The sequence below is a fragment of the Streptomyces sp. ISL-36 genome, assembly GCF_018614205.1.
GTDB lineage: Bacteria > Actinomycetota > Actinomycetes > Streptomycetales > Streptomycetaceae > Streptomyces.
In genome coordinates this window covers 384-56,968 of the sequence record NZ_JAGGOS010000057.1, presented here as the reverse complement: position 1 = coordinate 56,968, position 56,585 = coordinate 384, and the positions used below count along the sequence as shown (strand labels likewise).

The 56,585-nt window shown below is 71.8% G+C and carries 54 protein-coding genes (1 of these 54 only partly in view); 34 read left to right on the top strand and 20 right to left on the bottom strand.

The window, feature by feature from the left end:
* Positions 1–329, bottom strand: the 5' portion of a protein-coding gene (locus J7E93_RS15755; RefSeq protein WP_215069791.1) for a hypothetical protein. It extends 583 nt beyond the left edge of the window; only the first 329 of its 912 coding nucleotides appear in the window; its start codon is at positions 327–329; the stop codon falls past the left edge of the window.
* Positions 330–385: 56 nt separating this feature from the next.
* Here J7E93_RS15755 and J7E93_RS15750 point away from each other — a divergent pair, with 56 nt between their 5' ends.
* The 4 genes from J7E93_RS15750 (at position 386) to glmM (ending at position 4,773) form a co-directional block, all read left to right on the top strand.
* Positions 386–2,008, top strand: a complete 1,623-nt coding sequence (locus tag J7E93_RS15750; RefSeq protein ID WP_215069789.1) for an ABC-F family ATP-binding cassette domain-containing protein — start codon at positions 386–388, stop codon at positions 2,006–2,008.
* Positions 2,009–2,234: 226 nt separating this feature from the next.
* Complete coding sequence (rplM, locus tag J7E93_RS15745; RefSeq protein ID WP_030209034.1) at positions 2,235–2,678, top strand: 50S ribosomal protein L13; 444 nt, start codon at positions 2,235–2,237, stop codon at positions 2,676–2,678.
* 44 nt (positions 2,679–2,722) lie between these two features.
* Complete coding sequence (gene rpsI / locus J7E93_RS15740; protein ID WP_215069788.1) at positions 2,723–3,250, top strand: 30S ribosomal protein S9; 528 nt, start codon at positions 2,723–2,725, stop codon at positions 3,248–3,250.
* 164 nt (positions 3,251–3,414) lie between these two features.
* Positions 3,415–4,773 carry a phosphoglucosamine mutase gene (glmM, locus tag J7E93_RS15735; RefSeq protein ID WP_215069786.1) on the top strand — a complete coding sequence of 453 codons (1,359 nt, stop codon included), beginning with the start codon at positions 3,415–3,417 and terminating at the stop codon, positions 4,771–4,773.
* Positions 4,774–4,833: 60 nt separating this feature from the next.
* Here glmM and J7E93_RS15730 read toward each other — a convergent pair whose 3' ends face one another.
* Together J7E93_RS15730 and coaA are read right to left on the bottom strand one after the other, a co-directional pair.
* The gene (locus J7E93_RS15730) at positions 4,834–5,781 is read right to left on the bottom strand and encodes a DUF389 domain-containing protein (protein WP_215069784.1); all 948 of its coding nucleotides are present in this window, start codon (positions 5,779–5,781) and stop codon (positions 4,834–4,836) included.
* Positions 5,782–5,783: 2 nt separating this feature from the next.
* Positions 5,784–6,797 (bottom strand): type I pantothenate kinase, encoded by a 1,014-nt coding sequence (gene coaA, locus J7E93_RS15725; protein WP_374105389.1) that lies wholly within the window; start codon positions 6,795–6,797, stop codon positions 5,784–5,786.
* 186 nt (positions 6,798–6,983) lie between these two features.
* Between coaA and J7E93_RS15720 the strand changes: the two genes are divergently transcribed.
* From J7E93_RS15720 to J7E93_RS15680, 9 genes are all read left to right on the top strand, one after another.
* Complete coding sequence (locus J7E93_RS15720) at positions 6,984–7,730, top strand: hypothetical protein (protein WP_251066598.1); 747 nt, start codon at positions 6,984–6,986, stop codon at positions 7,728–7,730.
* Between the two features lie 39 nt (positions 7,731–7,769).
* Positions 7,770–9,617, top strand: a complete 1,848-nt coding sequence (gene glmS / locus J7E93_RS15715) for a glutamine--fructose-6-phosphate transaminase (isomerizing) (protein WP_215069781.1) — start codon at positions 7,770–7,772, stop codon at positions 9,615–9,617.
* A gap of 4 nt (positions 9,618–9,621) precedes the next feature.
* A complete protein-coding gene (locus tag J7E93_RS15710) occupies positions 9,622–9,990 on the top strand; it encodes a holo-ACP synthase (protein WP_215069779.1) in 369 nt (122 codons plus the stop codon).
* A gap of 695 nt (positions 9,991–10,685) precedes the next feature.
* Positions 10,686–12,119 (top strand): NAD(P)H-hydrate dehydratase, encoded by a 1,434-nt coding sequence (locus J7E93_RS15705; RefSeq protein ID WP_215069778.1) that lies wholly within the window; start codon positions 10,686–10,688, stop codon positions 12,117–12,119.
* 521 nt (positions 12,120–12,640) lie between these two features.
* The gene (locus J7E93_RS15700; RefSeq protein WP_308368663.1) at positions 12,641–13,291 is read left to right on the top strand and encodes a L,D-transpeptidase family protein; all 651 of its coding nucleotides are present in this window, start codon (positions 12,641–12,643) and stop codon (positions 13,289–13,291) included.
* A 20-nt stretch (positions 13,292–13,311) separates the two neighbouring features.
* Positions 13,312–14,484 (top strand): alanine racemase, encoded by a 1,173-nt coding sequence (alr, locus tag J7E93_RS15695; RefSeq protein WP_215069776.1) that lies wholly within the window; start codon positions 13,312–13,314, stop codon positions 14,482–14,484.
* Between the two features lie 125 nt (positions 14,485–14,609).
* Entirely contained in the window at positions 14,610–15,782 is a 1,173-nt protein-coding gene (locus J7E93_RS15690; protein ID WP_215069774.1) for an alpha/beta fold hydrolase, read from the top strand.
* A gap of 10 nt (positions 15,783–15,792) precedes the next feature.
* Positions 15,793–16,284 (top strand): tRNA (adenosine(37)-N6)-threonylcarbamoyltransferase complex ATPase subunit type 1 TsaE, encoded by a 492-nt coding sequence (tsaE, locus tag J7E93_RS15685; RefSeq protein WP_215069772.1) that lies wholly within the window; start codon positions 15,793–15,795, stop codon positions 16,282–16,284.
* Positions 16,285–16,394: 110 nt separating this feature from the next.
* Positions 16,395–16,556, top strand: coding sequence for a hypothetical protein (locus tag J7E93_RS15680; RefSeq protein ID WP_215069765.1), 162 nt, complete (start codon positions 16,395–16,397; stop codon positions 16,554–16,556).
* A gap of 264 nt (positions 16,557–16,820) precedes the next feature.
* Here the strand turns inward: J7E93_RS15680 and J7E93_RS15675 are convergent, their stop codons facing one another.
* Positions 16,821–17,360, bottom strand: a complete 540-nt coding sequence (locus J7E93_RS15675; protein WP_215069853.1) for a hypothetical protein — start codon at positions 17,358–17,360, stop codon at positions 16,821–16,823.
* A gap of 157 nt (positions 17,361–17,517) precedes the next feature.
* Here J7E93_RS15675 and tsaB point away from each other — a divergent pair, with 157 nt between their 5' ends.
* The 7 genes from tsaB to J7E93_RS15640 all read left to right on the top strand — a co-directional run bounded on the left by tsaB (position 17,518) and on the right by J7E93_RS15640 (position 22,757).
* Positions 17,518–18,171: a tRNA (adenosine(37)-N6)-threonylcarbamoyltransferase complex dimerization subunit type 1 TsaB gene (gene tsaB / locus J7E93_RS15670; protein WP_215069763.1), complete on the top strand. Its 654-nt coding sequence runs from the start codon at positions 17,518–17,520 to the stop codon at positions 18,169–18,171.
* 50 nt (positions 18,172–18,221) lie between these two features.
* On the top strand, positions 18,222–18,695 hold the full coding sequence (rimI, locus tag J7E93_RS15665; protein ID WP_215069849.1) for a ribosomal protein S18-alanine N-acetyltransferase: 474 nt from the start codon (positions 18,222–18,224) through the stop codon (positions 18,693–18,695).
* Positions 18,685–19,788, top strand: a complete 1,104-nt coding sequence (gene tsaD, locus J7E93_RS15660; RefSeq protein ID WP_215069761.1) for a tRNA (adenosine(37)-N6)-threonylcarbamoyltransferase complex transferase subunit TsaD — start codon at positions 18,685–18,687, stop codon at positions 19,786–19,788. Before rimI ends, tsaD begins: the two co-directional genes overlap by 11 nt.
* Positions 19,785–20,048: a hypothetical protein gene (locus J7E93_RS15655; protein WP_308368659.1), complete on the top strand. Its 264-nt coding sequence runs from the start codon at positions 19,785–19,787 to the stop codon at positions 20,046–20,048. Before tsaD ends, J7E93_RS15655 begins: the two co-directional genes overlap by 4 nt.
* 50 nt (positions 20,049–20,098) lie before the next feature.
* On the top strand, positions 20,099–20,998 hold the full coding sequence (locus J7E93_RS15650; protein WP_215069848.1) for a polysaccharide deacetylase family protein: 900 nt from the start codon (positions 20,099–20,101) through the stop codon (positions 20,996–20,998).
* 110 nt (positions 20,999–21,108) lie between these two features.
* Positions 21,109–21,465 (top strand): YciI family protein, encoded by a 357-nt coding sequence (locus J7E93_RS15645; RefSeq protein ID WP_215069759.1) that lies wholly within the window; start codon positions 21,109–21,111, stop codon positions 21,463–21,465.
* Positions 21,466–21,497: 32 nt separating this feature from the next.
* The gene (locus J7E93_RS15640) at positions 21,498–22,757 is read left to right on the top strand and encodes an RNA polymerase sigma factor (protein ID WP_215069757.1); all 1,260 of its coding nucleotides are present in this window, start codon (positions 21,498–21,500) and stop codon (positions 22,755–22,757) included.
* On the opposite strand, the gene J7E93_RS15635 is transcribed toward J7E93_RS15640, so the two are convergent.
* The 3 genes from J7E93_RS15635 to J7E93_RS15625 are packed head-to-tail and all read right to left on the bottom strand — an operon-like array spanning position 22,751 to position 26,099.
* Entirely contained in the window at positions 22,751–24,226 is a 1,476-nt protein-coding gene (locus J7E93_RS15635) for a hypothetical protein (RefSeq protein ID WP_215069755.1), read from the bottom strand. The genes J7E93_RS15640 and J7E93_RS15635 overlap by 7 nt on opposite strands.
* Positions 24,219–24,869 carry a hypothetical protein gene (locus tag J7E93_RS15630; RefSeq protein WP_215069753.1) on the bottom strand — a complete coding sequence of 217 codons (651 nt, stop codon included), beginning with the start codon at positions 24,867–24,869 and terminating at the stop codon, positions 24,219–24,221. The genes J7E93_RS15635 and J7E93_RS15630 overlap by 8 nt, the downstream gene beginning before the upstream one ends.
* 48 nt (positions 24,870–24,917) lie before the next feature.
* Positions 24,918–26,099: a class I SAM-dependent methyltransferase gene (locus tag J7E93_RS15625; RefSeq protein WP_215069752.1), complete on the bottom strand. Its 1,182-nt coding sequence runs from the start codon at positions 26,097–26,099 to the stop codon at positions 24,918–24,920.
* A gap of 171 nt (positions 26,100–26,270) precedes the next feature.
* On the opposite strand from J7E93_RS15625, the gene J7E93_RS15620 reads away from it, so the two are divergent.
* Entirely contained in the window at positions 26,271–27,155 is an 885-nt protein-coding gene (locus J7E93_RS15620) for a polysaccharide deacetylase family protein (RefSeq protein WP_308368652.1), read from the top strand.
* Entirely contained in the window at positions 27,152–27,352 is a 201-nt protein-coding gene (locus tag J7E93_RS37080; RefSeq protein ID WP_251066597.1) for a hypothetical protein, read from the top strand. The genes J7E93_RS15620 and J7E93_RS37080 overlap by 4 nt, the downstream gene beginning before the upstream one ends.
* A gap of 40 nt (positions 27,353–27,392) precedes the next feature.
* Here J7E93_RS37080 and J7E93_RS15610 read toward each other — a convergent pair whose 3' ends face one another.
* The gene (locus J7E93_RS15610) at positions 27,393–27,923 is read right to left on the bottom strand and encodes a DUF6234 family protein (protein ID WP_215069748.1); all 531 of its coding nucleotides are present in this window, start codon (positions 27,921–27,923) and stop codon (positions 27,393–27,395) included.
* A 180-nt stretch (positions 27,924–28,103) separates the two neighbouring features.
* Here J7E93_RS15610 and groES point away from each other — a divergent pair, with 180 nt between their 5' ends.
* Positions 28,104–28,412, top strand: coding sequence for a co-chaperone GroES (groES, locus tag J7E93_RS15605; RefSeq protein ID WP_010471835.1), 309 nt, complete (start codon positions 28,104–28,106; stop codon positions 28,410–28,412).
* Positions 28,413–28,530: 118 nt separating this feature from the next.
* A complete protein-coding gene (groL, locus tag J7E93_RS15600; protein ID WP_215069739.1) occupies positions 28,531–30,159 on the top strand; it encodes a chaperonin GroEL in 1,629 nt (542 codons plus the stop codon).
* Between the two features lie 123 nt (positions 30,160–30,282).
* On the opposite strand, the gene J7E93_RS15595 is transcribed toward groL, so the two are convergent.
* The 7 genes from J7E93_RS15595 to J7E93_RS15565 all read right to left on the bottom strand — a co-directional run bounded on the left by J7E93_RS15595 (position 30,283) and on the right by J7E93_RS15565 (position 37,475).
* Entirely contained in the window at positions 30,283–30,981 is a 699-nt protein-coding gene (locus tag J7E93_RS15595) for an ester cyclase (RefSeq protein WP_215069737.1), read from the bottom strand.
* On the bottom strand, positions 30,978–31,694 hold the full coding sequence (locus J7E93_RS37075; protein ID WP_215069735.1) for an alpha/beta hydrolase domain-containing protein: 717 nt from the start codon (positions 31,692–31,694) through the stop codon (positions 30,978–30,980). Before J7E93_RS37075 ends, J7E93_RS15595 begins: the two co-directional genes overlap by 4 nt.
* 372 nt (positions 31,695–32,066) lie before the next feature.
* Positions 32,067–33,104: a hydroxyacid dehydrogenase gene (locus J7E93_RS15585; RefSeq protein ID WP_215069734.1), complete on the bottom strand. Its 1,038-nt coding sequence runs from the start codon at positions 33,102–33,104 to the stop codon at positions 32,067–32,069.
* A 28-nt stretch (positions 33,105–33,132) separates the two neighbouring features.
* Positions 33,133–33,987 (bottom strand): carbohydrate ABC transporter permease, encoded by an 855-nt coding sequence (locus tag J7E93_RS15580; RefSeq protein ID WP_215069731.1) that lies wholly within the window; start codon positions 33,985–33,987, stop codon positions 33,133–33,135.
* Positions 33,984–34,874, bottom strand: a complete 891-nt coding sequence (locus J7E93_RS15575; RefSeq protein WP_215069729.1) for a carbohydrate ABC transporter permease — start codon at positions 34,872–34,874, stop codon at positions 33,984–33,986. Before J7E93_RS15575 ends, J7E93_RS15580 begins: the two co-directional genes overlap by 4 nt.
* Before the next feature lie 4 nt (positions 34,875–34,878).
* Positions 34,879–36,210: an ABC transporter substrate-binding protein gene (locus J7E93_RS15570; RefSeq protein WP_215069727.1), complete on the bottom strand. Its 1,332-nt coding sequence runs from the start codon at positions 36,208–36,210 to the stop codon at positions 34,879–34,881.
* A 110-nt stretch (positions 36,211–36,320) separates the two neighbouring features.
* A complete protein-coding gene (locus J7E93_RS15565) occupies positions 36,321–37,475 on the bottom strand; it encodes a substrate-binding domain-containing protein (protein WP_215069721.1) in 1,155 nt (384 codons plus the stop codon).
* Positions 37,476–37,648: 173 nt separating this feature from the next.
* Between J7E93_RS15565 and J7E93_RS15560 the strand changes: the two genes are divergently transcribed.
* The gene (locus J7E93_RS15560) at positions 37,649–39,463 is read left to right on the top strand and encodes a DUF2264 domain-containing protein (protein WP_215069719.1); all 1,815 of its coding nucleotides are present in this window, start codon (positions 37,649–37,651) and stop codon (positions 39,461–39,463) included.
* Positions 39,460–40,992 (top strand): right-handed parallel beta-helix repeat-containing protein, encoded by a 1,533-nt coding sequence (locus J7E93_RS15555; protein WP_215069717.1) that lies wholly within the window; start codon positions 39,460–39,462, stop codon positions 40,990–40,992. The genes J7E93_RS15560 and J7E93_RS15555 overlap by 4 nt, the downstream gene beginning before the upstream one ends.
* 11 nt (positions 40,993–41,003) lie before the next feature.
* Here the strand turns inward: J7E93_RS15555 and J7E93_RS15550 are convergent, their stop codons facing one another.
* On the bottom strand, positions 41,004–41,777 hold the full coding sequence (locus J7E93_RS15550) for an SDR family oxidoreductase (RefSeq protein WP_215069715.1): 774 nt from the start codon (positions 41,775–41,777) through the stop codon (positions 41,004–41,006).
* 90 nt (positions 41,778–41,867) lie between these two features.
* Positions 41,868–42,545 carry an MOSC domain-containing protein gene (locus J7E93_RS15545; protein ID WP_215069713.1) on the bottom strand — a complete coding sequence of 226 codons (678 nt, stop codon included), beginning with the start codon at positions 42,543–42,545 and terminating at the stop codon, positions 41,868–41,870.
* A gap of 80 nt (positions 42,546–42,625) precedes the next feature.
* Here J7E93_RS15545 and J7E93_RS15540 point away from each other — a divergent pair, with 80 nt between their 5' ends.
* Positions 42,626–43,519: a LysR family transcriptional regulator gene (locus J7E93_RS15540; protein ID WP_215069712.1), complete on the top strand. Its 894-nt coding sequence runs from the start codon at positions 42,626–42,628 to the stop codon at positions 43,517–43,519.
* A gap of 92 nt (positions 43,520–43,611) precedes the next feature.
* Here J7E93_RS15540 and J7E93_RS15535 read toward each other — a convergent pair whose 3' ends face one another.
* Positions 43,612–43,959 (bottom strand): WhiB family transcriptional regulator, encoded by a 348-nt coding sequence (locus J7E93_RS15535; protein WP_215069710.1) that lies wholly within the window; start codon positions 43,957–43,959, stop codon positions 43,612–43,614.
* Between the two features lie 460 nt (positions 43,960–44,419).
* Between J7E93_RS15535 and J7E93_RS15530 the strand changes: the two genes are divergently transcribed.
* The 4 genes from J7E93_RS15530 (at position 44,420) to J7E93_RS15515 (ending at position 48,797) form a co-directional block, all read left to right on the top strand.
* Positions 44,420–45,031, top strand: a complete 612-nt coding sequence (locus J7E93_RS15530) for a response regulator transcription factor (RefSeq protein WP_003948568.1) — start codon at positions 44,420–44,422, stop codon at positions 45,029–45,031.
* 287 nt (positions 45,032–45,318) lie between these two features.
* Positions 45,319–45,921: a sigma-70 family RNA polymerase sigma factor gene (locus tag J7E93_RS15525; protein ID WP_251066595.1), complete on the top strand. Its 603-nt coding sequence runs from the start codon at positions 45,319–45,321 to the stop codon at positions 45,919–45,921.
* Between the two features lie 140 nt (positions 45,922–46,061).
* Positions 46,062–47,567: an IMP dehydrogenase gene (gene guaB / locus J7E93_RS15520; RefSeq protein WP_215069708.1), complete on the top strand. Its 1,506-nt coding sequence runs from the start codon at positions 46,062–46,064 to the stop codon at positions 47,565–47,567.
* 105 nt (positions 47,568–47,672) lie between these two features.
* Positions 47,673–48,797, top strand: a complete 1,125-nt coding sequence (locus tag J7E93_RS15515) for a GuaB3 family IMP dehydrogenase-related protein (RefSeq protein ID WP_215069706.1) — start codon at positions 47,673–47,675, stop codon at positions 48,795–48,797.
* A gap of 125 nt (positions 48,798–48,922) precedes the next feature.
* Here J7E93_RS15515 and J7E93_RS15510 read toward each other — a convergent pair whose 3' ends face one another.
* Together J7E93_RS15510 and J7E93_RS15505 are read right to left on the bottom strand one after the other, a co-directional pair.
* Positions 48,923–49,414 (bottom strand): hypothetical protein, encoded by a 492-nt coding sequence (locus J7E93_RS15510; RefSeq protein WP_215069704.1) that lies wholly within the window; start codon positions 49,412–49,414, stop codon positions 48,923–48,925.
* A gap of 92 nt (positions 49,415–49,506) precedes the next feature.
* On the bottom strand, positions 49,507–50,748 hold the full coding sequence (locus J7E93_RS15505) for a nucleotide sugar dehydrogenase (RefSeq protein WP_215069702.1): 1,242 nt from the start codon (positions 50,746–50,748) through the stop codon (positions 49,507–49,509).
* 239 nt (positions 50,749–50,987) lie between these two features.
* Here J7E93_RS15505 and J7E93_RS15500 point away from each other — a divergent pair, with 239 nt between their 5' ends.
* From J7E93_RS15500 to J7E93_RS15490, 3 genes are all read left to right on the top strand, one after another.
* Positions 50,988–52,694 carry a glycerol-3-phosphate dehydrogenase/oxidase gene (locus J7E93_RS15500; protein WP_215069700.1) on the top strand — a complete coding sequence of 569 codons (1,707 nt, stop codon included), beginning with the start codon at positions 50,988–50,990 and terminating at the stop codon, positions 52,692–52,694.
* Between the two features lie 304 nt (positions 52,695–52,998).
* Positions 52,999–55,452, top strand: coding sequence for a serine/threonine-protein kinase (locus J7E93_RS15495; RefSeq protein WP_215069698.1), 2,454 nt, complete (start codon positions 52,999–53,001; stop codon positions 55,450–55,452).
* Positions 55,453–55,600: 148 nt separating this feature from the next.
* A partial coding sequence (locus J7E93_RS15490) for a protein kinase (RefSeq protein WP_215069691.1) occupies positions 55,601–56,585 on the top strand: 985 nt, incomplete at its 3' end.

Below are 56,585 nucleotides of genomic sequence, written 5' to 3'. Positions count from 1 at the left end.
TCGGGCGTGGGGGAGTCACTGGGGGCCGTGGAGCCGGTGGGGGTGACCGAGCCGTTCTTGGCCGTGTCGTCGCCGTCGCCGCCGCTCACCACCGCGGTGGCGACGATCGCGCCGACCGCGAGCGTCGCGAGCGCGCCGCCGCCGACGATCAGCCAGCGCTTGCGCCGCCGGCCTGCCGCCGAGGCGTCGGCGAGGGCACCCCAGTCGGGTGTGTCCGGCGCCTGTGCCCCCGGAAACGGGTTCGGCTGCTGTCCGTACGGCTGCTGCTGTCCGTGCTGCTGTCCGTGCTGCTGCGGCTCCTGCGGCCACTGCGGTCCCCCAAAGCTCATGCCGCGCATCCTAATCCGGTTGGGAACAAGCGGTGCGGGCGGCGACAATGCGCAGCATGGGACATGTCGAGGCCGCGCATCTGGAGTACTACCTTCCCGACGGGAGGGTGCTTCTGGCTGATGCCTCCTTCCGGGTGGGAGAGGGCGCGGTGGTGGCCCTCGTCGGGGCCAACGGCGCCGGGAAGACCACGCTCCTGCGGATGATCGCCGGTGAGCTCCAGCCGCACGGCGGGACGGTCACCGTCAGCGGCGGTCTCGGCGTGATGCCGCAGTTCGTGGGCTCGGTGCGGGACGACCGTACGGTCCGTGACCTGCTCGTCTCGGCCGCGCAGCCGCGGATCCGCGAGGCCGCGAAGGCGGTCGACGAGGCCGAGCACCTGATCATGACGGTCGACGACGAGGCCGCGCAGATGAAGTACGCGCAGGCCCTCAGCGACTGGGCGGAGGTCCAGGGGTACGAGGCCGAGACCGTCTGGGACATGTGCACCACGGCCGCTCTCGGCGTCCCGTACGAGAAGGCGCAGTTCCGCGAGGTGCGCACGCTCAGCGGCGGTGAGCAGAAGCGGCTGGTCCTGGAGTCCCTGCTGCGGGGCACCGACGAGGTGCTGCTCCTGGACGAGCCGGACAACTACCTCGACGTCCCCGGCAAGCGGTGGCTGGAGGAGCGGCTGCGGGAGACCCGTAAGACCGTGCTCTTCATCTCCCACGACCGGGAGCTGCTGGCCCGGGCCGCCCAGAAGATCGTCGCGGTCGAGCCGGGTCCGGCCGGGTCCGACGTCTGGGTGCACGGCGGCGGCTTCGACACCTTCCACGAGGCGCGGCGGGAGCGGTTCGCCCGCTTCGAGGAGCTGAAGCGGCGCTGGGAGGAGAAGCACGCCCAGCTGAAGAAGCTGGTCCTCAACCTGCGGCAGGCGGCGTCGGTCAGCCACGACATGGCCTCCCGGTACGCGGCGGCGCAGACCCGGCTGAGGAAGTTCGAGGAGGCCGGTCCGCCGCCGGAGCCTCCGCGCGAGCAGGACATCCGGATGCGGCTGCGCGGCGGGCGGACCGGTGTACGGGCGGTGACCTGCGAGAACCTTGAGCTGACCGGGCTGATGAAGCCGTTCTCGCTGGAGATCTTCTACGGGGAGCGGATCGGCGTCCTCGGTTCGAACGGCTCGGGCAAGTCGCACTTCCTGCGGCTGCTCGCCGGGGATCCCTCGGTGGCGCACACGGGCACGTGGAAGCTGGGCGCCCGGGTCGTGCCGGGCCACTTCGCCCAGACCCACGCCCACCCGGAGCTGCAGGGGCGGACCCTCGTGGACATCCTGTGGACGGAGCACGCCAAGGACCGGGGCGGGGCGATGTCGGTGCTGCGCCGGTACGAGCTGGAGGGGCAGGGCGACCAGCCCTTCGAGAAGCTCTCCGGCGGCCAGCAGGCCCGTTTCCAGATCCTGCTCCTGGAGCTGTCCGGCACGACGGCGCTGCTGCTGGACGAGCCGACGGACAACCTGGACCTGGAGTCGGCCGAGGCCCTTCAGGACGGTCTGGAGTCGTACGAGGGGACCGTGCTGGCGGTCACGCACGACCGGTGGTTCGCCAAGACCTTCGACCGCTTCCTGGTCTTCGGCTCGGACGGGGTCGTACGGGAGACCAGCGAGCCGGTCTGGGACGAGCGGCGGGTCGAGCGGGTGCGGTGACCTGGGGCCTCGCGGCGTTTTGACCCGTCCGGGGTGGCGCGGGTACTGTTGCGGTTTGTTATGCGTATTGGCTTCGTCGTTCTCACGCGAAGGGCCCTTACGCTGGTTCCCTGGAGCAGTTACCAGTGGCTCGCATACGGGCAGTGTCCCGGCAGTGCAGGCCCCAGCTGCATGATCGCTTCAGGTGTGTCTGGACTCCATCCACTGAAGAAGCGAAGGCTACGAAGTGCGTACGTACAGCCCCAAGCCCGGCGATGTCACTCGCCAGTGGCACATCATCGACGCTCAGGACGTTGTCCTGGGACGTCTGGCGACTACGGCTGCGAACCTCCTGCGAGGCAAGCACAAGCCCGTCTACGCCCCCCACATGGACATGGGCGACTTCGTCATCATCATCAACGCTGACAAGGTCCACCTGTCCGGCAACAAGAAGACCCAGAAGCTGGCGTACCGCCACTCCGGCTTCCCGGGCGGTCTGCGCTCCGTCCGTTACGACGAGCTGCTGGACAAGAACCCCGAGAAGGCCGTCGAGAAGGCCATCAAGGGCATGATCCCCAAGAACTCCCTCGGCCGTCAGATGCTCTCGAAGCTGAAGGTCTACGCGGGCGAGAACCACCCGCACGCTGCCCAGCAGCCGGTCCCGTTCGAGATCACCCAGGTCGCGCAGTAGTTCCGGCCACACCCCCTAAGAACGAAAGAAATCTGAGGAGAATCGTGGCCGAGACCACTGTTGAGACCCCCGTCGAGGGCGTTGAGGGCGAGGAGACCTACGCGGAGGTCACCACCTTCGAGTCCGAGGTCCCCGTCGAGGGCGAGTACACCACCGAGTCCCTGGCTTCCCGCTTCGGCGACCCGCAGCCGGCTGCCGGCCTGGGCCGTCGCAAGAACGCCATTGCCCGCGTCCGGATCGTTCCGGGCACCGGCAAGTGGAAGATCAACGGTCGCACCCTCGAGGACTACTTCCCGAACAAGGTGCACCAGCAGGAAGTCAACGAGCCCTTCAAGGTGCTCGAGCTCGACAACCGCTACGACATCATCGCCCGCATCTCGGGTGGCGGCGTCTCCGGCCAGGCCGGCGCCCTGCGCCTCGGCGTGGCCCGTGCGCTGAACGAGGCGGACGTCGAGAACAACCGCCCGGCGCTGAAGAAGGCCGGCTTCCTCTCCCGCGACGACCGTGCGGTCGAGCGCAAGAAGGCCGGTCTCAAGAAGGCCCGTAAGGCCCCGCAGTACAGCAAGCGTTAATCGCCTGCTCGACCTGCTTTGCACGTACGCCCCGGCGGCACTGCCCGTGCTGCCGGGGCGTACGTCTTTTCCTCCCCCTGGGCCCTTTCTGGGCGGCTTGCGCGTAAAAACGGGCATCACGTGGTCAGGGGATCGCACTTTCGGAGCAGTTTCGGAGGACAGCTGTGGGACGACTCTTCGGCACAGACGGTGTGCGCGGTGTTGCCAACGCGGATCTGACGGCGGAGCTCGCGCTCGGCCTGTCGGTCGCGGCGGCGCACGTGCTCGCCGAGGCGGGTACCTTCGAGGGCCATCGGCCGACCGCGGTGGTCGGGCGCGACCCGCGTGCGTCGGGAGAGTTCCTGGAGGCCGCCGTCGTGGCGGGCCTCGCGAGCGCGGGGGTCGACGTCCTGCGCGTCGGCGTGCTGCCCACCCCGGCTGTGGCGTATCTCACCGGAGCGCTCGGCGCCGACCTCGGCGTGATGCTCTCCGCCAGCCACAACGCCATGCCCGACAACGGCATCAAGTTCTTCGCCCGCGGCGGCCACAAGCTCGCCGACGAGCTGGAGGGCCGGATCGAGTCCGTCTACGAGGAGCACCGCACCGGCGCCCCGTGGCAGCGGCCGACCGGCGCCGGTGTCGGCCGGGTCCGCGACTACGACGAGGGCTTCGACAAGTACGTCGCCCACCTCATCGCCGTCCTGCCGAACCGGCTCGACGGGCTCAAGGTCGTTCTCGACGAGGCACACGGCGCCGCCGCTCGCGTGTCGCCCGAGGCGTTCTCGCGGGCCGGCGCGGAAATCGTCACGATCGGCGCGGCCCCCGACGGCCTGAACATCAACGACGGCTGCGGCTCCACCCACCTGGACCTGCTCAAGGCCGCCGTCGTCGAGCACGGCGCGGACCTCGGCATCGCCCACGACGGCGACGCGGACCGCTGCCTCGCCGTCGACGCCGCCGGCAACGAGATCGACGGCGACCAGATCCTCGCCGTGCTCGCCCTCGCCATGCGTGAGGCCGGAACGCTGCGCGGCGACACCGTTGTCGCGACCGTGATGTCCAACCTCGGCTTCAAGCTCGCCATGGAGCGGGAGGGGCTGCGGCTGGTGCAGACGGCGGTCGGCGACCGCTACGTCCTGGAATCCATGAAGGAGCACGGGTACGCGCTGGGCGGCGAGCAGTCCGGGCACGTCATCGTGCTCGACCACGCCACCACCGGCGACGGCACCCTGACCGGCCTGATGCTGGCGGCGCGGCTCACCGCGACGGGCAAGTCCCTCGCCGAGCTGGCCGGTGTGATGGAGCGTCTGCCCCAGGTGCTCATCAACGTGCCGGACGTCGACAAGTCGCGCGTGACGACCTCGGGCGAGCTGGCCGCCGCGGTCACCGAGGCCGAGCGCGAGCTGGGCACCACCGGCCGCGTGCTGCTGCGCTCCTCCGGGACGGAGCCGCTGGTACGCGTGATGGTGGAGGCCGCCGACATCGAACAGGCGCGCTCGGTGGCGGGACGGCTCGCCGACGTGGTGAAGTCCGCGCTCGGCTAGCCGAACCGACCACACGTCGGCCCCGCCGCCCGGGACTCCGGACGGCGGGGCCGAGACATGTCAGCGTCTGCCGGGCCGGACCCACCGGCCGCGCTTGGTCCGCCACAGCAGCATCTGGCCGTACAGCGTCAGCACGCCCGCCAGCATGATGCCGAGCAGGTTCAGCAGCAGCTGTTCCGCCGAGCCCCACATCTGCGCGAACTCCCCGTAACTGAGGGCCACAGCGGCGTTCGCGGCCGCGGGGACCGTCGTCACCGAGATCGCGACGCCCACCAGCGCCCCGGACTTCGAAGACGTCAGGGAGAGAACGCCGGCCACCCCCGCGAGCACGGCCACGACGAACGAGAACGGGTCCGGCTGCCAGATGAAGCTGGTGTTGGGCCGGGGGTTGTCGAGCTGCTCCCTGCTGAACAGGTCCAGCGCGTCCATCCCCAGACTGAAGACGGTGGTGGCCGCCATCGCCGCCGCGAAACCGATCAGCAGGGCGAGCAGGCAGCGGACGGCGAGCTTCGGGGCCCGCCGCACCACACCCGTACAGACGCCGGCGAGCGGGCCGAACTCCGGGCCGACCGCCATCGCGCCCACGATCAGGATCGCGTTGTCCAGGACGACACCGCAGGCGGCGATCATCGTCGCGAGGATCATGAACGCGCAGTAGGTGATCGAGAGGGTGGACTCCTCGTGGGTCGCCTCGGCCAGCTGCTCCCAGAGCACCGCGTCCGCGGCCTCTCCCGGAGCCTCCTCCTCGGCCTCGTCCGCGCGCTTCGACAGGGAGAGGTCGATGTTCTCGACCGCGATCGAACCCTCCTGATCGATCTTCAACTCACAGAGCTCGTGGAGCAGTTCGTCAGCGGCCTCGCGCGCGACATCGCACAGCACGAGGTCGCCGACGGGGTCGCGGGCGGCCCCGGCCAGGACGACCACATGGGCGGTGCCGACCGTCTTCTCGATGAGCCGGACCGCTTCCTCCGTGCGTGGGGAAGGGACGATGATCCGCAGATGCAGCATCCTCAGAGCTTACGGAGGCTGAGGCGCTGGACCTTGTGATCGGGTCCCTTGCGGACGACGAGCGTCGCGCGGCCCCGCGTCGGAGCCACGTTCTCCAGCAGGTTCACCTTGTTGATGGTCCGCCACATCGTGCGCGCGTAGTCCAGCGCCTCCTCCTCGGAGACCTGGGTGTAGCGCTGGAAGTACGAGAAGGGGTTCTGGAACGCCGTCTCGCGCAGCTTGCGGAAACGGTTGAGGTACCACTGCTCGATGTCCTCGGGCCGGGCGTCCACGTACACCGAGAAGTCGAAGTAGTCGGCGAGACCGACCCGGGTGCGGCCGTCCTTGCCGGGCAGCGCCGGCTGGAGGACGTTGAGCCCCTCGACGATCAGGATGTCGGGGCGGCGGACGACGAGCCGTTCGCCCGGCACGATGTCGTAGATCAGGTGGGAGTAGACCGGGGCGGTGACCTCCTCCTTCCCGGCCTTGATGTCGGCGACGAACCGGGTCAGCGCCCGGCGGTCGTACGACTCCGGGAAGCCCTTGCGAGACAGCAGCCCGCGCGCCTTGAGCTCCTCCATGGGGTACAGGAACCCGTCGGTGGTGACCAGCTCCACGCGCGGGTGCTCGGGCCAGCGGGCGAGCAGCGCCTGCAGAAGGCGGGCGACGGTGGACTTCCCGACCGCGACCGAACCGGCGACCCCTATGACGAAGGGGGTGCCGCGCTGCTCGGCCCGCTCCCCGAGGAAGGTGTTCAGCGCGCCGCGCAGGCCGCTGGTCGCCTGGACGTACAGATTGAGCAGGCGGGACAGCGGCAGATAGATGTCCCGGACCTCGTCGAGGTCGATGACGTCGCCGAGACCGCGCAGCCGCTCGACCTCGTCGGCGGAGAGGGGCAGCGGCGTCTTGTCGCGCAGCGCACTCCACTCGGCCCGGGTGAGGTCGACGTACGGGGTGGCCTCGGGCCGGCGCGGGCCGTTGCCGTTCCCCTTGGCGTTGCCGTTGCCCGGGGCGCCTCGTGGTGGCGAAGTGATCACACCGCCATTGTCGGGGGTCGGGGAGGGTTGTGGGGGGTGGGGTCGGTCACGCGGGAAACCGGTTTGTCGGTCCCGGCTCCTGGGGCGATCATGCAGGTTGCCGCGTGGGCTCCGGATTTCACGCGGGGGGAGGCCGCCCCTGGGGCGGCAGGAGAGAACAGAGAGACCCGTCTGATGCGTACGTCCATGAGGACCACCGCGGCCGTTGCCACCGCCGCCTCCGTCGCGCTGCTGCTCACCGCCTGTGGCGGCGCAGAGAAGAGCGACGACACGGCGAAGGACAAGGGCAAGGCCTCCGCCTCCGCGTCCGCCGCGCCCGCCGCCGAGGCGCTGTCGGCCGCAGAGCTGGAGAAGCTGATCGTCGAGCAGGCCGACCTCAAGGGTTACCAGGTGCAGAAGGCCAAGGCCGCGGACGTCGTGCCGTCCAGCGCCGTCTCCACCGACAAGGCCGGCTGCAAGCCGCTCGCCGACGCCATGTCCTTCATCGCCACCGGCAGCCCCGCCGCGTCCGCACAGCGCAAGGCGATCGAGGTGCCGAAGACCGCGGGCGCGACGGCGTCTCCGGAGGAGGCGCTGGGGGCGCTGAGCGCACCGGTGACGAGCGTGACGCTCGGCTCGTACGACGGGACGGGGGCGCAGGACGCGTTCGGCTCGCTGAAGAAGGCGGGCTCGGAGTGCGCGGGCGGCTTCACTCTGCTCGGCGGCGGCGAGAAGACGAAGATCACCAAGGTGGCCCCGGAGACCGTCTCCGCGGGTGACGAGGCGCTCGCCTGGACCGTCACCACCGACATGGACGGGGAGCCGTTCGTCACCAAGGTCGTCGCCTTCCGCAAGGGCAACACGCTGGCGTCCTTCTCCACCCTCAGCCTCGGCGGCGAGGTCAAGGAGCTGCCGAAGGCCGTCGTCGACGCGCAGGCCGCCAAGCTCGGCTGAGTCCGGGCCGCCGGCCCCCTTCGGCCTTAGGCTGCCGCCATGTGCGGAATCGTGGGTTACGTCGGCGGGCAGTCGGCGCTTGATGTGGTGATCGCGGGTCTCAAGCGGCTCGAGTACCGGGGCTACGACTCGGCCGGTGTCGCGGTGCTCTCCGACGGAGGACTGGCCGCGGCGAAGAAGGCGGGCAAGCTCGTCAATCTGGAGAAGGAGCTGGTGGACCGGCCGCTGCCGAGCGGCGCCACCGGCATCGGACACACCCGCTGGGCCACCCACGGCGGGCCGACCGACGCCAACGCGCACCCGCATCTGGACAACGCGGGGCGCGTTGCCGTCGTCCACAACGGCATCATCGAGAACTTCGCCGCCCTGCGCGCCGAACTGGAGGAGCGGGGCCACGACCTGGCGTCCGAGACGGACACCGAGGTCGTCGCCCATCTGCTCGCCGAGGAGTTCTCCTCCTGCGGCGACCTGGCGGAGGCGATGCGGCTCGTGTGCCGGCGCCTCGACGGGGCGTTCACCCTGGTCGCGGTGCACGCCGACGAGCCCGACGTGGTCGTCGGCGCGCGCCGCAACTCACCGCTGGTGGTCGGCGTGGGGGAGGGGGAGTTCTTCCTCGCCTCGGACGTGGCCGCGTTCATCGCCCATACCCGAGCGGCGATCGAACTGGGCCAGGACCAGGTGGTGAAGCTGTCCCGCGAGGGCGTCGAGGTCACCGACTTCGGCGGCGCCCCCGCCGACGTACGGGCGTACCACGTGGACTGGGACGCCTCGGCCGCCGAGAAGGGCGGCTACGACTACTTCATGCTCAAGGAGATCGCCGAGCAGCCCAAGGCCGTCGCCGACACCCTCCTCGGGCGGATCGACGCCGAGGGCCGCCTCAAGCTCGACGAGGTGCGCATCCCCGACGCGGTGCTGCGGGAGGCCGACAAGGTCGTCATCATCGCCTGCGGCACCGCCTTCCACGCCGGTCTGATCGCGAAGTACGCCATCGAGCACTGGACCAGGATCCCCTGCGAGGTGGAGCTGGCCAGCGAGTTCCGCTACCGCGACCCGATCCTCGGCCAGCGCACCCTCGTCATCGCCATCTCCCAGTCCGGCGAGACGATGGACACCCTGATGGCGCTGCGGCACGCCCGGGAGCAGGGCGCGAAGGTGCTCGCCATCTGCAACACGAACGGCTCCACGATCCCGCGGGAATCGGATGCCGTCCTCTACACCCACGCCGGCCCCGAGGTCGCCGTCGCGTCGACCAAGGCCTTCCTGACCCAGCTCGTCGCCTGCTACCTCGTGGCGCTCTACCTCGGCCAGGTCCGCGGCACCAAGTGGGGCGACGAGATCCACGCCCTGATCCGTGAACTCGCCCGCAGCGCCGACGGGGTCGAGCGCGTCCTGGAGACCATGGAGCCGGTGCGCGCGCTGGCCCGCTCGCTCGCCCACAAGAACACCGTCCTCTTCCTCGGCCGGCACGTCGGCTATCCGGTGGCCCTGGAGGGTGCGCTGAAGCTGAAGGAACTGGCGTACATGCACGCCGAGGGCTTCGCCGCGGGGGAGCTCAAGCACGGGCCGATCGCGCTGATCGAGGAGGACCTGCCGGTCGTCGTGGTCGTGCCGTCTCCGCAGGGGCGGTCCGTCCTCCACGACAAGATCGTCTCCAACATCCAGGAGATCCGGGCGCGCGGGGCGCGGACCATCGTCATCGCGGAGGAGGGGGACGAGACCGTCGTCCCGTACGCCGACCATCTCATCCGTGTCCCGGCAACGCCTACGCTGCTCCAGCCGCTGGTCTCCACCGTGCCGCTGCAGGTCTTCGCCTGCGAGCTGGCGACGGCGCGCGGCAACGAGGTGGACCAGCCGCGGAACCTGGCGAAATCTGTGACCGTGGAGTGAACGCATGATCATCGGGGTGGGCATCGACGTGGCCGAGGTGGACCGCTTCGCGGCCTCGCTGGAGCGGACCCCCGGGCTGCTCCAGCGGCTCTTCGTCGAACGCGAGCTGCTGCTGCCGAGCGGCGAACGGCGCGGGCCCGCCTCGCTGGCCGTCCGTTTCGCCGCGAAGGAGGCGGTGGCCAAGGCGCTCGGGGCCCCGGCGGGGCTGCACTGGACGGACGCGGAGGTGTACGTCGAGGAGAGCGGGCAGCCCCGGCTGCGGGTGCGCGGGACGGTGGCGGCGCGGGCGGCGGAGCTGGGGGTGCGGCAGTGGCATGTGTCGCTGAGCCACGACGCGGGCGTGGCGTCGGCGGTGGTGATCGCGGAGGGCTGAGACCTCTCCGTACGCCCTGCGGGCGGGGGCCGTCGCACCGGGGGCCCGACGGGCCGCGGTGGTGCCCGGGGCTGACGGGCGCCGGTGGTGCTGAGGCCCACCGGCCCGGTGGTGGCCAGGTCCGACGGGCTCCTGGTCGTGCTCGGGCCCGAGGGGTGCCGGTGGTGCCCGGGCCGGGCGGGTGCCGGTGGTGCCGAGGCCCACGGGCCCGGTGGTTGCCAGGTCCGACGGGCTCCTGTGCTCGGGCCCGAGGGGTGCCGGTGGTGCCCGGGCCGGGCGGGTGCCGGTGGTGCCGAGGTCCACGGGTCCGGTGGTGGCCAGGTCCGACGGGCTCCTGTGCTCGGGCCCGAGGGGTGCCGGTGGTGCCCGGGCCGGGCGGGTGCCGGTGGTGCCGAGGTCCACGGGCCCGGTGGTGGCCAGGTCCGACGGGGCCCCGTCGTGGCCACGGGTCCGGTGGTGGCCAGGTCCGACGGGTCCCTGGTGGTCCCCGGGCCCGAGAGGTGCCGGTGGTGCTCTGGCCCGGCGGGGGCCGGTGGTGCTCAGCCTGACGGGGGCCGGTGGTGCTCAGGCCTGACGGGGGCCGGTGGTGCCGAGGCCCACGGGCCCCGTCGTGCCGCGGGGGGCAGGGGCCGCCCTTGAGGGCGTCAATCCTCGCCTCCCCGCGCGGGCTTGGGCGGTGCGGCAGACTGCGGGGCATGCGTACCGCTTACCGCGTGGAGACCGTCCGGGCCGCCGAGGCCGAGTTGATGAGCCGTCTGCCGGAGGGCACGCTCATGCGCCGGGCGGCGGCGGGCCTCGCAGCCGCCTGCTTCTCGCTCCTCGGCCGCGGCCGGGTCTACGGAGCGAGAGTCGTCCTGCTCGTCGGCAGCGGGGACAACGGGGGCGACGCCCTCTACGCGGGTGCGCGGCTCGCCCGGCGCGGGGCGGGCGTGACGGCCGTCCTGCTCGGCTCGCGCGCCCACGAGGGCGGGCTGGCGGCGCTGCGCGCGGCCGGCGGGCGAGTCGCGGAGGATCCCTTCGAGCCGCTCGCCACGGCCGATCTCGTCCTGGACGGGATCACCGGCATCGGCGGGCGCGGCGGGCTGAGGCCGGACGCGGTCCCGGTCGCCCGGGCGGCGCGCGGCTCGGACGCGGTCGTCGTCGCGGTCGACCTGCCGAGCGGGGTGGACGCGGACAAGGGAGAGGTGGCGGGGGAGGTGCTGCGGGCCGACGCGACGGTGACGTTCGGCGCGTACAAGCCGGGGCTGCTGATCGATCCGGCACGGGAGTACGCGGGCGCGGTACGGCTCGTCGACATCGGTCTGGAGGACTTCCTGCCCTCCGTGCCGGAGCTCCAGGCGCTCCAACACGAGGACGTGGCACGGCTGTTGCCCGTACCGGGGGTGGAGAGCGACAAGTACCGGCGGGGCGTCGTGGGCGTGGTCGCCGGGTCCGCGCGCTACCCGGGCGCGGCCGTCCTCGCGGTGGCGGGCGCGCTGGGCGGCTCCGCGGGGGCGGTGCGGTACGTGGGGCCGGCGGGGGACGCGGTGATCGCGCGCTTCCCGGAGACGCTGGTGCACGCCGGGCCGCCGGCGAAGGCGGGACGGGTGCAGGCGTGGGTGGTCGGGCCGGGGCTCGGCGACGCCCCGGGGGTGTCCGACGTCCTCGCCTCGGACGTCCCGGTGCTGGTCGACGCGGACGGGCTGCGGGACCTGTCGGCGGAGCTCGTCCGGGCCCGGACGGCCCCGACGCTGCTCACCCCGCACGCGGGGGAGGCGGCGGCGCTGCTGGGCGTCGCCCGGGAGACCGTGGAAGCGGGGCGGCTGGCGGCGGTACGGGAACTGGCGGCGCGCTACGGGGCGACGGTGCTGTTGAAGGGCTCGACGACGCTGGTGGCGGACGCCGGGGGACGCGGGCCGGTCCGGGTGAACCCCACGGGCACGTCATGGCTGGCGACGGCGGGCAGCGGTGACGTGCTGTCGGGCCTCGCGGGGTCCTTGCTCGCCGCCGGCCTGCCGGCCCTCGACGCGGGCTCGGCCGCCGCCTATCTGCACGGCCTCGCGGCCCGCCGGGTGTCGGGCGGCGCGCCGATCACCGCGGGAGAGGTGGCGGGGGCGCTGGCGGGCGCGTGGCGGGACGTCACGTCGTAGCTGGCCGGGCCCGGTTCGGGAGGACACACAGGTGGGGCTCCGGTGGGCCGCCGGTGGGGCTCGACGCACGGCGGCGACGGGAGGCCGGGGGCGTCGGGGCGCGGCTCCGCCCGTCGAGGACCGCGAGCCCCGGCCTCGCCCTCCCGGCCCCTGCGTCCCCCGCCTCCCGGACCCGGGCCGCGGGTCCTGGCGGCCGGGACCCCGGGGCCGGTGGGCGCCGGCGATGCCCCCGGTCGGGCGAAACCAGGGGCCCAGGCGTGGTGTCGGGCGGGCGGGGCACGGACGGCGCGGATGTGATGGGCGGATGATCAGACGGACAACGCTCAGCGGCACCGCCCTCCTCCTCGTGGCGGCCGCCGCACTTCCCCTCTCGCCCGCCTTCGCCGAACCGGCGCCACCGGGCCCGTCCGCGGACGTGCTCGTCCCCGGTGTCCCCGGCGCCGGGCGGTCCGAGTACCCCATGGACACCCCCGACCAGGTGCTGCCGCCCGCTCCAGACGGTGGGGGACGGATCCCCGGACGTGCCCGAGCCCGCGGCCGAGGTCGACGAACTCGTCGAGTACATGCCCCGCGGCGCCATCGGGGCGGCCTGCACCGCGAAGACCGGCAGCCACCAGCGCCAGGTCGAGCGGCTGCTGAAGCTCCGCGTCGACGGCAAGCAGTCCGCCGCCGACTGCACGGCGATCCGCGCCTTCCAGGTCAAGGAGAAGATCAAGCCCGCCAACGGGTACGCCGGCCCCGTCACCTGGGCCCGCGCCGAGCTCCTCGCCGCCCGCAAGAACCCCAACGCCGCCGGCAGGTGCCCCGTCAAGAAGGAGACCGTCGCCTGCGTCGACCTGGACCGCGAGCTCATGTGGGTGCAGAAGAACAAGAAGGTCACCTTCGGACCGGTCAACATCCGCAGCGGCCGCCCCGGCTACCGCACCCGTACCGGCTGGAAGAAGATCTACTGGCGCAACAAGAACCACTGGTCCACCATCTACAACACCCCCATGCCCTACTCCCAGTTCTTCGACGGTGGGCAGGCCTTCCACGCCGTCTACGGCCAGCTCGCCACGCCCACCGGCAGCCGGGGATGCGTCAACCTCAGCCATGCCCACGCCGAGAAACTCTGGGACGTGCTGCGCAAGGGTGACCGGGTCTACATCTGGGGAAAGCGGCCCGGGAGCTGACACCTGAGAGACTGGGCGCGATGACTGAGACACCGCCGCCCCGCAGAGCCCGCGCCGAGATCGACCTCGGCGCGCTGCGTGCGAACGTCCGCACGCTGCGCGCCCGCGTCGCGCCCCACGCCCAGGTGATGGCCGTGGTCAAGGCGGACGCGTACGGACACGGCGCCGTCCGCTGCGCCCGCGCCGCCCTTGACGCGGGCGCCACCTGGCTCGGCACGGCCACCCCGCACGAGGCGCTCGCCCTGCGCGCCGCCGGGATCACGGACGTGCGGATCCTGTGCTGGCTCTGGACCCCGGGCGACCCCTGGGCCGACGGCATCGAGGCCGGCCTCGACATGTCCGTCAGCGGCATGTGGGCCCTGCGCGAGGTCGTCGAAGCCGCCCGCGCCACGGGGAAGCGGGCGCGTATCCAGCTCAAGGCCGACACCGGTCTCGGCCGCAACGGCTGCCAGCCCGCCGACTGGCCCGAGCTCGTCGGCGAGGCACTGAAGGCCGAGAGCCAGGGCCTGGTACGGATCACCGGACTCTGGTCGCACTTCGCCTGCGCCGACGAGCCCGGCCACCCCTCCATCGCCTCCCAGCTCGACGTCTTCCGCACGATGCTGGAGTACGCGGAGAAGGCCGGCGTCGAGCCCGAGGTCCGGCACATCGCCAACTCCCCGGCCACCCTCACGCTGCCCGAGACCCACTTCGACCTCGTACGGCCGGGCATCGCCATGTACGGCGTCTCGCCCAGCCCCGAGCTCGGCACGCCGGCCGATTTCGGTCTGCGTCCGGTCATGTCGTTGATCGGGAGCATCGCCCTGGTCAAGCAGGTCCCGGCCGGGCACGGCGTCAGCTACGGACACCACTACGTCACCGAGCACGAGACCCACCTCGGTCTGGTGCCGCTGGGATACGCCGACGGGATCCCGCGCCACGCCTCCGGCCGGGGCCAGGTCCTGGTCGGCGACCGGATCCGCCGGGTGGCCGGCCGGGTCGCCATGGACCAGTTCGTGGTCGACCTGGACGGCGACACCGTCGAGGCCGGCGCCGAGGCCCTGCTCTTCGGTCCCGGCGACCGGGGGGAGCCGACCGCCGAGGACTGGGCGCAGGCCGCCGACACCATCGCGTACGAGATCGTGACGCGCATCGGTGCGCGCGTCCCGCGCGTCTATCTGAACGAGCAGCCCGAGACGGACAGCACGACCTGAGCGAACAGCCCGACCCGGACGGGTAGCACGGCCTGAACGGACAGCACGACCTGAGCGGGTAGCGCGAGCCGAACGAAGAGCACGGCTGAACGGGTCGGACGAGACAGAGACAGGGAGAACGGCACGTGAGCGAGTCCAGCACCGACAACTGGCGGCGCGCCGGGTTCGCCGGTGCCGCGATAGGCGTCCTCGCCGCGGGCGCGGCGGCCGGCGTCGCCCTGGAGCGGCTCACCGTCGGACGCGGCATGCGCCAGAAGGCGAGGCTCGCCCTCGACGCCTCCGCCCCCTACGGCTCGCTGCGAGGCACCCCCGGCAAGGCGATCGCCGACGACACCACCGCCCTCTACTACGAGATCGACGAGGTCGACCCGGAGAGCAGTGCCCCGCGCAAGCGGCGGCTCTTCGGCCGGAAGGCCCCCGCCCCCGTCACGGTCGTCTTCAGCCACGGCTACTGCCTCAGCCAGGACTCCTGGCACTTCCAGCGCGCGGCACTGCGCGGCCTGGTCCGTACCGTCCACTGGGACCAGCGCAGCCACGGACGGTCGGCCCGCGGGGTCGCCCAGTCCGGGCCCGACGGTCTGCCCGTCTCCATCGACCGGCTCGGCCGCGACCTCAAGGCCGTCATCGACGCGGCCGCGCCCGAGGGGCCGCTGGTCCTGGTCGGGCACTCGATGGGCGGCATGACGATCATGGCGCTCGCCGACGCCTACCCCGAGCTGATCCGTGAGCGCGTCGTCGGGGTGGCCTTCGTGGGCACCTCCACGGGCCGGCTGGGCGAGGTGAACTACGGGCTGCCGACGGCCGGCGTCAACGCGGTGCGGCGGGTGCTGCCCGGCGTCCTGAAGGCGCTCGGCTCGCAGACGGAGCTCGTCGAGCGGGGCCGCAGGGCCACCGCCGACCTGTTCGCCGGGCTGATCAAGAAGTACTCCTTCTCCTCGAAGGACGTGGATCCGGCGGTCGCCCGGTTCGCGGAGCGGATGATCGAGTCGACCCCGATCGACGTGGTCGCCGAGTTCTACCCGGCCTTCGCCGAGCACGACAAGGCGGACGCGCTCGCCGTCTTCCGTGACGTGCCGGCGCTGGCGCTCGCCGGCGACCGTGACCTGGTCACGCCCAGCTCCCACACCGAGGCCATCGCCGATCTGCTGCCGGACAGCGAACTGGTCATCGTGCCGGACGGCGGGCACCTGGTGATGCTGGAACACCCGGAGGCGGTCACGGACCGCCTCGCGGACCTCCTGGCCCGTGTCGGTGCGGTGCCGTCCACGGCGGCGAAGGCTGGTTCGGCCAGCGGCTAAGTTGGCCCGTATGGAAGCACCGTTCAACGCCGCGACCCTCGACGTCGACTCCCCCGAGCAGATGCGGGAGATCGGCCGCCGCCTCGCGAAAGTTCTCCGCCCCGGCGACCTCGTCATGCTCACCGGTGAGCTCGGCGCAGGAAAGACGACGCTGACCCGAGGCCTGGGGGAGGGTCTCGGCGTACGCGGCGCCGTCACCTCCCCGACCTTCGTCATCGCCCGAGTCCACCCCTCCCTGGTCGGCGGCCCCGCCCTGGTCCATGTCGACGCCTACCGCCTCGGCGGCGGCCTCGACGAGATGGAGGACCTCGACCTGGATGTCTCGCTGCCCGAATCGGTGGTCGTCGTGGAGTGGGGCGACGGCAAGGTCGAGGACCTGACGGACGACCGGCTGCACATCCTCATCCACCGGGTCGTCGGCGACACGGACGACGACCGGCGCACGGTCGTCCTGCGCGGGATCGGCGCGCGGTGGGCCGACGAGGACCTGCGGCTCGGCTGAACGTACGTAGGTTCCGACAAGGTGTCGGGAAGATGTTGCATCGGCCGTACAAGCCGTGGTGACATGGATGCACGAGCTGGTTAGGTGTACCTAACCTACGGGAGGCATGCATGGCGACGCCAGAGCGCGCGGAAGAGCGCATCTCGATGAGTGACCTGCTGGCGTCCTGTGCCGCCGCGAGCGCGGTGTCGACCCCGCCACGGGAGAGAGAGCCGGCGGAGGACGAGCCTGACGCCGACCAGGAGGGCCCGGTTCAGCGCGAGGCCGCGTAGGACGGCGAGGCCGCGCAGAACGCCGAGGCGACGTGGTGCACCGCGGTCGCGCCGAACAGCGAGGCCGCACCGTGCACCACGGTCGCTCACACCAGCGAGGCCGCGCGGTGCACCACGGTCGTGCACACCAGCGAGGCCGCGCCGTGCACCACGGTCGCGCGGTAAAACGAGGTCCGTCCGGTAACCCGTACGAGCGAACGGCAGGTGCTCGTACGGCATGGGCCGTCCACACGGTCGGGCGGTCCTGCGGCGCCCGCGCCGGGATCAGTCGACGACGACGACCTTCGCGCCGATCGAGGCGAACGTCCACATGGCCTCGCCGTCCGCCCGCTTCATACGGATGCCGCCCGTCTTGCGCGACGGGTCCGGCGTCGGCAGCGAGCCGTCGACCGCGGCGCTGAAGCCGATCGAGACGTCCTGGACGGTCGCGAACCGCACCACGTGCTCGATCTGCACCCCGTCCGAGCCCGTCACCGAGCCCGAGCGCGAGGTGACGCTGTACGCCCCCGGCACCGGGTGGACCGTGCTCGGCATGACCGAGAACGTGTGGGTGGCCTGGCCCTTCTCGTCCACCAGCCACACCCGACGCTCGCCCAGCGCGTACACGACGCGTGCGCCGGTGCCCGAGGCCGCAGGGACGGCGAGCGGGTCCTTGACCGGCTTCCGGGGGCCGCCGGTCGCGGTGGCCGACGGGGCCGAGATCGGGGCCTTCGGCTTGGCCGAGACGTCCGCGGGCGCGTGGGCGGACGCCTGATAGGCGAGGAAGGCGACCGCGGCGACCGCCACCGCGGTGAGCCCGGCCACGAATCCCGAGCTGCTCCGTGCCACCGTGCCAACCTCCCTCCCCCGGAGCCTTCGGCCCGGGAGGTGCCCCACGTCCTGTTCGAGTGGTGACGTTAGCAGCCGCGGGCCGATGGGACGGGGCGCCGTGCCTTGCGCGCGCGGGCCGTAGGCTGTTTGCGTGCTCTTGCTCGCCATGGATACCGCCACACCAGCCGTCACCGTCGCCCTCCACGACGGCGACTCCGTCGTCGCCGAGTCGCGCCAGGTCGACGCCCGCCGCCACGGGGAGCTGCTGCTGCCCGCCGTCGACCGGGTCCTGAAGGAGGCCGGGCTGAAGCTCGACGCGGTCACCGGCATCGTGGTCGGCGTCGGACCGGGTCCGTACACCGGCCTGCGGGTGGGTCTCGTCACCGCCGCGACCTTCGCCTCCGCGCTCGGCGTGCCCGTGCACGGCCTGTGCACGCTGGACGGACTCGCCCACGCCTCCGGGATCGAGGAGCCGTTCGTCGTCGCGACGGACGCGCGCCGCAAGGAGGTCTACTGGGCGCGGTACGAGAACTCCCGTACGCGCGTGACCGAGGCGGCCGTCGACCGGCCGGCCGAGATCGCCGACCGGGTCGCCGGTCTCCCGGCGGTCGGGGCCGGCGCGCGCCTGTACCCCGAGGTCTTCCCCGACGCCCGCGACCCCGAGCACCAGTCCGCCGGGGCGCTCGCCGCCCTCGCGGCCGAGAAGCTCGTGGCCGGCACGGACTTCCTCGACCCGCTGCCGATGTACCTGCGCCGCCCCGACGCCCAGGTGCCGAAGAACTACAAGGTGGTCACGCCGAAGTGACCACGACGACCACCGGGACCCCCGCGACTCCCACCGCCGTGCTGCGGGAGATGCGCTGGTGGGACATCGAGCCCGTGCTCGCACTCGAGCACGAGCTCTTCCCCGAGGACGCATGGTCCGAGGGGATGTTCTGGTCCGAGCTCGCGCACGCGCGCGGCCCCCGGGCCACCCGCCGCTACGTCGTCGCCGAGGAGCCGGCGGACGGCCGGCTCGTCGGCTACGCCGGACTCGCCGCCGCCGGCGGCCTCGGCGACGTCCAGACGATCGCCGTCGCCCGCGACCAGTGGGGGACCGGGCTCGGCGCCCGCCTCCTCACCGATCTGCTGCAGCACGCCACCGCCTTCGAGTGTGAGGAGGTGCTGCTGGAGGTGCGGGTGGACAACACCCGGGCCCAGAAGCTGTACGAGCGCTTCGGCTTCGAGCCCATCGGCTTCCGGCGCGGCTACTACCAGCCGGGCAATGTGGACGCGCTCGTGATGCGACTGACCGTTCAAGGAACTGAGACTGATTCTGATGGCTGCTGACGAACCGCTCGTACTCGGCATCGAGACCTCCTGCGACGAGACCGGTGTCGGCATCGTCCGGGGCACGACCCTGCTCGCCGACGCCATCGCGTCGAGCGTCGACACCCATGCGCGCTATGGCGGGGTCGTTCCCGAGATCGCCTCCCGCGCGCACCTGGAGGCGATGGTCCCGACCATCGAGCGCGCCCTGAAGGTCGCCGGGGTCTCCGCCCGCGACCTGGACGGCATCGCCGTCACCGCCGGCCCCGGACTGGCCGGCGCGCTGCTCGTCGGCGTCTCGGCGGCGAAGGCGTACGCCTACGCCCTGAACAAGCCGCTGTACGGCGTGAACCACCTCGCCTCGCACATCTGCGTCGACCAGCTGGAGCACGGCCCGCTGCCCGAGCCGACCATGGCGCTGCTCGTCTCCGGCGGGCACTCCTCGCTGCTCCTCGCCCCCGACATCACCGCCGACGTCCGCCCGATGGGCGCGACGATCGACGACGCGGCGGGCGAGGCCTTCGACAAGATCGCCCGCGTCCTCGACCTCGGCTTCCCCGGCGGCCCGGTCATCGACCGGCTCGCCAGGGAGGGCGACCCGAACGCGATCGCCTTCCCGCGCGGCCTGACCGGAGCGAAGGACCCCGCGTACGACTTCTCCTTCTCCGGTCTCAAGACCGCCGTGGCCCGCTGGATCGAGGCCAAGCGGGCGTCCGGCGAGGAGGTGCCGGTACGGGACGTGGCGGCGTCCTTCCAGGAGGCGGTCGTCGACGTGCTGACCCGCAAGGCCGTCCGGGCCTGCAAGGACGAGGGCGTCGACCATCTGATGATCGGCGGCGGTGTGGCGGCCAACTCGCGGCTGCGGGCGCTGGCCGAGGAGCGGTGCGAGCGGGCCGGGATCCGGCTGCGAGTGCCGCGGCCGGGACTCTGCACGGACAACGGCGCGATGGTGGCGGCGCTCGGCGCCGAGATGGTCGCCCGCAACCGGCCGGCCTCCGACCTGGAGCTGTCGGCGGACTCCTCCCTGCCGGTGACGGACCCTCACGTGCCGGGGAACCACGGGCACGACCACGATCATGTGCACGAGGTCAGCAAGGAGAACCTGTACTCGTGACGACCGTGACCCTCATGTGGGAGGCGCGCGCGGTCCAGGGCCGCGGCGCCGAACTCCTGGAGTGGGCACGGGCGCAGGAGCTGCCGTACGAGCCGCTGCGCCGTGAGATCTTCCGCGCCACGCAGGACCGGGTGCTGGTCCTGACCTGGTGGGAGGCGGCCGGGCTCGACACGGAGCTGCCCGAGCTGCCCGAGCCGGCGGCGGAGATGATCACCCGGCCGGTGCACCGCTGGCGCTTCGAGTCGGTCTCGGTGCGGTAGCCGGAGGCAACCTTCGGGCCGGTTCGCGCATCCCACACGGCGTGAAGAAGATGATCGCGGTGTGGGCGGCGCTGACCGCCGTGGCCCTGTCGGTGACCGGCTGCACGACACCGGCGGCATCGGACGAAGCCGCCGGCCGGACGCGGACGCCCCCGCCCGCCGCCAAGGCTCCCGAGGCGCCGGACCAGGCTCCGAAGGCCCCGGGCGGCGCCCCGGACCGCGCCCAGGACCACGCCCGGGACCACGCCCGGGACAAGGCCGCCGGGCAGGCCGCCGCGTACCGCAAGTGGGGGCTGCGGCCCTTCGCCGCCCCGCCCGCCCCACCGGCCGTGAAGCCGGTCCGGCGGGCCCCCGGCGGACCGGTGCCGGTCATCAGCGACATACCGACCGACGAGAAGATCGTCTTCATCACCATCGACGACGGGACCGAGAAGGATCCGGAGTTCGTGGCGATGATGAAGGACCTCGACATCCCGGTGACGATGTTCCTCACCGACTCCGCCATACGCGCCGACTACGGGTACTTCACGCCGCTCGCCGCCCTCGGCCACGGCGTCGCCAACCACACCCTCACCCACCCGAACCTGCGCACCCTCGGCCGCGAGGCCCAGCGCCGGGAGATATGCGGCCAGCAGGCGAAGCTGGCACAGCAGTACGGGACGGCCCCACGGCTCTTCCGCCCGCCCTACGGCAACTGGAACGAGGACACCCGCGCCGCCGCCGGCACCTGCGGGGTGGACGCGATCGTGCTGTGGCGCGAGTCGATGCAGATCAAGAACATGCAGTACCAGCGCGCGGACCGGAAGCTGCACCCCGGCGACATCATCCTGGCCCACTTCCGCGGCCCGTCCGAGCTCAAGGGCACGTCGATGACCGAGATGACGGCCAACCTGCTCCGCCGTATCCAGGATCAGGGCTTCACCGTGGCCCGCCTCGAGGACTACGTCTGAGAACTTCCGAAAAGAATCCTCGGAGTGGTGTCGATGCCGGTTCCGGCCGTTCGACGTAAGGGTGTGAGGCGGGGAACGGCCCCGCCACCGCACCATCCGAGGAGCACACCATGCCGCGCTTTCTGACGCTTGTCCGCATCCAGGAGGGCAGCTTCCGTCTGGAGGACGCCGACGCCGGGTTCGAGGAGCGCATGGGCGCCCTCTTCGAGGAGATCACCAAGGCCGGGGTCATGCTGGAGACGGCCGGTCTCAAGCCCACCTCCGAGTCCACCCGGATCACCTGGTCCGGCGGCAAGCTCACGTACACGGACGGGCCGTTCACCGAGACCAAGGAGGTCGTCGGGGGCTACTCCATCACCCAGTGCCGGGACAAGGCCGAGGCCATGGAGTGGGGCAAGCGGTTCCTGGAGGTGCACCCGGCGGAGTGGGACGTCACCGTCGAGGTGCGCGAGATCGAAGAGATGTGACGCCCGGGGACGGTGTGCTGTCATGGTGAGTCATGACAGCACCCGTGCCCAGCGCCGTCGAGACGGTCTTCCGGATGGAGTCGGCGCGGATCATCGCCGCCGTGGCGCGGATCGTCCGCGATGTCGGCATCGCCGAGGAGATCGCCCAGGACGCGCTCGTCGCCGCCCTTGAGCAGTGGCCGCTGACAGGCGTTCCGGACCGGCCGGGTGCCTGGCTGACGGCCACCGCCAAGAACCGCGCCGTCGACCTCGTACGGCGCCGCGAGACGTACGCGCGCAAGCTCGCGGAGGTGGGCCGTGAGCTCACGGAGGAGGCGTACGACCCCGAGCCCGCAGGGCCCGGAGACATCGACGAGGACCTGCTGCGGCTCATCTTCACCGCCTGCCATCCGGTGCTCTCCGCCGAGGCGCGGACCGCGCTCACGCTGCGGCTCGTCGGCGGACTGCGCACGGACGAGATCGCCCGCGCCTTCCTCGTGCCGGAGCCGACCGTCGCCCAGAGGATCGTGCGGGCCAAGCGGACCCTGGCGAAGGCCGGGGTGGAGTTCGAGGTGCCGTACGGGGAGGAACGGGCGGCCCGGCTCGGCTCCGTCCTCGAGGTGATCTATCTGATCTTCAACGAGGGGTACGCGGCCACGGCGGGCGACGACCTGCTGCGGCCGGCGCTGTGCGAGGACGCGCTGCGGCTGGCCAGGGTGCTGGCGGGGCTGATGCCCAAGGAGAGCGAAGTCCACGGTCTGGCCGCCCTCCTGGAGATCCAGGCGTCCCGCGCGGCGGCGAGGACGGGGCCGGGAGGGGAGCCGGTCCTGCTCGCCGACCAGAACCGCGGCCGCTGGAACAGGCTGCTGATCCGGCGCGGGTTCGCCGCCCTGGAGCGGGCCGCGGAGGGCGGCACGTACGGCCCGTACGCCCTCCAGGCGGCCATCGCCGCCTGCCACGCGAAGGCGCTGACGTACGAGGAGACGGACTGGCGGACCATCGCCGCGCTGTACGGCCGGCTGGCGGCCGTCACGCCCTCCCCGGTGGTCGAGTTGAACCGCGCGGTCGCCGTGTCGATGGCCGAGGGGCCCAAGGCCGGACTCGCGCTGGTCGACGCCTTGGCGGGCGAACCCGCCCTGGCGGCCTACCACTTGCTGCCCAGCGTGCGAGGAGACCTGCTGGCCAGGCTCGGGCGGACCGAGGAGGCCCGCGCGGAGTTCGAGCGGGCGGCAGCGCTGACCCGCAACGAACGGGAGCGTGAGCTCCTCCTCGGCCGGGCCCGGAAGGCGGAGAGGGACGGGCGGGCTCAGTAGCGCAGGATCTGGCCGGCCGCCGTTCCGATGAGGACCGTGCCGTCGGGGGACACGTGCAGCGAGCACGCCCCGTACGGGGGCAGGGGGCGGCGGTCGAGGACGGTTCCGTCGGCGGTGTCCACCGAGACGAGCGTGTCGTCGGCGCAGACGGCGTGCAGGACACCGGCGTGCGCGTCGAGGTCGACGACCGCGGAGCCCAGGGGCCGGCTCCAGACGACCTCCCCGGCGGGGAACGCCCGGCGGACCAGTTCCGTCCGTCCGTGCAGGAGCGCGGGGCCCGCGGCGTCGGTGGTGTACACCGCCCGCCCGAGCGGAGTGTCGGCGGAGAAGAGCACCGTCTCGGCGGTGGAGCCGGGGTCGAGCGCGATCACCTCCCGGCGCCGCCGCGCGTACAGCAGCTCGGGGCAGCGACGGACGTCGAGCGGGACGAGGTCGTACCGGTCCGGCTCGTGGACCGCGCCGAGCGGGGTGCCGTCGGCGGCGAAGACCCGTGTGTTGGGCGGGGCGGGGGGTTCGGCCCCGATGCTGCGGTCGTACGTGTCCCGGATCGCCCAGACTCCGTCCATGCGGGCACACAGCGCGGCCGAGAAGGGAACGGAGAGGCGGTCGAGGACCGTGCCGTCGGAGGTGGCGACGAGCGGGAAGTCGGTCCGGGCGCGGGCATCGGGGCCGGGGACGGCGACCCGTACCGTCCGTTCGTCGGCGGCGACCTCGAACCGTGTGCCGCCGACCGCAGAGGGCGCGGGCACCGTCCACAGCACTGATCCGTCCGGGGCCCAGCACTCCACCGCCGTGTGGTTGCGGGTGGCGAGCACCCGGCCGTCGCTCAGCCCGGCCACGGCCCGGACCCCGCCGTATCCGCCGTAGCTCCGGCCGGCCCGCTCGGCGAGGGCCTGGAGGACCGGCCGTGCGGGTGCCGTGTCGGTGTACGTGTGCGGGTCCTCCGGGTCGTGCGGCCGCCGGTCGAGGGCGGTCAGGTCGAGCGCGTCGGGGGTGAGGCCGAGCCAGTCGTCGCGTGCGACGGTGGCCCGGGACAGCAGGTGCACGTACTCGTCGTCCGGGTCCAAGGCGAAGAAGGTGAGTTCGAGGGTGCGGGCGTCCAGCCAGCGGACCGGCTCGATGCCCCAGTCGGGGTCGGCGAAGTCGACGCGGTGGCCGGTCGCGGGTTCGAGGAGGGTGAGGCCGCCCGCGCGGCTGTACTCGTCGTAGTTGTCGAGGCCGATGGCGAGCAGGGGGAGCGTGGGGTGGAACGCGATCGACTCGGCGTCCATCGTGAACGTCAGGAGGTGCGCGCAGGAGAGGTCGGCGGCGCGGTAGACGGCCACCCGGCTCCGGCCGTGCGCCACCGAACTGACCGCGATCCACCGCTCGTCGGCGCTGACGGCCACCTGGGACGCGAGCCCGAGCAGTTCGGGAAAGGGCTCGTCGTGGAAGGGGGCGTGTGCGGTCGTCGGCGTCTGCTCAGCCATGGTGCTCCGTCAGATGGGCGAAGGTGAGGCGGGCGAGGATGTCCAGGGTCTCCGGGGTCGCCTCGGGTACGAGGGTCCGGAAGGACGCGGCGAAGGCCTCCGACTGTGTGCGGAGCGCCCGCACCTCCAGGGCCTGGGTGAGGCGCGGTATCAACTCGTCGAAGCAGAACGGGTGCTCGCCGTCGATGAAGGCCCGCAGGCTCTCCTCGTACGAGGCGTACTCACCGTCGTACGCCCAGGTGTCCAGCGCCGGCAGCAGCGGCCACTGCGCCCGCACCTCCCACGCGGAGAGCGGTACGTCCTCGTACGAGGCGTCCCACTCGCGGTCCGCGAGCCGCAGCAGCATCGCCAGCTCGGTCATGAACGCGGGCACGCTCTTGGCTCCGGCGGCCGTCCGCCAGGTGCGGCGGGTCGCCTCCGGGCAGGTCGCGAAGAACTCCTCGCTGAACGCGGTGGCCAGGTAGTCCAACTGCGAGGCGAGTGGCTGCGCGGTGTGCCGCCAGGCCACGTCCCAATGGTTCGTCCGCATGACCCGCTTGAACCGCAACACCTCCCACTCCAACGGGTCGGATCCGGCGGCGGCCAGTCCGACGAGGTGCGCGAGCGGCCCGCTGGTGAACATGCCCTCCGGATGCAGTGCCATGAACTCCCCCTCTCGTCCACGGCCCATCCAACCGCCCTCGGGCGCGGTCTACCGCGCCGGGTGGCCGATCAGCATCGTCGGGGCGCCGGCGACCCGTGTGAGGAAGACCGTGGCGGAGTTGCGGCCCTTCGGCTTGATCCTGCGGCGCAGTTCCTCGGGCTCGACCGCGGAGCCGCGCTTCTTCACCGTCAGCGTGCCGACCTCGCGCTCGCGCAGCAGGGCCTTCAACTTCTTGAGGTTGAACGGGATCTGGTCGGTGATCTCGTACGCGGTGGCGTACGGGGTCGGCGTGAGCCCGTCCGCCGTGACGTAGGCGATCGTCTCGTCGATCAGGCCGCCGTCCAGCTCCTGGGCGACCTCGGCGACCAGGTGGGCGCGGATGACGGCGCCGTCCGGCTCGTAGAGGTAGCGGCCGACCGGGCGGGCCGGCGGGTCGGGCAGGCCCCGGCCGGTGAGGGTGGCGGCGGCGGGCAGGAGCGTGGCACGGCGGGCTCCCGGCGCGGTGCCGAACCAGAGCACGGCCTCCTTGACGTCGCCGCCGTCCGAGATCCACTCGGCCTCGGCGTCCTCGGGGACGGCCTCGTGCGGCACCCCCGGTGCGATCTTCAGCGCCGCGTGCGGGGCCTTGCGGGCGGCCCGGATCGCCCAGGAGAGCGGCGGGGAGTACGCCTCGGGGTCGAAGATCCTGCCGCGCCCGCCGCGCCGCGCCGGGTCGACGAAGACCGCGTCGTAGGGGGCCGTGTCGATCTCCGTCACGTCCGCACAGCGGACCTCGACGAGATCGGCCAGGCCCAGCTCCACGGCGTTGGCGCGGGCCACCTCGGCCGTCAGGGGATCGCGGTCGACGGCCAGGACGGAGATCCCGGCGCGGGCGAACGCGATCGCGTCGCCGCCGATCCCGCCGCACAGGTCGGCGACGCTGCGTACGCCGAGCTCCTTGAAGCGCTCGGCACGGTGGGCGCCGACCGAGGCCCGGGTCGACTGCTCGACGCCGTGGGGCGTGAAGTACATCCGGTACGCGTCCTCGGCGCCGAACTTCGCGACCGCGCGCTGACGCAGCCGGGCCTGGCCGAGGGCCGCCGTGACCAGTTCGGCGGGGTGCTCGCGGCGCAGCCGGGAGGCGACCGCCAGCTCCTGGGCGGGGTCGTAGTCGCGCAGGGCGGCGAGCAGCGTCTGGCCCTCGGGCGTGAGCAGGGCGGCGAAGTCGGCGAGGTCGGTCACCCGCACCATTCTGGGGCCTGGCCCCGTGTGGGCCGGCCGGGGGACCGTGCGTCGGCGCGGCGGTGTCGTGACACCGGGAAGGGGTCGCCGCTGACAAGATGCGACGCCATGCAGCTAGTACGACAAAACGAACAATCGCGATCGATCCGATCGAAGCGCGCCGTCCGACTGCGCCGGTCGGTGGGTGGGGTGCTGCTCGTCGCCGCCCTCGGATCCGCCTGTGCCGCGCCGTCCGGCGATGCCGGCGGCGGGACCGGCGCGCCGCCGAATCCCGCCGCCGGTCAGCCCCGGCAGCAGGCGCAGGGCGCGTCCGGCGCCCTCAACGCGTATGTGGCGAAGGTCCGCAAGCAACGCGCCGCCCGCGCGCTCGCCGCCAAGAAGTGGGGGCTCGACCGGCCCCCGCTGGAAGCCCCGGCCCCGCCCGCCGTCAAGCCGAAGATCACCACCCGCAAGGGCTTCGAGACCGACGGCGAGGGCCTGCCACCCGTCTTCACCACCGTGCCGACCAAGGAGAAGGTCGTCTTCCTGACGATCGACGACGGCGCGGAGAAGGACCCCGCGCTGCTGCGGATGATGAACGAGTTGCGGATCCCGTACAGCGCCTTCCTCAGCGACTACCTGGTCAAGGAGGACTACGGCTACTTCAAGAAGATGCAGAACGCCGGTGTCTCCCTGCACAACCACACGCTGAACCACCGCTACATGCCCGGGCTCTCGTACGCGGCGCAGAAGCGGGAGATCTGCGGGATGCAGGACACGATCCAGAAGCGGTACGGGAAGCGGCCGCCGCTCTTCCGGCCGCCGTACGGCAACTACAACGAGGACACCCTGCGCGCGGCCAAGGAGTGCGGGGTGAAGGCGGTCCCGCTGTGGGCCGCGGAGGCGTTCCCGGACCGGATGGAGTGGCGCGAGTGGGACCGGGACCTGCACCCCGGCGACATCGTGCTCACGCACTTCCGCGGCAAGGAGGACTGGAAGGGCACCATGCCCGACATGATCCGCCGGGTGATGAAGACGATCACCGCCAAGGGCTACGCCGTCGCGAAGCTCGAGGACTACGTGTGATCCGCGCGCGCCGGCCGCTGGCCGGACTGGCACTGGCCGGCGCGCTGCTCGCCGCGTCCGGGTGCGCGTCGTCCGTGGACCCGATCGAACGGCTGGGGCGCAAGGCGGCGGAGCGGGTGGGCGGGAGGGACGCGACGATCCAGGAGACGGCGGCCCGTGTGTTCCGCTCGGTCGTGCACCCGGACGCCCGGCGCTAGGGAGGGTCCGGAAAGCATCACCGTCCGCCGCCCGAAGGCCTCAGCCGCCCGGGCAGCCGTGGCAGCTGCCGCCCGCGCTGTGGCAGACGCACCGGGCCTCGGAGGGGGCCGGCGCGGTGGGTGCGGGCGCGGGGTGCGCCCGCGTCCACTCCTCCGTCGCGATGAGCAGGGTGGTGAGGCCGAGCAGCCCCGCCGCGAGGAACTGCCCCGCGGCCGTCCAGGCCCAGCCGCCGCGCAGCATCGCGAGCGCCAGCAGCAGCGCGACACCCGCCATCGCGCCGAAGGCGAGCACCGGTACCCAGTCCATCGGAGGCGGCCCCGAGCGCCGCGGCTCGGACGCGCCGCCCCAGTTCCGCAGGGCCAGCAGCACGGCGCCGACCAGGGCGGCCCCGCCCTCCAGAAGCAGGAACAGGAGTGCGCTCAGGACGTCGGCCCCGGTGCGCACCGGGCGGCCGGAGGCGGTGCGAGAGGCGGTGCGAGACGCGGTGCCGGAGGTGGTCATGGCCGCACCCTCGTACGGAACCATCCGGTCCGCCGCGCCGTTGCCCGTACCGAGACCGAATCGCCACATGGCGCTGAATTGGCACTCCGCTTGACCGAGTGCTAATCGCAGTCATAGTCTCGGCTCTGGCACTCCCCACTGGAGAGTGCCAACACAGCGACGGGCAGGTCCGGCACCCGCGACGACGGATCCACCTGGTCGCCACCTCAGACAGTCAACCCCGTGATCTCCGAAGGGGGAGGTCGGATCGTGACGACCACCAGCTCCAAGGTTGCCATCAAGCCGCTCGAGGACCGCATTGTGGTCCAGCCGCTCGACGCCGAGCAGACCACCGCCTCTGGCCTGGTCATCCCGGACACCGCCAAGGAGAAGCCCCAGGAGGGCGTCGTCCTGGCCGTGGGCCCGGGCCGCTTCGAGAACGGCGAGCGCCTGCCGCTCGACGTCAAGACCGGCGACATCGTGCTGTACAGCAAGTACGGCGGCACCGAGGTGAAGTACAGCGGCGAGGAGTACCTCGTCCTCTCGGCTCGCGACGTGCTCGCGATCGTCGAGAAGTAATTCACCGAAGTACCTGAGCACCTGAAGCAGATGCTTTGAGCTGCGCCCCGAGGCCCCTTCCGGGCGCCTCGGGGCGCGGTTCGTTCCACCCGATTTCCGAGAGGGCTGAACCGCTCCCATGGCGAAGATCCTGAAGTTCGACGAGGACGCCCGTCGCGCCCTTGAGCGCGGCGTCAACAAGCTTGCCGACACGGTGAAGGTGACGATCGGCCCCAAGGGCCGCAACGTCGTCATCGACAAGAAGTTCGGCGCCCCCACCATCACCAACGACGGTGTCACGATCGCCCGCGAGGTCGAGCTCGACGACCCGTACGAGAACCTCGGTGCCCAGCTGGTGAAGGAGGTGGCGACCAAGACCAACGACATCGCGGGTGACGGCACCACCACCGCCACCGTGCTCGCCCAGGCGCTCGTCCGCGAGGGTCTGCGCAACGTCGCCGCCGGCGCCTCCCCGGCCGCCCTGAAGAAGGGCATCGACGCCGCGGTCAAGGCTGTCTCCGAGGAGCTGCTCGCCACCGCCCGTCCGATCGAGGACAAGTCCGACATCGCCGCCGTGGCCGCGCTCTCCGCGCAGGACCAGCAGGTCGGCGAGCTCATCGCCGAGGCGATGGACAAGGTCGGCAAGGACGGTGTCATCACCGTCGAGGAGTCCAACACCTTCGGCCTGGAGCTCGACTTCACCGAGGGCATGGCCTTCGACAAGGGCTACCTGTCCCCGTACATGGTGACCGACCAGGAGCGTATGGAGGCCGTCCTCGACGACCCGTACATCCTGATCCACCAGGGCAAGATCTCCTCGATCCAGGACATGCTGCCGCTCCTGGAGAAGGTCATCCAGGCCGGCTCCAGCAAGCCGCTGCTGATCATCGCCGAGGACGTCGAGGGCGAGGCCCTGTCGACCCTGGTCGTCAACAAGATCCGTGGCACCTTCAACGCCGTGGCCGTCAAGGCCCCGGGCTTCGGCGACCGCCGCAAGGCGATGCTCGGCGACATGGCCACCCTCACCGGTGCCACCGTCATCGCCGAGGAGGTCGGCCTCAAGCTCGACCAGGCCGGCCTGGACGTGCTGGGCACCGCCCGCCGCGTGACCATCACCAAGGACGAGACCACCATCGTCGAAGGTGGCGGCGACTCCGCGGACGTGCAGGGCCGCGTCAACCAGATCAAGGCCGAGATCGAGACCACGGACTCCGACTGGGACCGCGAGAAGCTCCAGGAGCGCCTCGCGAAGCTGGCCGGCGGCGTGTGCGTGATCAAGGTCGGCGCCGCCACCGAGGTGGAGCTGAAGGAGAAGAAGCACCGTCTGGAGGACGCCATCTCCGCGACCCGCGCCGCGGTCGAGGAGGGCATCGTCTCGGGTGGTGGCTCCGCTCTGGTCCACGCCGTCAAGGTCCTTGAGGGCAACCTCGACAAGACGGGCGACGAGGCCACCGGTGTCGCCGTCGTGCGCCGCGCCGCCGTCGAGCCGCTGCGCTGGATCGCCGAGAACGCCGGCCTCGAGGGCTACGTCATCACCTCGAAGGTGGCGGAGCTGGAGAAGGGCAACGGCTTCAACGCCGCGACCGGTGAGTACGGCGACCTGGTCAAGGCCGGCGTCATCGACCCGGTGAAGGTGACGCGCTCCGCGCTGGAGAACGCCGCCTCGATCGCCTCCCTCCTCCTCACCACCGAGACCCTCGTGGTCGAGAAGAAGGAAGAGGAGCCGGCGGACGCGGGCCACGGCCACGGTCACGGCCACTCCCACTGAGGCCGCTCACAGCCGACCACTGAGGCCCGGTGCCCCGCGACGGGGGCACCGGGCCTCGGTGTCGTTCCGTGATGTCAGGCGGCTTCCACGGGTCAGGCTTCCACGGATGTCACGCCACGGATGTCATGCCTCCACGGCGCCGAGCTGGCCCATCAGCCCGAGCAGGTCGTACTGCCACCAGCCTTCGACGGCCTTGCCGTCCTCGCGGAAGCGGTGGATGACGGTGCCCGTCATGGAGACCTTCTTGCCGGTGGCCTCGATGCCCATGAAGTCGCCGGTGTGGGTGGCGTTCCAGGTCCAGCGGGTGCAGACCCGGTCGCCCTCCGCGATCTGGTCCTCGATGACGAAGTCGAAGTCGAAACCGCTCCGCCACTCCTCGACCTCACGGCGGACGGCGTCCATCCCGATGACGTCCTGCGGGTTGGTCGGGTCGTGGTCGTGGAAGCCCTCGGCGAAGACCTCGTCGAGCGGCCCCAGCTCCCCGGGGGCGCCGGCCAGCTCGAAGAACCGGCGGGCCGTGGCCTTGTACAGCTGCTCGTCACGGACGACGTCCAGATCGGTGAACGTCGGCATCTCGTCACAGAGCGCGACCATCTCCTTGAAGATCCGGTCGGTCTCGGGGAGCTGCGAGTTCTTCATCGCCACGTCGTACGAGGGGAACTCGACGATCTCCACGAAGTGGGAGCCGTCGGAGCGGTCCTTGGCGAGGATGCTGTGGGTGGCGGTGCGCTTGCCCTGGGTCTGTTCGACCCACTTGTCCATGAGCCGGTTCATGTCGTCGAAGCGGCTGGTCTTGCAGTCGATGATCTGTACGAATGTCATGACGCCTCCCGGACCGGGTGGGACACCTCCATTCTAGGTGCGCGGCGAGCGCGGGCAGGGCATGAAGATCGGCTCACCCGCGACGCCGCAGGTGAGCCGGGTGTTCGGTGAGCCGGATGTTCAGGGGCCGCTAGGCCGCACAGGGGCGGACGGCGCCGGCCCGTGCGGTCCTCGGTGATCGCGTTGCCGACGGCGTCCCGGGCGATGCTGCCGTCGCTCAGGGTACGAAGGCGGGTGCTGAGGGGCGGCGTGGATCCCTTGCGCTCGTCGCACACCCAGTCGTGGGCCTGCAGGAAATGCGCGCGCAGGGCGGGCACGAAGGTCGCCGGTGTGGAGCGCTGCACGGGGAACGGCAGGTTCAGCGGGGCGTCCAGCGGATCGGGCACGTGCGGGGATCCCGCGACGACGTAGAAGCGGTAGCGGTCCGGGGCGACTCCGCGGTCGAGCAGGGTCGTCGAGTCGTCGGCCTCGGAGTTCACCACGACGACCTTGCCGGTGAAGCGGCCGGCGGCGAGGTCGGCCTGGGGGTCGAGGATGCGGTCGCCGAGCGTGCTCCAGCCGATTCCGGCGTGGATGAAGCCGCGGCTGAACAGGAGCTCCTGGCGCAGGTAGACGTTGAGCGTGCCGAGACCGACCACGAAGTGCGGAGGCTCCACGAGGACCGTGCCGTTGCTGCGGTGCGGATCGGCCGGAGCGCTGATCCGGTACGGCACCCGGAACCGTCCGGTGGATGTGGCGCCTTCGAAGACTCCGTCGTACTGGACGTAGGGGATCTTGCCGAACGTCCCGAGTGGGGTGACCTCGGGACGGCTCAGGCGGTCCTCGTCCGTTCCGGCCGTGGGAGTGCCGGTGCGCTCGACGGGAGCCGTGGACGGCTGGAGCGGACGCGGCAGCGCCTGCCCGAGCGGGGCGGCCAGGGCCAGCGTCAGGGTCGCCAGCAGGAACGCTCGCAGCCCCAGTCGCGCTCGTGCCTGGTAGGGGCGGACATGCTGACCGCGGGCCGGAATCCGGGCTTTCGCCCCCTCTGGCCTCTCGTTCGGATCGGGCGGGGCTCGCGGGGTCCGGCCCGATCCGGACGAAAGACGCTAGGCGGACCGTGTCAGGTCCGCCGGCCTGACGCGCTCGGCGAACGGCTCGCCCCGTCCGTACCGCTCCACCTCCTCCAGCGCCTGGTCCGCCATCCGGTGCAGCTCGTTGCCGAGGGACCCCGCCACATGCGGGGTCAGCAGCACGTTGGGCAGCTCGTACAGGGGTGAGTCCGGCGCCGGGAGCTCCGGGTCGGTCACGTCCAGGACCGCGTGGAGCCGGCCTCGTACGAGGTGGGGGAGGAGCGCCTCCTCGTCGATCAGGGAGCCGCGCGAGGTGTTGACGAGCGTGGCGCCGTCGGGCATCAGCGCCAGTTGCGGTGCACCGATCATCCGGTCGGTGGACGGCAGTTGGGGCGCGTGCACCGAGACGATCGAGCTGCGGGCGCACAGGGCGTCGAGACCGACCGGTTCCACGCCCATGGCCCGGGCCTCGGCGGCCTCCACGTACGGGTCGTAGAGCAGCACCTCGAAGTCGAAGGGGCGCAGCAGCTCGATCACCCGCCGCCCGATCCGGGAGGCGCCGATCAGTCCGACCGTGCGCCGGTAGTTGCCCCAGGCCTCCGACTCGGCCGTCCACGCGTGGTCGGCGCGGACCTGCCCGTACCGCTGGGCGGAGTGCAGGACGCGTTTGCCGGCGAAGAGGATCGCGGCGAGCGTGTACTCGGCGACGGGCAGGGCGTTGGCCGCCGCCGCCGAGGTGACGGCGATGCCGCGCTCCCAGCAGGCGTCGGTGATGTGGTGCTTGACCGATCCGGCCGCGTGGACGACGGCCCGCAGGCGCGGGGCCCGGTCCAGGACGGCGGCGGTCAGGGGCGGGGCGCCCCAGCAGGTGAGGAGGAGCTCGGCCTCGGCGAGGGCCGCGGCGACGCGGGGGCCGGGCGAGGAGAGGTCGTGGGCGACCAGGTGCGGGTCGGTACGGGTGAGGGCGGCGAGCCGGGCGCGGTGGGCGTCCGTCAGCAGCCGGTCGGCGATGCCCTGGCCCATCGAGAGCAGAAGCGTCGGCCGGTTGTCGGTGTTCTCAGGGGGTCGGTCCATCGGGGGACGTGTGCTCCTCAGCTCGGGATCACTTGACGCTGCCGGCGGTCAGACCCGCCTTCCAGTGGCGCTGCAGGGAGATGAAGGCGACCACGAGGGGGACGACGGCGAGCAGGGATCCGGTGACGACGAGGGGGTAGAAGTCGGGTTCCGCGTGGGCGTTGCTGTTCCACGCGTACAGGCCGAGGCTCAGCGGGAAGAGCTTCTGGTCCGAGAGCATCACCAGCGGGAGGAAGAAGTTGTTCCAGATCGCGGTGAACTGGAAGAGGAAGACGGTCACGAAGCCCGGCATGACCATGGGCAGACCGATCGACCAGAAGGTGCGCAGTTCGCCGGCGCCGTCGATGCGGGCGGCTTCGAGGGCCTCGTCGGGGATGTAGCCGGAGCTGAAGACCCGGGAGAGGTAGACCCCGAAGGGGTTGACGAGCACGGGGATCAGCACGGCCCAGTAGGTGTTGACGATGCCCACCTCGCTGGCGAGGAGGTACATCGGCAGGGCGAGCGCGGTGGTGGGGACGAGCACGCCGAGCAGGACGACGCCGAAGAGCTTCTCCTTGCCCCGGAAGTCGTACTTGTCGAAGGCGTAGCCCGCGGCGACGCTGATCAGCGAGCAGGCGAGGGCGCCCAGACCCGCGTAGAGAAGGCTGTTGACGTACCAGTGGAAGTAGATGCCGTCGTTGTACTCGGCGAGCCGGGAGAGGTTGCCGCCGAGGTCGAAGCCCTCGAAGGAGAAGGCGTTGCCCGCGAGCAGGCCGCCCGCGTCCTTGGTGGCGGCGGTCACCAGCCAGACGAGGGGGAAGAGCATGTAGACGACGGCGAGGACGAGGGCGCCGTTGACGGCGGTCCTGGAGAGCCAGGCGCTCCGGGGGCGGGGCTTGCTCATGCCGTCTTCTCCTTCCGGCGTCCGGTCAGCCGTGTGACGCCGAAGGACAGCAGTGCGGCCGTCAGGGCCAGGAGGACGGACGCGGCCGCGGCCAGTCCGTAGTCGTTGCGGTCGAAGGCCGCGGTGTACGCGTACATGTTCGGCGTCCAGGTCGAGGTGACGGCGGAGCCCGTGCCCTTGTTGAGGATCAGCGGCTCCGTGAACAGCTGCAGCGAGCCGATGACGGTGAAGAGGCCGACCATCACCAGCGAGGCGCGGATCAGCGGGACCTTGATGCTGAAGGCGATGCGCCAGGCGCCCGCCCCGTCGACGGTGGCCGCCTCCAGGACGGAGCGGTCGATGGCCTGCAGGGCGGCGTAGAAGATCACCATGTTGTAGCCGAGCCATTCCCACAGCGCGATGTTGACCACGGAGGGGAGTGCTCCCTCGGGCGAGAAGAAGTCGAAGCCGATCCCGCCGGCCTCCATCGCCTGGACGACCGGGCTGAGTTGGGGGGTGTAGAGGTAGACCCAGATCAGCGCGGCGATGATGCCGGGGACGGCGTGCGGCAGGAAGAGCGCGAGCTGGAAGAAGCGGCGGGCGCGGGCGAGCGCCGAGTCGAGGAGCAGGGCGAGGCCGAGGGCCCCGGCGATGAGCAGCGGAATGTAGAACAGACAGTATCCGAGCAGGACGCCGAAGCCCTCGCGGAAGGCCCGGTCACCCAGTGCCGCGGTGTAGTTGTCGAGTCCGGTGAAGACGGTCTCGGTGCCGCCGAAGCCCAGCCCCGACTGCTTCTCGGTGAACAGACTGAGCCAGACCGCGTATCCGATCGGCACCACCATCACCGCGGTGAACAGGACGAAGAAGGGGGTCAGCAGGAACGCTGCGGCACGGGTGCGGGCCCTCATCAGGTCAGCCCTCGACCTTCAGGCCGCGCTTCTTCAGCTCGGTGACCGTCGCCTCGTGCCCGGTCCTGATCGCGTCGGCGATGGTGGGACCGCCCTCGGTGATCTTGCCGAACTGGTCCTTGATGGCGGTGTTGGTGGTGCCGGTGGTCGGGCCCCAGGACCAGTTCTGGCCAATGGAGGCGCCGGCCTCCTCGAAGAGGGCGTAGATGTCCTGGCCGCCGTAGTAGCTCGCGTCGAAGGCCTGCTTGGCGACGGGGCGGAGCGCGGTGGCGGCCGGGAAGGCGCTGGAGGTGCCGGAGGCGATACGGGCCTTGACGCCGGCCTCGGTGGTCGACATCCACTCGGCGAACTCGACGGCCGCCGACTTCTTCCCGCTGCCCTTCGTCACCGCGAACGTGGAGCCGCCGAGCATGCCGCTGGCGGGCTTGCCGTCCCAGCTCGGCATGGGCGCCACGGCCCACTTGCCGTTCTGCTCGGGCAGGGTGCCCTTGAGGACCCCCGCGCCCCAGGAGGCGCCCAGGTAGCCGATGGTGGTGCCGTTCTTGAGCGAGCCGGTCCACTCGGGGCTGAACGAGGCGTTCTTGTGGACGAGGTCGGCGTCGACCAGGCCCTGCCAGTAGGCGGCGACCTTGGTGGTGGCCGCGTCCGTGGTGTTGATCTTCCAGGTGTCGTTCTCGGCCTTGAACCACTGGGCGCCGGCCTGCCAGGCCATCGCCTCGAAGGTGGTCGGGTCGTCCGGGAAGAAGGTGGCGATACGGGCCTTGGCGTCGGCCTTCTTCACCTTCTCGGCGGCGGCCCTGAAGTCGTCCCAGGTCTTGGGGACCTCGACCTTGTGCTTCGCGAACAGGTCCTTGCGGTAGAAGAAGGCCTGCGGGGCGGCGTCGAAGGGGACGGCCCAGGTCTTGCCCCCGAGGGTGGTGAGCTCCACCGCCTGCGGCAGCAGTTCGGCCCGGTCCGCCTCGGTGAACTCGCCGCCGATGTCCTGCAGGGCGCCGGAGCTGACGAACTCCGGGAGCGAGGAGTACTCGATGGAGACGAGGTCGGGCGCGTTGCCCGCCTTCACGGCGTTGGAGATCTTGGCGTAGCCGCCGGCGGTGCCGGAGGGGATCTCCTCGAACTTCACCTGGATGTTCCGGTGGGAGGCGTTGAACGCGTCCACCACATCCTTGGAGCCCTTGGCCCAGCCCCAGAAGGTGATGGTCACGGGCTTTCCGTCGGTCCCCTTGGACCCTGCGGCGGACGAGTCGTCACCGCTGCCGCCGCACGCCGTGAGAACGGCGAGGGCGGTGGCGGTGGCGGCTATGACACGGGACGTTCTGCTCCAACTGCGGCTCACGGCACAGCTCCTGAAAGCGGACGGCATGGACGTTGTGGCCGCGATCCTTGGACCGTTCGTGACCGAAGTCAAGAGCGAAAGATTGATTGATCGAAAAAAGCTCAGTTCGATCAGAAGGCTCGCGGCGGCCGCGGCTCGACCGGAGCCCCGCACGAGGACCGCACCCGGAGCCGTGGCAGCAGGCTCAGATGGCGCCGCGCCGCCTCCTCGTCCGGGGCCTCCGTCAACCGCTCGACCAGCAGTTCCGTGGCATGGCGGCCCACTTGGCGCTTGGGCGGGGCGACCGCCGTCAGCGGGGTGTCGGCGAGGGCGGCGACCTCGTCGTCGTACGCGATCAGCGCCAGGTCCTCGGGCACCTTCACTCCGAGCTCCGCCAGGCGCTGCACGATCTCGATCGCGTCCACGTCGTTGTGGACCAGGGCCGCGCTGGCCAGGCCGGAGACGACCGCCTCGTGCAGGGCCCGCACCGCGCGCTCGAACCCCTCCGGGTTCTGGTCGGCCGGTACCGACTCGATCACGGGGCCGGGCGCCTCGGCCCCCAGGGTTCGGAGCGCCTCGGCGTATCCGGCGCGCACCGCGAGCGCGGTCGGGCTGTCCCCGCGGGCCACCAGCAACGGGGTGCCGTGGCCCAGTTCCAGCAGGTGGCGCAGGGCGAGCAGGACGCCGTGGCCGTGGTCGGAGGCCACCCGGTCCAGGCCGTCGAGCGGCGTGCCGGGGTCGGCGCGGCGCTCCAGGAGCACGGCCGGTACGGGGAGTTCGGCCAGCCAGTCCCCGTACGCGAGCCGGTCCTCCGAGCCCCGCCAGCCGGGCGCGACGAGCACGCCCTCGGCGCCGGCCGCGAGCAGGCCCTCGGTGCGGGCCCGGTCCTCCTCGGGGCGGTAGTCCGAGATCCGCAGGATGAGCCGGGCCCCGGCCCGCGCCGCGGCCTCGTGCGCACCCCGGATGACCTCGGCGAAGTAGTACGTGGCGGAGGGGGCGAGCAGCCCGAGGACCAGCCCTGCGCCTGCGCCTGCGCCTGCGCCGGCGAAGGCGCCGGAGCCGGAACCGGCCGGGCGGCCCGCGCCCTCGGCGGCCTGGCGCTCCGGCCAGGAGACCTGGCCGTGCACCCGGTCCAGCAGGCCCCTCGCGGCCAGCGCCTCGACGTCCCGGCGCGCGGTGACGGGGGAGACCCCCAGCAGAACGGCCAGGTCGGAGACGCGTGCCGTACCGCGCTCGCGCACCAGGGCCAGCAGTCGGTCGTGACGTTCGACGGAACTCTCGCGCACGGCGTTCCTCCCCCTCGCGGTGTGGTGGTCCGGCGGGACGCCGTCCCGGTACCAGACCTTAATGCAAAATGATCGAACGGCGGGAGTTTCGATCATTCGGTCCGATCCATTGACGTTCGATCGAGCCGCGTTCATGATTCCGGGCGACGCCGACGTCCGCCTCAGGGAGCATCATGCCCACGCCGCCCGAGAACCGTGAGCTCAGCCCGTTCACCGGCTGGACCCGCGCGCACTGGGAGGACCGCGCCGACCAACTCCTCCTCGCCGTACGCCCCTACGCCACACCCCGCCACGGCCTCGTCGACCTCCCCGGCCCCCGCCCCAGCTGGTCGGGCGTCCGCTCCGACGGCCTCGAAGGGTACGCCCGTACGTTCCTCCTCGCAGCGCTCCGCGTCGCGGGCGCCCACGGTGCCGACCTCCTCGGCCATCTCACCCGGTACGCCGGGGGACTTGAGGCCGGAACCACCGCTCCGGGCGGGCCAGGACCCGAATCCTGGCCCCTGCTGACCGATGTGCGCCAGGCCGTCGTCGAATCCGCCTCCGTCGCCCTCTCCCTGCGTCTGACCCGCCCCTGGCTCTGGGACACCCTCGACGACCGCACCCGGCAGCGCGCCGTCGACTGGCTGCTGCCCGCCCTCGAACCGTCCCCCGTCGACAACAACTGGTGGCTCTTCGGCCTCACCGTCGCCGGCTTCCTCCAGGACGCCGGCGTCGAGACCGACCGCGCCGCCGCCACCATCGACCGCTCGCTCGACCGCATCGAGCAGTGGTACCTCGGCGAGGGCTGGTACAGCGACGGCGACAACCGGGCCTTCGACCACTACAACGCCTGGGCCCTGCACTTCTACCCCGTCCTGCACGCCCACCTCTCCGGCGACCGGGACCTCCTCGACCGCTACGGCCCCCGGCTGCGCGCCCAACTCGACGACCACGTCCACCTCTTCGACGCCAACGGCGCCCCCCTCCCGTACGGCCGCTCCCTGATCTACCGCTTTGCCGCCGCGGCCGCCCCCTGGCTCGGCGCCCTCACCGGCCACACCCCGCTCACGCCCGGCGCCACCCGCCGCCTCGGCTCCGGCACGCTGCGGTACTTCCTCGACCGCGGCGCCACCGACGAGAACGGCCTGCTCACCCTCGGCTGGCACGGCCCCCACATGCCGATCGTCCAGAGCTACTCCGGCCCCGGCTCGCCCTACTGGGCCGCCAAGGGCTTCCTCGGCCTCCTCCTCCCCGCCGACCACCCCGCATGGGCCGACCGTGAAGAGCCGCTCCCCGCCGAGCGCGCCGACACCGTCCGCCCCGTCGCCCCGGCCGGACTGCTCATCCAGTCCACCGCCGCCGACGGACTCGTACGCCTCCACAACCACGGCAGCAACCATGTGAGCAGCGACCCGGCGGGCGACGACGACAGCGGCTACGCCCGCTACGCGTACTCCACCCGCACCGGCCCGACCACCCCGCCCGACCGGGCCGACAACCACTTCGCCCTGGTCGTCGACGGCCAGGTCACCCGGCGCGGCCCCGCCACCCCCGTCTCCACCGGCCCCTGCTGGGCCGCCTCCCTGCACACCCCCCTGCCCGGCATCCGGGTCCTCTCCGCGACCCTCGCGCACGGCCGCGCCGAGGTCCGCGCCCATCTCGTGCTCGGCGCCCCCGAGGGAACGCCCGTGTGCCAGACCGGCTGGGCCACCACCCCCGAGGGGCCCACCGCCCAGCTCCACCCGGTCCACGGCTACCCACCGGCCGCCGACGCCGTTCCCCTCGCCACCGGCCCCACCCTCCAGGGCCCGGACACCCGTACCGCGGCCCTGCACGCCACCACCAGCGGCGCCGAGTCCCTCTTCGTCGCCCTCGCCTCCCTCACCTCGGAGCCCGACCCGGCCCCTGTCACCGCCCTCGCAGCCGTCCAGGTCGACGGCCGCACCATCCACGTGACCTGGCAGAACGGAACCACCGCCCGACTCGCCCTCGACCCGGAGGATCTGTGAGACACCGTCGTACACACGCCACCCTCGCCGCCGTCACCGCCGCCCTGGCGCTGTCGCTGGTCACCGTCGCCCCCGCCGAGGCGGCGCCGCCCGGCGACCGCCACCACGTCGACTGCTCGGCCACCGCGGCCGGCGACGGCAGCGCCGCGCGCCCCTGGACCACCCTCGCCGAGGCCAACGCCCACCCCTACGGCCCCGGCGACCGGCTCCTGTTCAAGCGCGGCACCACCTGCACCGGCACCCTCCAGCCCCGGGGCGCGGGCTCGGCCACCCACCCCTTCACCATCGCCGACTACGGCGACGCACCCGGCCGGGCCGTGATCGACGGCAACGGCGCCCACGACGCCGTCCTGCTCGCCGACACCCAGCATCTGCGGCTCACCCGCCTGGAGATCACCAACGCGGCCGCCCCCGGCACCGAACGCAACGGCGTCCGCTTGCGGCTCAGCGACTACGGACCGGCGAAGAACATCACCCTCGACCACCTCTTCGTCCACGACGTGCGGGGCGGCGACTTCAAGACCCTCACCGGCTCCAGCGCCCTCCACATCGCCGTCGAGGGCACCACCGTCCCCAGCTGGTACGACGGCCTGAACATCCATCACAACGAGATCCGGGACGTCGACCGCGAAGGCATCTACTTCAAGTCCCGGTTCTCCAAGCGGGACCTAGTCGGCAACCAGCAGGACCCGAACGCCTACCCCGGCGCCTGGACGCCCAGCCTGAACGTCCGGATCCACCACAACACGCTGACCTCGCTCGCCGGCGACGGCATCAAGATCGACACCACCAGCGGCGCGCGGATCGACCACAACCGCCTCGACGGCTTCCAGCTCCGCTCCAAGGCCGCCAACGCGGGCATATGGACCTTCAACACCGATGACACCGTCATCGAACACAACGAGGTCTCAGGCGGCGGCAACACCAAGGACGGCATGTCCTTGGACGCCGACGGAGCGTCCAAGGGAACCGTCTTCCAGTACAACTACAGCCACGACAACACCGGCGGCTTCCTGCTCATCTGCCCCTACAGCGGAGCCAGGACCCTCGACACCGTCGTCCGCTACAACGTCAGCCGCGACGACGGCGCCCGGCTCGTCCAGAACTGCTGGGGCCCGATCCTGAACACCCAGATCTACAACAACACCTTCGTCAACCGGACCACGACCCCCGGCCACCTCGTCCAGGACGACGCCGGCAGCCCCGCCACCACCCGGCACGAACTGACCTTCCGCAACAACATCTTCGTCAACGAGGGCCCGAGCGGCGGCTACGCCTTCAAGAACCCGACGCCCGGCCTCGCCTTCTCCCACAACCTCTTCCACGGCATCGCCATGACCCGCCCCAACCCCGGCGGCATCGACGCCGACCCGCTGCTGCGCCCCGACTTCCGGCTCTCCACCGGCTCCCCGGCCCTGTCCGCCGGAATCCTGGTCGCGGACAACGGCGGCAAGGACTGGTTCGGTAACGACGTGTCGGCGACGTCGGCCCCCACCATCGGAGCGTACGAGGGCCCCGGCGTCGGCTGAGCTCCCGCCCGTCACCTCGGTCCGTATGCGCGGCCCGCCTTGGAGGACACCCCTCCGAGCAGGCCGCGCGGCGCCAGCTTCACCACGCCCATCAGCGCCTTGTAGCGCGGGTCGGGGATGGAGAGCGTCTTGCCCCGCGCCAGGTCGGACAGGGCCGTCGCGACCAGCTTGTCCGCGTCGAGCCACATCCAGCGCGGGATGTTGTCCGTCCCCATCCCGGCCCGCTCGTGGAACTCCGTACGGACGAACCCGGGACACAGGGCCATCAGGCGCACCCCGCTGCCCGCCAGGTCCCGCGCCGCGCCCTGGGTGAACTGCACCACCCACGCCTTCGACGCCCCGTACGTGCCCCGCGGCACGAACGCGGCCACCGAGGCCACGTTCACCACGCCGCCCCGGCCCCGGGTGCGCATGGACCGCGCCGCCGCCGACGTCAGCCGCAACACCGCCTCGCAGTGCACCGTCAGCATCTTCAGCTCGTCGGCCATGGACACGTCCAGGAACTGGCCCTTGTTGCCGAAGCCGGCGTTGTTCACCAGCAGGTCCACCGGCTGTCTGGGATCGGAGAGCCGGGCCTCGACCGCGGCGATGCCCTTCTCCTCGGAGAGGTCCGCGGCGAGGACCTCGGCCTCGATGCCGTGCCGGTCGTGCAGCTCGGTCGCCTGCTCCCGCAGCCTCTTCACATCGCGGGCCACGAGCACCACGTCGTGTCCGTCCGCCGCCAGCTTCCGCGCGAACGCGGCCCCGATCCCCGCCGTCGCGCCCGTAATCAGTGCAGTCGTCATAGCGGCACGGTAGTGCCCCTCCGGCGCGCCACCACGGGCAGTGGTGCGCGACCGGAGCGCCGCCGGCCCGTTGCTGCCCCTTGCGGCCCCTTACGCGTCGGTTCCGTACTTCTCCGCGTACGTGCGGGCGAGGCCGAGGAGACCCGACTCCATCCACTCGGCCGCGACCAGCGTGCTCGGCAGCAGCGTGCGCTCGGTCGTCGCGGCCCGGTGCAACAGCGCGACGGTGACCCCGTGTTCCGGCCGGTGCACGACGCTCACCGGGTCGCCGGCCGCGAACTCGCCCGGCTCGATCACCCGCAGCAGCGCGCCCGGGCCGGCCGTCGACCCGGTGAAGCGCCGGACCCAGCCCTGCTCCGCGACGAAGCCGGCGAAGGTACGGCAGGGGATGCGGCCCCCGGTCACCTCGAGGACCACGTCCCGGCCGATCCGCCAGCGCTCCCCTATCAGGGCCCCGTTCACATCGAGGCCGAGGGTGGTGAGGTTCTCGCCGAAGGAACCATTGGCCAGTGGTCTACCCAGTTCCCGCTCCCAGAGGTCCATGTCCTCCCGGGCGAAGGCGTACACCGCCCGGTCGTCGCCGCCGTGGAACCGCAGGTCGCAGACCGCGTCCCCGGCGACCCCGCTCGCCCCGACGCCACGGGGCCCGGGCGCCTCGACCCGTACCGGCCCCTCGATCGGCCGCTTGTCGATGCCCGTCGTCCCGGAGGGGGCGTCGGTGTACTCCACGGCCTTCGCCGGGCCCGCATTCACGCTGATCACCTTCATGGCGGCACCCTAGGCGATTCTCCTCAAAGACATGAGGGGGATATTGGCCGCAAGGCCCAAGAGTCGCTTATGCTCGACGCATGATCGAGGCACGCCATCTCCGCGTCCTGCGCGCCGTCGCGGCCACCGGCTCCTTCTCCGCCGCGGCGCGCGAACTGGGCTGCACCCAGCCCGCGGTGAGCCAGCAGATGAAGGCGCTCGAATCCTCCGCGGGCACCCCGCTGCTGATCCGGACCGGCCGCGAGATGCGCCTCACCCAGGCGGGCGAGGCGCTGGTCCGCCACGCCTCGGGCATCCTCGCCGGCCTCACGGCCGCGGAGGAGGAGGTGGCCGCCATCGCCGGTCTGCGCGCCGGCCGCGTCCGTCTGGTCTCCTTCCCCAGCGGCAGCTCCACCCTCGTCCCCACCGCCCTCGCCGCCCTGCGCGCGGCACATCCGGGCACCCGGGTCTCGCTGGTGGAGGCCGAGCCGCCGCGCTCGGTGGAGATGCTCAGGGACGGCGACTGCGACGTGGCCCTCGCCTTCCGATACGGGGCGGGCCCGGCCGAGTGGGACGACCTCGTGGTCCGCCCGCTGCTCGCCGACCGGCTCGTCGGCCTGGTGCCGGAGGCTCACCGGCTCGCGGACGCGGAGTCGGTGGGGATCGCCGAACTGGCTGAGGAGTCCTGGATCGCGGGCTGCCCGCGCTGCCGCCGTCAGCTGGTGGAGGTCTGCGAGGAGGCCGGCTTCACGCCGCGCATCGACTTCGCCACCGATGACTACCCGGCCGTGGTCGGGCTGGTCGGTGCCGGTCTGGGGGTGGCCGTCCTGCCGGAGCTCGCCATCGAGTCGGTACGCCCCAAGGGGGCGCGGACCGTGGCCGTGGAGCCGGCCGTCGAACGCGAGATCGTCGCCCTCACGCTGCCCGATCTGGCCCAGGTGCCGGCCGTCGCCGCGACCCTGGACGAACTCTCCCGCGCCGCCACGCGCGCGTAGCGGCGTCCGTGGGGCCGGGCGGGGTGTTCCCGGCCCCGTTCACATGCTGTTTTCCCTGCCGGGCTGTTCCCTTGCCGTGCAGAAACGTTCCTTCAGGCGTGCCCCACGCCTGCCGAACTCGATGCCGATGCCGTTGCCGTGGCTGATGCCGTGATCAGGCGATTGCGGGCTCGTCCCATGAGCTCTTCGCGTTCGTCCTCGGTGAGGCCGCCCCAGACGCCGTAGGGCTCCCGTACGGCGAGTGCGTGTGCCGCACACTCCGCGCGTACCGGGCACCGCATGCAGACCTCTTTCGCCGAGTTCTCACGCGCACTCCGTGCCGCGCCGCGCTCTCCCTCGGGGTGGAAGAACAGGGAGCTGTCGACTCCGCGGCAGGCCGCGAGAAGTTGCCAGTCCCAAAGATCGGCGTTTGGTCCGGGAAGGCGGGAGAAATCTGCCATTGCGCTTGTCCCCTTGAAACCGTGTCGAACGGATAGGTGGGCGGGTGGATGGCTGATGAGTGGGGGAGTTGGGGGCCTTCGCCCCCCAGGGGTCTCGGATACCCGCTCTCGCGGGATCGACCCGACCGTACAACTACTGTCTAAGTAGATGTAAATATGACTCATTGCGAATCTAGCCACAGACACCACTGAAAGGGAAGAAAACCCGCTAAATGGGGCATAGCTTCCGAATAAAGGACGGAAGTCCCCGCGTCGCTCTCCTCCGCGCACGCCCCCTCACGTAGAGTGCCGAAGGCGGCCGTCCGACCCGTAACTCTTTCGAGTGACCATCGTTGAGAGTGCGGAGGCGGTTGAAGGAACAAGCGCTCGGGCAGATGTCCGAGGGCGTCAACCGCACAGGTGACGATACGTACCAGCCCTGGAGGCTCAAGGTGACGCGCATCAGCTGCGGAGGGCGGCCATGACATCCGTCCTCGTCTGCGACGACTCCCCGCTTGCCCGAGAGGCGCTTCGCCGCGCGGTCGCGACCGTGCCCGGCGTGGAGCGCGTGACCACCGCGGCCAACGGCGAGGAAGTCCTCCGCCGCTGGGGCGCGGACCGCTCGGACCTGATTCTGATGGACGTACGCATGCCCGGTCTGGGCGGCGTGGAGACCGTCCGCCGGCTGCTCTCCGCGGACCCCGGCGCCCGCATCATCATGCTCACCGTCGCCGAGGACCTGGACGGTGTCGCGCTCGCGGTCGCCGCCGGCGCCCGTGGCTATCTGCACAAGGACGCCTCGCGCGCCGAACTGCGGGCCACGGTCACCCAGGCCCTCGCCGACCCGACCTGGCGCCTCGCCCCGCGCCGACTGCGGTCGGCCGAGATGGGCGCGGCGCCGACCCTCACCGCCCGTGAGATCCAGGTGCTCGAAGGCATGAGCCACGGCCGGTCCAACGCGGAGATCGGGCGCGAGCTCTTCCTCTCGGAGGACACCGTCAAGACGCACGCGCGGCGCCTGTTCAAGAAGCTGGGCGCATCGGACAGGGCCCACGCCGTCGCCCTCGGCTTCCGTTGGGGCCTGGTCCGCTGACGGCCGTGACCAGGTCGCATCCCCGTCCGCCACCGGCGGACGGGGCGGCTTCCGTTGGCCCCTGACCCCGTCACGGCAGCGGGTCCGGACCCCGTGGGGACGGCGGCTTGTGTCACTTACGCGCGGGATGCCGCATCCTTGAGGGTGTGGAGTTCCTCGGGGACGAGTCGATCGAGCGGGAGGGGAGGGCGCAGGAGATGAGTTCCGGCGCACCTGCTCATAACGCTTCGGTGCACAACTACGGACGCGGTGCCGCGAATCCTCAGGCGTCGAGGCACCATGGAGCGATGCGCGACGACGAGACCGGGGGGTCCCCCATGCCCGCAGGGCCGGGGGAGATCGGTGCACTCGTCCACCGCGCCGTCGAGGGCGACGAGCAGGCGACGCACGACCTTCTGGCGCGCGTGCACCCGCTCGCCCTGCGCTACTGCCGCACCCGGCTGAACCGGTTGCCCGGTGACGCTCGCCACTTCGTCGAGGACCTGGCCCAGGAGGTCTGCGTCGCCGTCCTGATGGCGCTGCCGCGCTACAAGGACACCGGCAGGCCCTTCGAGGCGTTCGTCTTCGCCATCGCCGGACACAAGGTCGCCGATCTGCAGCGGGCCGCGATGCGGCATCCGGGATCGACGGCCGTGCCCTCCGACGAGATGCCGGAGCGGCCGGACGACTCGCTGGGTCCCGAGGAGCGCGCGCTGCTCAGCGACGACGCGGAGTGGGCCAAGAGGCTCCTGGCCAACCTGCCCGAGAACCAGCGCGAGCTGCTGGTGCTGCGGGTCGCGGTCGGGCTCACGGCGGAGGAGACCGGCCAGATGCTCGGCATGTCGCCGGGAGCGGTGCGGGTGGCGCAGCACCGCGCGCTCAGCCGACTGCGGGCGCTGGCCGAGCAGTAAGGGCCGGCGGGGGCCGGTGGCCCTCACGTACACGTAGGAACGTACAAAGCTTCTCGGTGATCTTGATCGTGGAATGAGACACCGCTGTAGCCCGTTAGCATGGACATCCGCACCGATCAAGACCATTTGGGGAAGGTGTCATGACTGCCAACGTCGACGGAGTGCCCGAGAAATTCGCGACACTCGGGCTGACCTACGACGACGTGCTGCTGCTGCCGGGCGCGTCCGACATGGCGCCCGACCAGATCGACACCTCCTCGTACATCTCGAAGAACGTACGGGTGAACATCCCGCTGCTCTCCGCGGCGATGGACAAGGTCACCGAGTCCCGCATGGCGATCGCGATGGCGCGGCAGGGTGGCGTGGGCGTGCTGCACCGCAACCTCTCCATCGCCGACCAGGCCAACCAGGTCGACCTGGTGAAGCGCTCCGAGTCCGGCATGGTCACCGACCCGATCACGGTCCACCCGGACGCGACGCTCGGCGAGGCCGACGCGATCTGCGCCAAGTTCCGCATCAGCGGCGTCCCGGTCACCGACCAGGCGGGCAAGCTGCTCGGCATCGTCACCAACCGCGACATGGCCTTCGAGTCGGACCGCAGCCGCCACGTGCGCGAGGTCATGACCCCGATGCCGCTGGTCACCGGCAAGGTCGGCATCTCCGGCGTGGACGCCATGGAGCTGCTGCGCCGCCACAAGATCGAGAAGCTGCCGCTCGTCGACGACGCGGGCATCCTCAAGGGCCTCATCACGGTCAAGGACTTCGTCAAGGCCGAGAAGTACCCGAACGCCGCGAAGGACAAGGAAGGCCGGCTGCTCGTCGGCGCGGCCGTCGGTGTCGCCGGCGACGCGTACGAGCGCGCCCAGGCCCTGATCGAGGCGGGCGTCGACTTCATCGTCGTCGACACCGCGCACGGCCACTCCCGCCTCGTCGGGGACATGGTCGCCAAGATCAAGTCGAACGCGGCGGGCGTCGACGTCATCGGCGGCAACATCGCCACCCGCGACGGCGCCCAGGCGCTGATCGACGCCGGTGTCGACGGCATCAAGGTCGGTGTCGGCCCCGGCTCCATCTGCACCACGCGCGTCGTCGCCGGCATCGGCGTACCGCAGGTCACCGCCATCTACGAGGCCTCCCTCGCCGCCAAGGCGGCCGGCGTCCCGGTCATCGGCGACGGCGGTCTGCAGTACTCCGGCGACATCGCCAAGGCGCTCGTCGCCGGCGCCGACACGGTGATGCTCGGCTCGCTGCTCGCCGGCTGCGAGGAGTCCCCGGGCGAGCTGCTCTTCATCAACGGCAAGCAGTTCAAGTCGTACCGCGGCATGGGCTCGCTCGGCGCCATGCAGTCCCGTGGCGAGCAGCGCTCCTTCTCCAAGGACCGCTACTTCCAGGAGGGCGTCGCCTCCGACGAGAAGCTCGTCCCCGAGGGCATCGAGGGCCAGGTCCCGTACCGCGGTCCGCTCTCCGCGGTCGTCCACCAGCTGGTCGGCGGCCTGCGCCAGTCGATGTTCTACGTCGGCGGGCGCACCGTGCCCGACCTTCAGGCGAACGGCCGATTCGTCCGGATCACCTCGGCGGGCCTCAAGGAGAGCCACCCGCACGACATCCAGATGACGGTCGAGGCGCCGAACTACAGCAGGAAGTAACGCGCACGTCAGCGAGGGGCGGTTCCGGGATGTGGCCGGAACCGCCCCTCGCGCGTGTGTCGGGGATACTGGTAGGCGCAGACATAGAGGGAAAGGCCACACATCGTGACTGAGATCGAGATCGGGCGCGGCAAGCGCGGCCGCAGGGCGTACGCGTTCGACGACATCGCCGTCGTACCGAGCCGGCGCACCCGGGACCCGAAGGAGGTCTCGATCGCCTGGCAGATCGACGCCTACCGCTTCGAGCTCCCCTTCCTGGCGGCCCCGATGGACTCGGTCGTCTCGCCGCAGACCGCCATCCGCATCGGCGAGCTGGGCGGCCTGGGCGTGCTGAACCTCGAGGGTCTGTGGACCCGGTACGAGGACCCGCAGCCGCTCCTGGACGAGATCGCGGAGCTGGACGAGGCCACCGCGACCCGCCGTCTGCAGGAGATCTACTCCGCCCCGATCAAGGAGGAGCTGATCGGGCAGCGGATCAAGGAGGTGCGCGACTCGGGCGTGGTCACCGCCGCCGCGCTCTCCCCGCAGCGCACCGCGCAGTTCTCGAAGGCCGTCGTCGACGCCGGGGTGGACATCTTCGTCATCCGCGGCACCACGGTCTCCGCCGAGCACGTCTCCGGCGCCGCCGAACCGCTGAACCTGAAGCAGTTCATCTACGAGCTCGACGTCCCGGTGATCGTCGGCGGCTGCGCCACGTACACCGCGGCGCTGCACCTGATGCGGACCGGCGCCGCGGGCGTCCTGGTCGGCTTCGGCGGCGGCGCGGCGCACACCACGCGCAATGTGCTCGGCATCCAGGTTCCGATGGCGACCGCGGTCGCCGATGTGGCCGCGGCCCGCCGTGACTACATGGACGAGTCCGGCGGCCGGTACGTCCACGTCATCGCCGACGGCGGTGTGGGCTGGTCGGGCGACCTGCCCAAGGCGATCGCCTGCGGCGCCGACTCGGTGATGATCGGCTCCCCGCTGGCCCGTGCCACGGACGCGCCGGGCAAGGGTCACCACTGGGGCATGGAGGCCGTCCACGAGGACGTGCCGCGCGGCAAGCTGGTCGACCTCGGCATCGTCGGCACGACGGAGGAGATCCTCGCCGGCCCGTCGCACATCCCGGACGGCTCGATGAACTTCTTCGGCGCACTGCGCCGGGCGATGGCGACGACGGGCTACAGCGAGCTCAAGGAGTTCCAGCGCGTCGAGGTCACGGTCGCGGACGCGCAGCACAAGCGCTGAGTCCACGAAGTACGGCGAGGGCCCGCACCGGACGGTGCGGGCCCTCGCCGTGTATGGGCTCCGTGAACGCGCTGCGTGTAGGGGCTGCGTCTACGTGCCGTCTGTACGGGCTGTGTGTACCGCTGCTACTGGGCGGCCTTCTTGGAGCCGGAGAACGCGGCGAACGCGGCGAGCGCGAAGAACAGGAACGTCATGGCGTCCTTGCTCTCGCCCCACACCTCCGTGAGCATGTCGAAGTGCTCGAAGAACATCTCCGTGGCGGGGATGTTCAGCTCCTTGCCTCCGAGGATCGCGATGGCGACGAGCTGCCCGCAGTACACGGCACCGAGGGAGAGCACGGCGCTGACGACCGGCAGGACCGGGTTGCGGCCGCCGACCTTGCCGGCGGCGAAGCCGACGAGGAAGCCGACGCCGATCGCGGCCCAGCCGATCTCGCGCTCGACGGCTCCGGCGATACCGCCGTACACACCGCCGGCGACGAGCGCGGCGACGAGGGCGGCGACGAGACCCAGCCCCACGTTGTCGCGGGCGGGTGCCGGCGGCGGGGCCATCGGGTACGGCGTGGGCGTCGCGCCCTCGGCGAACGGGTTGCCGGGCGGCGGAACGGGCTGGCTCATGCTGTGGATCCCCCCAGGGACGGTTGCGCACGACTGTGCGAACGAGAGGCCCGGAGACTAGCAGCCCGCTCCGACAACCGGCCGGGGGATTCTCACAGGCGGTGTGCCGCGCCCGCCGGGGTGGCGCCGCGGGTGTCCAGGAGGAGTTGGGCCTTCACCGCCAGGCCCTGGAGGTCGTAGGTGCGGTGGTGCTGCAGAAGGACCGTCAGGTCGGCGTGCGCGGCGGCCTCGTAGAGGGAGTCCGCGCGGGGGACGGGGAGGTCGCGGACACGCCAGTCCGGGACGTACGGGTCGTGGTAGCTGACCACGGCGCCCAGATCCATCAGGCGGCGGGCGATCTCGTCGGCGGGGGAACTCTCGCGGTCGGCGAGATCGGGTTTGTACGTGATGCCGAGCAGAAGGACCCGGGCGCCCCGCGCCGACTTGCCGTGCTCGTTGAGGAGGGTCGCGCAGCGCTGGATGACGTACTGCGGCATGCGCTCGTTGACCTGGCTCGCCAGTTCGACCATGCGCAGCGGGCGGTGGGTGCCGATGGTGTCGACGGGGACGCCGTGGCCGCCCACGCCGGGACCGGGCCGGAAGGCCTGGAAGCCGAAGGGCTTGGTCTCGGCGCAGCGGATGACGTCCCACAGGTCGACGCCGAGTTCGTGGCAGAGCACCGCCATCTCGTTGACCAGGGCGATGTTGACGTGCCGGAAGTTGGTCTCCAGGAGCTTGACCGTCTCGGCCTCGCGCGGGCCACGCGCGCGTACCACCTTGTCGGTGAGTCGGCCGTAGAAGGCGGCGGCGGATTCGGTGCAGGCGGGAGTGAGGCCTCCGATGACCTTGGGGGTTCCGGCGAAGCCGCGGGTGCGGCTGCCGGGGTCGAGGCGGCCGGGGGAGTAGGCGAGGTGGAAGTCACGGCCCGCCCGCAGGCCGGAGCCTTCTTCGAGGAGGCCGCGCAGCAGGCCCTCGGTGGTGCCGGGAGGAACGGGGGACTCCAGCAGGACCGTGGTGTGGGGCCGCAGTCGGGTGGCGAGGGCGCGGGCGGCGTCGGTGACCCCGGTGAGGTCGAGGGCGCGGTCGGGGCCGGGCGGGGTCGGGGCGCAGATGACGGCCGTGCGGACCCTGCCGAGTTCGGCGGGGCTGGTGGCGGGCCGGAAGCCCCCCGAGAGCATCCGGCGGATCTCCGACGCGGTGAGCGAGCCGTCGACCGGCGGGCGGCCGGCGGCGAGTTCGGCGACGGGGCGGGGGTCGGTGTCGTAGCCGACGGTGTCGATGCCGGCGGCGATGGCGGCCTGGGCGAGGGGGAGTCCGTGGTGGCCGAGGCCGATGACGGCGAGATCAGCGGGCATGAGGGTGGGCCGTCCTTCCCAGTAGCCGGAGGGGACGAGAAGCGCAAGCCCGGTGGACAGAACGGGTCGAGCGCAATGTCAGACTAGGCGTAAATATGACCGATATGCCGCATTGTGAGGTCGAAGGTCGCCGAGTGTTATCCACAGGCGGCGTTATCCACAGGCGGTGGCTGAAGTCGGACACCCGGGACAGAATCGACTGTGAGCCCGACCACACGGGGGGACGACGGGAGGCAGCGGTGAGGACAGCGACACTGGGACCCGCCGAGCGCGCGGAAGCGCTCGCGGCGATGGCCGAGCGTGAACTGGACGTGCTGGTCGTGGGCGCCGGAGTGGTCGGCGCCGGGACCGCCCTCGACGCGGTCACGAGAGGACTCTCGACCGGTCTGGTGGAGGCCCGCGACTGGGCGTCCGGCACGTCGAGCCGGTCGAGCAAGCTGATCCACGGCGGCCTGCGCTATCTGGAGATGCTGGACTTCGCGCTGGTACGGGAGGCGCTGAAGGAGCGCGGGCTCCTCCTGGAGCGGCTCGCACCCCATCTGGTGAAGCCGGTGCCCTTCCTCTACCCCTTGCAGCACAAGGGCTGGGAGCGGCTGTACGCGGGCTCGGGCGTCGCGCTGTACGACGCGATGTCGGTGTCTTCGGGCCACGGCAGAGGCCTGCCGGTCCACCGCCACCTCTCGCGGCGGCACGCGCTGCGGGTGGCGCCCTGCCTGAAGAAGGACGCCCTGGTGGGCGCGTTGCAGTACTACGACGCCCAGATGGACGATGCCCGCTTCGTCACCACACTGGTTCGTACGGCGGCGAGCTACGGAGCGCAGGTCGCCAACCGTGCGCGGGTGGTCGGCTTCCTGCGCGAGGGGGAACGCGTCGTCGGCGCCCGGGTGCAGGACGTCGAGGCGGGCGGCGAGTACGAGATCCACGCCAAGCAGATCGTGAACGCGACCGGGGTGTGGACGGACGACACCCAGGCCCTCATCGGGGAGCGGGGGCAGTTCCACGTACGGGCGTCGAAGGGCATCCACCTGGTGGTCCCCAAGGACCGGATCCACTCGAACACCGGACTGATCCTGCGCACCGAGAAGTCCGTGCTCTTCGTGATCCCGTGGGGACGGCACTGGATCGTGGGCACCACGGACACCGACTGGGACCTGGACAAGGCCCATCCGGCCGCATCCAGCGCCGACATCGACTATCTGCTCGAACATGTGAACAGCGTCCTGGCCGTTCCGCTCGGCAGGGACGACGTCCAGGGGGTGTACGCGGGGCTGCGGCCCCTGCTGGCCGGAGAGTCGGACGCCACCAGCAAACTCTCGCGGGAACACACCGTCGCCCACCCCGTCCCCGGTCTGGTCGTCGTCGCCGGCGGCAAGTACACCACCTACCGGGTGATGGCCAAGGACGCCGTCGACGAGGCCGTGCACGCGCTCGACCAGCGGGTCGCCGACTGTGTCACGGAGGACGTACCGCTCCTCGGCGCCGAGGGCTACAAGGCGCTGTGGAACGCCCGGGCCAGGATCGCCGCGCGGACCGGCCTCCACGTCGTACGGGTCGAGCATCTGCTCAACCGATACGGAGCCCTGACGGAGGAGGTCCTGGAGCTGATCGCCGCCGATCCGGGGCTCGGCGAACCCCTCGCCTGTGCCGAGGACTATCTGCGCGCCGAGATCGTCTACGCCGCCTCGCACGAAGGGGCCCGGCACCTCGACGACGTCCTGACCCGGCGGACCCGGATCTCGATCGAGACCTTCGACCGGGGGACGCGGAGCGCACGGGAGTGCGCGGAGCTCATGGCGCCGGTCCTGGGCTGGGACGACCGCCAGATCGACAAGGAGGTGGAGCACTACGAGAAGCGGGTGGAGGCGGAGCGCGAGTCGCAGCGGCAGCCGGACGACCTGACGGCGGACGCGGCGCGGCTCGGGGCACCGGACATCGTGCCGATCTGACCGGACGTCGGGACACCGCAGGCTCCGCCGACCGGGGGACGGGCCGTCAAGTCGTCCCTCCAAGGAGCGCGTTCGCCGGCGGGTGCGGCATCCTGTCGGTACGGGCCGGGGAACCTTCAGGGGGTGGCTGCGCGTCGGGTGGCTTGATGGGAGCGCTTTCCCCAGGGGCCGTCCTCTCGGAGTGCGGACCCGGGAGCGGCATCGGTCCTGGGGTGAGAGACAATGGGCTCTCTTCCAGGGCGGGTTACCGCATCGCGCGGGAAGCGGCAGCGCGGGCGAAGATCAGGGATCGCAGAGGGGACGCATGTCGGAGGCGGAGCAGTCGCGGGACACGGCGCGGGACCCTCGGCGGGACGCCGGGGCGGGAGCCGGAACCGACAGCGACCGGGGTGTGGTGCCGGCGGCCCGTGAGGCGGAGTCGGACGCGGGCTCCGGCCCGAGGACGGACACGACGAGCAGCGCCGAGAGTGTCGGCGACGCCGCCGGCGACGGCGGTGCCGGGGCCACGGACGGCGGGTCGGGGAAGGTGCCCGGCGCGGCGCGGTCCGGCGAGGCGCCGGCCTCGAAGCCGGAGGCCGAGGCGGGCTCGGCGGCGAAGCCTTCGGGCGCGAAGCCTTCGGGCTCCGCGCCGTCGGGTTCGAAGCCCTCGGATGGCGTTCCCTCGGGTGCTGTGCCGGAGGACGCCGTTCCGTCGGGTTCGGAGCCGTCGGATGCCGTGCCGTCGAAGTCGCTTCCCTCGGACGCCGTTCCTTCGGACGCCGTTCCCTCGGGCGCCGTTCCCTCGGGCGCCGGGGCCTCGGACGCGGTGCGTTCCGACGGCCGCTCGGCCGGTGCCGAGCCGGTGCGTGCCCCGAGCGCGGGGCAGGGGCTCAGGAAGGGCGCGGGCGCGGGGCGCTCCGGGAAGGCCGGCGCCGGGGCGACGGCCGAAGGGCGGCTGCTCGCCGGGCGCTACCGGCTCGACGGGGTGCTCGGACGCGGCGGCATGGGCACGGTGTGGCGCGCGGTCGACGAAACGCTCGGGCGGACCGTCGCCGTCAAGGAGCTGCGCTTCCCCAACAGCATCGACGAGGACGAGAAGCGACGCCTCATCACCCGGACCCTGCGCGAGGCGAAGGCCATCGCCCGGATCCGGAACAACGGCGCCGTCACCGTCTACGACGTCGTCGACGAGGACGACCGGCCGTGGATCGTCATGGAGCTGATCGAGGGCAAGTCCCTCGCGGACGCCGTCCGGGAGGACGGCACCCTGACGCCCCACCGCGCCGCCGAGGTCGGCCTCGCCATCCTCGACGTGCTGCGCTCGGCGCACCGCGAGGGCATCCTGCACCGCGACGTGAAGCCGTCCAACGTACTGATCGCCGAGGACGGCCGTGTCGTCCTCACCGACTTCGGCATCGCCCAGGTCGAGGGCGACCCGTCGATCACCTCCACCGGCATGCTCGTCGGCGCGCCCTCCTACATCTCGCCCGAGCGGGCCCGTGGCCACAAGCCCGGACCGGCCGCCGACATGTGGTCGCTGGGCGGACTGCTGTACGCGAGCGTCGAGGGCAGCCCGCCGTACGACAAGGGTTCCGCCATCGCGACCCTGACCGCCGTGATGACCGAGCCCGTCGACCCGCCGAAGAACGCCGGGCCCCTGCTGGAGAAGGTCATCTACGGCCTGCTCGCCAAGGACCCCGCGCAGCGGCTCGACGACGCCGGCGCGCGCGTGCTGCTCAAGGCCGTGCTCGACGCGCCCGCGCCGGTCTTCGAACCCGAGCCGTCGCCAGAGGCCACGCGCGTCGTTCCGCTGCCGCCGCTGCCTGCCGCGCCGCCGTTCGCGCCCTCCGTGAAGGAGAAGCCCGCCGATGCGGCCGCCGAGCGGGTGCGCGGGGCGCTGAAGTCCGTACGCGACGCGGCAGCCGCGGTGAAGCCCGAACAGAAGGCCAGGCCGAAGCCGGAGCCGCTCCAGGGCGGGAACCGGCCGGTGCAGCCGCGTGCCTCGCTCACGGACGTGGTGCCCCGCCGCACCCAGGTGATCATCGCCGCGGTCGTGGTCCTGGCCCTGCTCGGCACCATCCTGGCCGTCGCGCTGGGCGGCGGCGAGGACGGTACGGACACCAAGGGCGGCGGCAAGGGCACCGGGGACAAGGCGACCTCCGCAGGGACCACCGCGGGGAACGGCGAGGGCCAGGAACAGGGCCGGACGCCGAGCGACCCCGGTCAGCAGGGCGGCGAGCAGCCGGGCGGTACGGGCGAGCAGAGCGGTACGCCGTCCTCGAAGCCCAGCGCCGGCGGTACGGAGGCGGGCGGCGCCCAGTTGCCCGCCGGGTACAAGATGGTGACCGACGACCGGTTCCACTTCTCCATGGCGATGCCGGCGACCTTCACGCTCAACGCCATCGCGGGCCGGAACTCCGGCGGGATATTCAACGCGAACGGCGGCTTCCCGCGTGTTCAGGTCGACTTCAACGACAGCCCGAAGGACGACGCGTACAGCGCGTGGGCCGGCGCCGTGGCCGGGGTGTCCGCGAGCAGCAACGGCTACCGCCACATCGGCATCAGGACCGTCTCGTACAAGAACTATCCGACCGTCGCCGACTGGGAGTTCGAGCGGAACCAGAGCGGCATGCGGGTCCGGATCCTCAACCGGGGCTTCAAGGTGGACGCCAAGCGCGGCTACTCCATCATGATCAGCTGCAAGGCGGACGAGTGGGACGCCGTCGCGTGCAGGACGCTGCGGGACACGGCGTTCGCCACGTTCAGCCCCAAGGACTGACCCGCGACACGTATCGTGAGAGGTCGCGGACCGTACGCAGCCGAACAGAGCCGTTAACTGCACCGGGCCGGACCGGAATTGACGGCTTTCGTACGATCCGTGGGGTCCGTGGGAACCCCGGGGACAGCGCGCTCGGTGGGGAGGCGTCGTGGACGACTACGCGGGAAGGGTGCTCGCCGACCGCTACCGCCTGCCGTTGCCGCCCGCGGACGCGTACGAACTCCTGGAGACGCGCGCCTTCGACACCTACAGCGGTCAGGAAGTTGTCGTCCGCCAGGTTCCGTTGCCCGAGGTGGTCGACGCCGAGGTCGTCGAGGACGACGGAGCCGGCTACACGCCGTACCGCACCCAGGGCCGGGCGACCCGTCGGCCGGCCGACCCCGCCGTGCGACGGGCCGTCGAGGCGGCGCAGGCTGCCGCCCAGATCCCCGACCATCCGCGCCTCGACCAGGTCTTCGACGTGTTCGCGGAGACCGGTTCGCTGTGGATAGTCAGTGAGCTGGTGGCGGCCACACCGCTGGCGGCGCTCCTCGACGAGCGGCCGCTGAGCCCTTACCGCGCCGCCGAGATCGGCTCGGACGTCCTCACCGCCCTGCGGGCGCTGCACGCGCACGGATGGGCCCATCGCAACATCACCGCCCGCACGGTGCTCGTCTGCGACGACGGACGCGTGGTGCTGACCGGACTCGCGGCGGGGGCGGCGGAGGAGGCCCTCTGCGGCTACGCGCCGGTTCCCGTCCTGGAGGAGGACGAGCGGGGATACGGCGGCGGCCACGGTGCCGGTGACGGTGGCCGTGGCGAGGAGGAGCCGCCGCCGGGTGCCACCGTCCCCGGAGCGCGCGGGCGCAGGGAGATCGAGGCGGCGGCCGGGGACGGACCGGCGGCAGCGAAGGGCCTTTCCGGAGCTCCGGAGCCGGCGGCGCCGACTTCGTCATCGACTCCGGCGGCGACGCCCGTTGCGCCGCCCCAGGCGCCCGCTCCGACTCCGCCGTCGACTCCGGTCTCCGACGTGCGGGCGGCGCGCGCGGGAGCCATCGCCGCCTACCGGGCGGGCGCCCGGGCCGCCGCCCAGATCGGGGAGACCGGGGCCGTCCCGGTGCAGCGCCCGGTCCCCGACACCGACACCGACACCG

Coding starts and splice junctions, on each gene's coding strand:
- J7E93_RS15710 (WP_215069779.1), top strand. CDS start 9,622: ATGATCATCGGGGTGGGCATCGACGTGGCCGAGGTGGACCGCTTCGCG.
- J7E93_RS15550 (WP_215069715.1), bottom strand. CDS start 41,777: ATGACGACTGCACTGATTACGGGCGCGACGGCGGGGATCGGGGCCGCG.
- J7E93_RS15640 (WP_215069757.1), top strand. CDS start 21,498: ATGACAGCACCCGTGCCCAGCGCCGTCGAGACGGTCTTCCGGATGGAG.
- J7E93_RS15575 (WP_215069729.1), bottom strand. CDS start 34,874: ATGAGGGCCCGCACCCGTGCCGCAGCGTTCCTGCTGACCCCCTTCTTC.
- J7E93_RS15625 (WP_215069752.1), bottom strand. CDS start 26,099: ATGGTGCGGGTGACCGACCTCGCCGACTTCGCCGCCCTGCTCACGCCC.
- tsaD (WP_215069761.1), top strand. CDS start 18,685: ATGGCTGCTGACGAACCGCTCGTACTCGGCATCGAGACCTCCTGCGAC.
- J7E93_RS15580 (WP_215069731.1), bottom strand. CDS start 33,987: ATGAGCAAGCCCCGCCCCCGGAGCGCCTGGCTCTCCAGGACCGCCGTC.
- J7E93_RS15525 (WP_251066595.1), top strand. CDS start 45,319: ATGCGCGACGACGAGACCGGGGGGTCCCCCATGCCCGCAGGGCCGGGG.
- J7E93_RS15720 (WP_251066598.1), top strand. CDS start 6,984: ATGAGGACCACCGCGGCCGTTGCCACCGCCGCCTCCGTCGCGCTGCTG.
- J7E93_RS15635 (WP_215069755.1), bottom strand. CDS start 24,226: ATGGCTGAGCAGACGCCGACGACCGCACACGCCCCCTTCCACGACGAG.
- J7E93_RS15705 (WP_215069778.1), top strand. CDS start 10,686: ATGCGTACCGCTTACCGCGTGGAGACCGTCCGGGCCGCCGAGGCCGAG.
- J7E93_RS15540 (WP_215069712.1), top strand. CDS start 42,626: ATGATCGAGGCACGCCATCTCCGCGTCCTGCGCGCCGTCGCGGCCACC.
- J7E93_RS15545 (WP_215069713.1), bottom strand. CDS start 42,545: ATGAAGGTGATCAGCGTGAATGCGGGCCCGGCGAAGGCCGTGGAGTAC.
- J7E93_RS15510 (WP_215069704.1), bottom strand. CDS start 49,414: ATGAGCCAGCCCGTTCCGCCGCCCGGCAACCCGTTCGCCGAGGGCGCG.
- J7E93_RS15680 (WP_215069765.1), top strand. CDS start 16,395: ATGGCGACGCCAGAGCGCGCGGAAGAGCGCATCTCGATGAGTGACCTG.
- J7E93_RS15630 (WP_215069753.1), bottom strand. CDS start 24,869: ATGGCACTGCATCCGGAGGGCATGTTCACCAGCGGGCCGCTCGCGCAC.
- J7E93_RS15585 (WP_215069734.1), bottom strand. CDS start 33,104: ATGGACCGACCCCCTGAGAACACCGACAACCGGCCGACGCTTCTGCTC.
- guaB (WP_215069708.1), top strand. CDS start 46,062: ATGACTGCCAACGTCGACGGAGTGCCCGAGAAATTCGCGACACTCGGG.
- alr (WP_215069776.1), top strand. CDS start 13,312: ATGACTGAGACACCGCCGCCCCGCAGAGCCCGCGCCGAGATCGACCTC.
- J7E93_RS15505 (WP_215069702.1), bottom strand. CDS start 50,748: ATGCCCGCTGATCTCGCCGTCATCGGCCTCGGCCACCACGGACTCCCC.
- J7E93_RS15610 (WP_215069748.1), bottom strand. CDS start 27,923: ATGTGGCGATTCGGTCTCGGTACGGGCAACGGCGCGGCGGACCGGATG.
- glmS (WP_215069781.1), top strand. CDS start 7,770: ATGTGCGGAATCGTGGGTTACGTCGGCGGGCAGTCGGCGCTTGATGTG.
- J7E93_RS15730 (WP_215069784.1), bottom strand. CDS start 5,781: ATGCTGCATCTGCGGATCATCGTCCCTTCCCCACGCACGGAGGAAGCG.
- J7E93_RS15750 (WP_215069789.1), top strand. CDS start 386: ATGGGACATGTCGAGGCCGCGCATCTGGAGTACTACCTTCCCGACGGG.
- J7E93_RS15645 (WP_215069759.1), top strand. CDS start 21,109: ATGCCGCGCTTTCTGACGCTTGTCCGCATCCAGGAGGGCAGCTTCCGT.
- groL (WP_215069739.1), top strand. CDS start 28,531: ATGGCGAAGATCCTGAAGTTCGACGAGGACGCCCGTCGCGCCCTTGAG.
- J7E93_RS15495 (WP_215069698.1), top strand. CDS start 52,999: ATGTCGGAGGCGGAGCAGTCGCGGGACACGGCGCGGGACCCTCGGCGG.
- J7E93_RS15595 (WP_215069737.1), bottom strand. CDS start 30,981: ATGACATTCGTACAGATCATCGACTGCAAGACCAGCCGCTTCGACGAC.
- tsaE (WP_215069772.1), top strand. CDS start 15,793: ATGGAAGCACCGTTCAACGCCGCGACCCTCGACGTCGACTCCCCCGAG.
- J7E93_RS15535 (WP_215069710.1), bottom strand. CDS start 43,959: ATGGCAGATTTCTCCCGCCTTCCCGGACCAAACGCCGATCTTTGGGAC.
- J7E93_RS15560 (WP_215069719.1), top strand. CDS start 37,649: ATGCCCACGCCGCCCGAGAACCGTGAGCTCAGCCCGTTCACCGGCTGG.
- rimI (WP_215069849.1), top strand. CDS start 18,222: ATGCGCTGGTGGGACATCGAGCCCGTGCTCGCACTCGAGCACGAGCTC.
- J7E93_RS15530 (WP_003948568.1), top strand. CDS start 44,420: ATGACATCCGTCCTCGTCTGCGACGACTCCCCGCTTGCCCGAGAGGCG.
- J7E93_RS15650 (WP_215069848.1), top strand. CDS start 20,099: ATGATCGCGGTGTGGGCGGCGCTGACCGCCGTGGCCCTGTCGGTGACC.